The sequence below is a fragment of the Povalibacter sp. genome, assembly GCF_036520495.1.
Classification (GTDB): domain Bacteria; phylum Pseudomonadota; class Gammaproteobacteria; order Steroidobacterales; family Steroidobacteraceae; genus Steroidobacter.
In genome coordinates, this window is sequence record NZ_DATDJO010000021.1 from 1 (window position 1) to 55,150 (window position 55,150).

53 protein-coding genes and 2 pseudogenes are annotated in these 55,150 nt (G+C 61.1%); 35 read left to right on the plus strand and 20 right to left on the minus strand.

Features of this window, described 5'->3' with window-relative positions:
- Positions 1–108 precede the first annotated feature (108 nt).
- Complete coding sequence (locus VIZ63_RS07030; RefSeq protein ID WP_331608828.1) at positions 109–852, plus strand: SapC family protein; 744 nt, start codon at positions 109–111, stop codon at positions 850–852.
- A gap of 148 nt (positions 853–1,000) precedes the next feature.
- On the plus strand, positions 1,001–1,675 hold the full coding sequence (locus tag VIZ63_RS07035; protein ID WP_331608829.1) for a DUF6445 family protein: 675 nt from the start codon (positions 1,001–1,003) through the stop codon (positions 1,673–1,675).
- Between the two features lie 27 nt (positions 1,676–1,702).
- On the opposite strand, the gene VIZ63_RS07040 is transcribed toward VIZ63_RS07035, so the two are convergent.
- Entirely contained in the window at positions 1,703–2,149 is a 447-nt protein-coding gene (locus VIZ63_RS07040) for a T6SS immunity protein Tdi1 domain-containing protein (RefSeq protein ID WP_331608830.1), read from the minus strand.
- Positions 2,150–2,301: 152 nt separating this feature from the next.
- Here VIZ63_RS07040 and VIZ63_RS07045 point away from each other — a divergent pair, with 152 nt between their 5' ends.
- From VIZ63_RS07045 to VIZ63_RS07065, 5 genes are all read left to right on the plus strand, one after another.
- Positions 2,302–3,324 (plus strand): cupin-like domain-containing protein, encoded by a 1,023-nt coding sequence (locus VIZ63_RS07045; RefSeq protein WP_331608831.1) that lies wholly within the window; start codon positions 2,302–2,304, stop codon positions 3,322–3,324.
- Positions 3,325–3,376: 52 nt separating this feature from the next.
- On the plus strand, positions 3,377–4,921 hold the full coding sequence (locus VIZ63_RS07050; protein ID WP_331608832.1) for a tryptophan halogenase family protein: 1,545 nt from the start codon (positions 3,377–3,379) through the stop codon (positions 4,919–4,921).
- A gap of 70 nt (positions 4,922–4,991) precedes the next feature.
- Positions 4,992–5,690: a DUF6445 family protein gene (locus VIZ63_RS07055; RefSeq protein ID WP_331608833.1), complete on the plus strand. Its 699-nt coding sequence runs from the start codon at positions 4,992–4,994 to the stop codon at positions 5,688–5,690.
- A 268-nt stretch (positions 5,691–5,958) separates the two neighbouring features.
- Positions 5,959–8,637 (plus strand): glycoside hydrolase family 3 C-terminal domain-containing protein, encoded by a 2,679-nt coding sequence (locus VIZ63_RS07060; RefSeq protein ID WP_414703778.1) that lies wholly within the window; start codon positions 5,959–5,961, stop codon positions 8,635–8,637.
- Positions 8,638–8,763: 126 nt separating this feature from the next.
- Positions 8,764–11,136 carry a glycoside hydrolase family 95 protein gene (locus VIZ63_RS07065; RefSeq protein ID WP_331608835.1) on the plus strand — a complete coding sequence of 791 codons (2,373 nt, stop codon included), beginning with the start codon at positions 8,764–8,766 and terminating at the stop codon, positions 11,134–11,136.
- A gap of 307 nt (positions 11,137–11,443) precedes the next feature.
- On the opposite strand, the gene VIZ63_RS07070 is transcribed toward VIZ63_RS07065, so the two are convergent.
- Positions 11,444–12,391 (minus strand): LysR family transcriptional regulator, encoded by a 948-nt coding sequence (locus VIZ63_RS07070; RefSeq protein WP_331608836.1) that lies wholly within the window; start codon positions 12,389–12,391, stop codon positions 11,444–11,446.
- Between the two features lie 91 nt (positions 12,392–12,482).
- Between VIZ63_RS07070 and VIZ63_RS07075 the strand changes: the two genes are divergently transcribed.
- From VIZ63_RS07075 to VIZ63_RS07115, 9 genes are all read left to right on the plus strand, one after another.
- The gene (locus VIZ63_RS07075) at positions 12,483–13,970 is read left to right on the plus strand and encodes a form I ribulose bisphosphate carboxylase large subunit (RefSeq protein ID WP_331608837.1); all 1,488 of its coding nucleotides are present in this window, start codon (positions 12,483–12,485) and stop codon (positions 13,968–13,970) included.
- Between the two features lie 11 nt (positions 13,971–13,981).
- Positions 13,982–14,392, plus strand: a complete 411-nt coding sequence (locus tag VIZ63_RS07080; RefSeq protein WP_331608838.1) for a ribulose bisphosphate carboxylase small subunit — start codon at positions 13,982–13,984, stop codon at positions 14,390–14,392.
- A gap of 17 nt (positions 14,393–14,409) precedes the next feature.
- Positions 14,410–15,300 carry a CbbX protein gene (cbbX, locus tag VIZ63_RS07085; RefSeq protein WP_349261150.1) on the plus strand — a complete coding sequence of 297 codons (891 nt, stop codon included), beginning with the start codon at positions 14,410–14,412 and terminating at the stop codon, positions 15,298–15,300.
- Between the two features lie 25 nt (positions 15,301–15,325).
- Entirely contained in the window at positions 15,326–16,393 is a 1,068-nt protein-coding gene (locus tag VIZ63_RS07090; RefSeq protein WP_349261151.1) for a class 1 fructose-bisphosphatase, read from the plus strand.
- 9 nt (positions 16,394–16,402) lie between these two features.
- Entirely contained in the window at positions 16,403–17,275 is an 873-nt protein-coding gene (locus tag VIZ63_RS07095; protein ID WP_331608841.1) for a phosphoribulokinase, read from the plus strand.
- A gap of 10 nt (positions 17,276–17,285) precedes the next feature.
- A complete protein-coding gene (gene tkt, locus VIZ63_RS07100; RefSeq protein ID WP_331608842.1) occupies positions 17,286–19,322 on the plus strand; it encodes a transketolase in 2,037 nt (678 codons plus the stop codon).
- Complete coding sequence (locus VIZ63_RS07105) at positions 19,319–20,032, plus strand: HAD-IA family hydrolase (protein ID WP_331608843.1); 714 nt, start codon at positions 19,319–19,321, stop codon at positions 20,030–20,032. The genes tkt and VIZ63_RS07105 overlap by 4 nt, the downstream gene beginning before the upstream one ends.
- The gene (gene rpe / locus VIZ63_RS07110; RefSeq protein WP_349261146.1) at positions 20,029–20,751 is read left to right on the plus strand and encodes a ribulose-phosphate 3-epimerase; all 723 of its coding nucleotides are present in this window, start codon (positions 20,029–20,031) and stop codon (positions 20,749–20,751) included. The genes VIZ63_RS07105 and rpe overlap by 4 nt, the downstream gene beginning before the upstream one ends.
- A gap of 99 nt (positions 20,752–20,850) precedes the next feature.
- Positions 20,851–21,375: a DUF2380 domain-containing protein gene (locus tag VIZ63_RS07115; protein WP_331608844.1), complete on the plus strand. Its 525-nt coding sequence runs from the start codon at positions 20,851–20,853 to the stop codon at positions 21,373–21,375.
- Positions 21,376–21,427: 52 nt separating this feature from the next.
- On the opposite strand, the gene VIZ63_RS07120 is transcribed toward VIZ63_RS07115, so the two are convergent.
- Positions 21,428–22,120, minus strand: coding sequence for a dienelactone hydrolase family protein (locus VIZ63_RS07120; protein ID WP_331608845.1), 693 nt, complete (start codon positions 22,118–22,120; stop codon positions 21,428–21,430).
- A gap of 981 nt (positions 22,121–23,101) precedes the next feature.
- Positions 23,102–24,325: an acyltransferase gene (locus tag VIZ63_RS07125; protein WP_331608846.1), complete on the minus strand. Its 1,224-nt coding sequence runs from the start codon at positions 24,323–24,325 to the stop codon at positions 23,102–23,104.
- 294 nt (positions 24,326–24,619) lie between these two features.
- On the opposite strand from VIZ63_RS07125, the gene VIZ63_RS07130 reads away from it, so the two are divergent.
- On the plus strand, positions 24,620–24,898 hold the full coding sequence (locus tag VIZ63_RS07130; protein ID WP_331608847.1) for a hypothetical protein: 279 nt from the start codon (positions 24,620–24,622) through the stop codon (positions 24,896–24,898).
- Positions 24,899–24,932: 34 nt separating this feature from the next.
- Here the strand turns inward: VIZ63_RS07130 and VIZ63_RS07135 are convergent, their stop codons facing one another.
- Positions 24,933–25,133 carry a hypothetical protein gene (locus VIZ63_RS07135; protein WP_331608848.1) on the minus strand — a complete coding sequence of 67 codons (201 nt, stop codon included), beginning with the start codon at positions 25,131–25,133 and terminating at the stop codon, positions 24,933–24,935.
- 416 nt (positions 25,134–25,549) lie between these two features.
- Here VIZ63_RS07135 and VIZ63_RS07140 point away from each other — a divergent pair, with 416 nt between their 5' ends.
- A complete protein-coding gene (locus VIZ63_RS07140) occupies positions 25,550–25,753 on the plus strand; it encodes a hypothetical protein (protein ID WP_331608849.1) in 204 nt (67 codons plus the stop codon).
- A 92-nt stretch (positions 25,754–25,845) separates the two neighbouring features.
- On the opposite strand, the gene VIZ63_RS07145 is transcribed toward VIZ63_RS07140, so the two are convergent.
- From VIZ63_RS07145 to VIZ63_RS07155, 3 genes are all read right to left on the minus strand, one after another.
- Complete coding sequence (locus VIZ63_RS07145) at positions 25,846–26,898, minus strand: DUF481 domain-containing protein (protein ID WP_331608850.1); 1,053 nt, start codon at positions 26,896–26,898, stop codon at positions 25,846–25,848.
- 19 nt (positions 26,899–26,917) lie between these two features.
- The gene (locus VIZ63_RS07150) at positions 26,918–27,517 is read right to left on the minus strand and encodes a DUF4136 domain-containing protein (protein ID WP_331608851.1); all 600 of its coding nucleotides are present in this window, start codon (positions 27,515–27,517) and stop codon (positions 26,918–26,920) included.
- 170 nt (positions 27,518–27,687) lie between these two features.
- A complete protein-coding gene (locus VIZ63_RS07155; protein ID WP_331608852.1) occupies positions 27,688–30,156 on the minus strand; it encodes a fused MFS/spermidine synthase in 2,469 nt (822 codons plus the stop codon).
- 108 nt (positions 30,157–30,264) lie between these two features.
- Here VIZ63_RS07155 and VIZ63_RS07160 point away from each other — a divergent pair.
- The 11 genes and pseudogenes from VIZ63_RS07160 to VIZ63_RS07210 all read left to right on the plus strand — a co-directional run.
- A pseudogene (locus VIZ63_RS07160) lies at positions 30,265–30,636 on the plus strand (haloacid dehalogenase-like hydrolase); the annotation flags it as partial.
- A gap of 96 nt (positions 30,637–30,732) precedes the next feature.
- Positions 30,733–30,981 carry a hypothetical protein gene (locus tag VIZ63_RS07165; RefSeq protein WP_331608882.1) on the plus strand — a complete coding sequence of 83 codons (249 nt, stop codon included), beginning with the start codon at positions 30,733–30,735 and terminating at the stop codon, positions 30,979–30,981.
- Positions 30,926–31,328: pseudogene (locus tag VIZ63_RS07170) on the plus strand (AAA family ATPase). The gene VIZ63_RS07165 and the pseudogene VIZ63_RS07170 overlap by 56 nt, the downstream one beginning before the upstream one ends.
- Before the next feature lie 40 nt (positions 31,329–31,368).
- Complete coding sequence (locus VIZ63_RS07175) at positions 31,369–31,674, plus strand: DUF4381 domain-containing protein (protein WP_331608854.1); 306 nt, start codon at positions 31,369–31,371, stop codon at positions 31,672–31,674.
- Positions 31,661–32,677: a VWA domain-containing protein gene (locus VIZ63_RS07180; RefSeq protein ID WP_331608855.1), complete on the plus strand. Its 1,017-nt coding sequence runs from the start codon at positions 31,661–31,663 to the stop codon at positions 32,675–32,677. Before VIZ63_RS07175 ends, VIZ63_RS07180 begins: the two co-directional genes overlap by 14 nt.
- Positions 32,674–34,248, plus strand: coding sequence for a VWA domain-containing protein (locus VIZ63_RS07185; RefSeq protein WP_331608856.1), 1,575 nt, complete (start codon positions 32,674–32,676; stop codon positions 34,246–34,248). Before VIZ63_RS07180 ends, VIZ63_RS07185 begins: the two co-directional genes overlap by 4 nt.
- 221 nt (positions 34,249–34,469) lie before the next feature.
- Positions 34,470–35,480, plus strand: coding sequence for a hypothetical protein (locus VIZ63_RS07190; RefSeq protein ID WP_331608857.1), 1,011 nt, complete (start codon positions 34,470–34,472; stop codon positions 35,478–35,480).
- Between the two features lie 479 nt (positions 35,481–35,959).
- Positions 35,960–36,784, plus strand: coding sequence for a hypothetical protein (locus tag VIZ63_RS07195; protein WP_331608858.1), 825 nt, complete (start codon positions 35,960–35,962; stop codon positions 36,782–36,784).
- A 125-nt stretch (positions 36,785–36,909) separates the two neighbouring features.
- Positions 36,910–37,590, plus strand: a complete 681-nt coding sequence (locus VIZ63_RS07200; protein WP_331608859.1) for a DUF3313 family protein — start codon at positions 36,910–36,912, stop codon at positions 37,588–37,590.
- A gap of 41 nt (positions 37,591–37,631) precedes the next feature.
- Positions 37,632–38,306: an outer membrane beta-barrel protein gene (locus tag VIZ63_RS07205; RefSeq protein ID WP_331608860.1), complete on the plus strand. Its 675-nt coding sequence runs from the start codon at positions 37,632–37,634 to the stop codon at positions 38,304–38,306.
- A 413-nt stretch (positions 38,307–38,719) separates the two neighbouring features.
- Positions 38,720–39,100, plus strand: a complete 381-nt coding sequence (locus VIZ63_RS07210; RefSeq protein WP_331608861.1) for a hypothetical protein — start codon at positions 38,720–38,722, stop codon at positions 39,098–39,100.
- 76 nt (positions 39,101–39,176) lie between these two features.
- Here the strand turns inward: VIZ63_RS07210 and VIZ63_RS07215 are convergent, their stop codons facing one another.
- On the minus strand, positions 39,177–39,635 hold the full coding sequence (locus VIZ63_RS07215; RefSeq protein WP_331608862.1) for a hypothetical protein: 459 nt from the start codon (positions 39,633–39,635) through the stop codon (positions 39,177–39,179).
- A 178-nt stretch (positions 39,636–39,813) separates the two neighbouring features.
- On the opposite strand from VIZ63_RS07215, the gene VIZ63_RS07220 reads away from it, so the two are divergent.
- From VIZ63_RS07220 to VIZ63_RS07230, 3 genes are all read left to right on the plus strand, one after another.
- Positions 39,814–40,560: an endonuclease/exonuclease/phosphatase family protein gene (locus VIZ63_RS07220; RefSeq protein ID WP_331608863.1), complete on the plus strand. Its 747-nt coding sequence runs from the start codon at positions 39,814–39,816 to the stop codon at positions 40,558–40,560.
- Between the two features lie 31 nt (positions 40,561–40,591).
- Positions 40,592–42,616 (plus strand): 3-hydroxyacyl-CoA dehydrogenase NAD-binding domain-containing protein, encoded by a 2,025-nt coding sequence (locus tag VIZ63_RS07225; RefSeq protein ID WP_331608864.1) that lies wholly within the window; start codon positions 40,592–40,594, stop codon positions 42,614–42,616.
- A gap of 119 nt (positions 42,617–42,735) precedes the next feature.
- Positions 42,736–43,797: a cyclic nucleotide-binding domain-containing protein gene (locus VIZ63_RS07230; protein ID WP_331608865.1), complete on the plus strand. Its 1,062-nt coding sequence runs from the start codon at positions 42,736–42,738 to the stop codon at positions 43,795–43,797.
- A 20-nt stretch (positions 43,798–43,817) separates the two neighbouring features.
- Here the strand turns inward: VIZ63_RS07230 and VIZ63_RS07235 are convergent, their stop codons facing one another.
- The 11 genes from VIZ63_RS07235 to rrtA all read right to left on the minus strand — a co-directional run bounded on the left by VIZ63_RS07235 (position 43,818) and on the right by rrtA (position 53,188).
- Positions 43,818–44,168: a PilZ domain-containing protein gene (locus tag VIZ63_RS07235; RefSeq protein ID WP_331608880.1), complete on the minus strand. Its 351-nt coding sequence runs from the start codon at positions 44,166–44,168 to the stop codon at positions 43,818–43,820.
- A 10-nt stretch (positions 44,169–44,178) separates the two neighbouring features.
- Positions 44,179–45,225: a DNA polymerase III subunit delta' gene (holB, locus tag VIZ63_RS07240; protein ID WP_331608866.1), complete on the minus strand. Its 1,047-nt coding sequence runs from the start codon at positions 45,223–45,225 to the stop codon at positions 44,179–44,181.
- Positions 45,218–45,856, minus strand: a complete 639-nt coding sequence (gene tmk / locus VIZ63_RS07245) for a dTMP kinase (protein WP_331608867.1) — start codon at positions 45,854–45,856, stop codon at positions 45,218–45,220. Before tmk ends, holB begins: the two co-directional genes overlap by 8 nt.
- On the minus strand, positions 45,853–46,881 hold the full coding sequence (gene mltG, locus VIZ63_RS07250) for an endolytic transglycosylase MltG (RefSeq protein WP_331608868.1): 1,029 nt from the start codon (positions 46,879–46,881) through the stop codon (positions 45,853–45,855). The genes tmk and mltG overlap by 4 nt, the downstream gene beginning before the upstream one ends.
- A complete protein-coding gene (gene pabC, locus VIZ63_RS07255) occupies positions 46,881–47,690 on the minus strand; it encodes an aminodeoxychorismate lyase (protein WP_331608869.1) in 810 nt (269 codons plus the stop codon). The genes mltG and pabC overlap by 1 nt, the downstream gene beginning before the upstream one ends.
- Positions 47,687–49,054, minus strand: coding sequence for an aminodeoxychorismate synthase component I (locus tag VIZ63_RS07260; RefSeq protein WP_331608870.1), 1,368 nt, complete (start codon positions 49,052–49,054; stop codon positions 47,687–47,689). The genes pabC and VIZ63_RS07260 overlap by 4 nt, the downstream gene beginning before the upstream one ends.
- A gap of 11 nt (positions 49,055–49,065) precedes the next feature.
- Positions 49,066–50,307: a beta-ketoacyl-ACP synthase II gene (gene fabF, locus VIZ63_RS07265; protein ID WP_331608871.1), complete on the minus strand. Its 1,242-nt coding sequence runs from the start codon at positions 50,305–50,307 to the stop codon at positions 49,066–49,068.
- Positions 50,308–50,427: 120 nt separating this feature from the next.
- A complete protein-coding gene (gene acpP, locus VIZ63_RS07270) occupies positions 50,428–50,670 on the minus strand; it encodes an acyl carrier protein (RefSeq protein WP_184329849.1) in 243 nt (80 codons plus the stop codon).
- A gap of 150 nt (positions 50,671–50,820) precedes the next feature.
- Positions 50,821–51,573, minus strand: coding sequence for a 3-oxoacyl-ACP reductase FabG (gene fabG / locus VIZ63_RS07275; RefSeq protein WP_349261147.1), 753 nt, complete (start codon positions 51,571–51,573; stop codon positions 50,821–50,823).
- Positions 51,570–52,517, minus strand: a complete 948-nt coding sequence (fabD, locus tag VIZ63_RS07280) for an ACP S-malonyltransferase (protein ID WP_331608872.1) — start codon at positions 52,515–52,517, stop codon at positions 51,570–51,572. The genes fabG and fabD overlap by 4 nt, the downstream gene beginning before the upstream one ends.
- Positions 52,518–52,558: 41 nt before the next feature.
- Positions 52,559–53,188 (minus strand): rhombosortase, encoded by a 630-nt coding sequence (rrtA, locus tag VIZ63_RS07285; protein WP_331608873.1) that lies wholly within the window; start codon positions 53,186–53,188, stop codon positions 52,559–52,561.
- 93 nt (positions 53,189–53,281) lie between these two features.
- Here rrtA and gspG point away from each other — a divergent pair, with 93 nt between their 5' ends.
- From gspG to gspI, 3 genes are all read left to right on the plus strand, one after another.
- The gene (gene gspG / locus VIZ63_RS07290; RefSeq protein WP_331608874.1) at positions 53,282–53,746 is read left to right on the plus strand and encodes a type II secretion system major pseudopilin GspG; all 465 of its coding nucleotides are present in this window, start codon (positions 53,282–53,284) and stop codon (positions 53,744–53,746) included.
- A gap of 71 nt (positions 53,747–53,817) precedes the next feature.
- The gene (gene gspH, locus VIZ63_RS07295) at positions 53,818–54,462 is read left to right on the plus strand and encodes a type II secretion system minor pseudopilin GspH (protein WP_331608875.1); all 645 of its coding nucleotides are present in this window, start codon (positions 53,818–53,820) and stop codon (positions 54,460–54,462) included.
- Positions 54,440–55,036, plus strand: coding sequence for a type II secretion system minor pseudopilin GspI (gspI, locus tag VIZ63_RS07300; protein WP_331608877.1), 597 nt, complete (start codon positions 54,440–54,442; stop codon positions 55,034–55,036). Before gspH ends, gspI begins: the two co-directional genes overlap by 23 nt.
- The last annotated feature ends 114 nt before the right edge of the window (positions 55,037–55,150 follow it).

Sequence of the window (55,150 nt, forward strand, 5' to 3'; positions counted from 1 at the left end):
GCAGCGGCCTCTCTTCCGTGAAGGGACGCCCGAAACATCGAACCGCGACTTTGATCGAAGAACGCTCGGAGGGATAATCCGTAGCCGCCATTGCTGTCGAGTTTGCAGATGCCTCAATACGTGATGCTGAACAACGTTGCCCACAAGGATCTGCGGGTGATTACGCGCTACGGCGCTGAATTCGGTGACAACACAGGGACGGTTCTGACTTGTCCGACGGAGTTCGCGGAGATCCAGAAGGAGTATCCGATCTTCTTTCGCCGCGATCGCGACACGGGCGAATATCATGCCGTTGCTCTGCTCGGCTTCGAGAAGAATGAAAATCTGTTTCTCGACAACAACCGCTGGAACGCCGTGTATCTGCCGGCGGTCGTCGCGCGGGGGCCGTTTCTGATCGGTTTCCAGGAACGGCAGATCGATGGGGAGATTCGCAAGGAACCGGTCATCCATGTGGACCTGGATCACCCTCGCGTCAGCCAGGTCGAGGGAGAACCCGCATTCCTGCCGCATGGAGGCAATACACCGTATCTCGGCCACATCGCAGCGGTGCTGCGTGATATCCACGATGGTCTGGAAGTTGCCAAGGCAATGTTCGCGGCTTTCACCGCGATGAATCTGATCGAGCCTGTGAAGGTTGAAATCAAGCTCAATGAGCAGGAAGCATACGGCTTGACCGGCTTGCATACTGTCAGCCCGGAGAAGCTGAGAGACCTCGACGCGACCTCGCTCTACAAACTGAATCAGGCAGGCTTCCTGCAACTCGCGTTCTTCGTCGTCGCTTCTCACGGCAATGTCAGAAAGCTCATGGCCATGAAGCAGCGTCGGCGCGGGGTGCAGGCTGCCAATGGTTAGAGCCCGTTGCAGGACTATTGCGCGATCCGATCTTGCGTTTTACGGCGCTCGTTCCGCGGGATTCCCGTTGGCCAGAAGCAGGTTCCACGAGGCGTGCCCGGGGTCGCTCCTCGAATGTCCAATGATCGCGTGATCGGGGTGTGATTTCGTGCAGCACCGCGTCGACTACATCGGTAACGGCCGTGCGCCAGTTCTTGTGATTGACAACGCGCGGCCGGACGCGCAGGCGCTGATCGAGGTAGCGGCAGCACGGACGGATTACAGCGTGCGGTCGCTTTACTATCCAGGCGTCAGGTCTTCGGCGCCGCCGGAGTATGCCCACTCGACCGTGACGAGACTGCGCGATCTCATCCGCACTACGTTCGATCTGGCGGGTGAGCTGGTGATCACCGATTCGACGTTCTCTCTCGTCGTGACGCCTCCTGACAAGCTGCTCCCGTTCCAGCGGGTCCCGCATTTCGACTCCGCCGACCAGAACAGGATTGCAGTGCTTCATTACCTCTGTGATCTCGGCGGCACATCCTTCTATCGCCACCGCAGCACGGGCACGGAGATCGTCACTGCAGACATGCAGGAGCGCTATATGCGCAGCGTCAACGCCGAGGTCAGGACTGTGGGTATGCCGCCCGCTCAATACGTCGACGGCGACACGCCGTTATTCGAACGAATTGCACGATACGACGCCGTGTTCAATCGCATGCTGGTCTATCGTGGCAGCATGCTGCACTCGGTCAACGTCGCGCGGGGATTCGTGCCTGACGCGAATCCGCGCACGGGACGGCTGTCGATCAATACATTTCTCGCGGCGAAGATGCAGGCGTAAGAGGAGGGCTCCATGTATCCTCGATCTTCAATCGGGCGGAATCCAGTAGACGTCACTCTGCTTGCAGATATAGGCCTGGTAGGAATAGTGAACTGCGAGATGGGTGGGTGCGAGATTGGAGACTTGATACTTGCCGCCCAGCGCAGGCGGGAGACGAAATCCGTAGCATTCGTGCCTTCCGAGCGTCATGCCAGCACGTCGACATTCATCGATGAGTTGCAGCCTGAGCCAGTCGTTGGCGTGGCCAGAATCGAGCAACTGCGCGAAGTGCTCGCGATTGCGCGCCACCACCACACAGCTGCCGTTGCCAACGTCGAGGCGCGACACGGCGTTGTCCTGAGTGACGACAAAGACGTCGCCGAGGAGATTGACGAGCCACAGAGAGAAGCGTGGTGGTAATGGCGGTATCCAGAAGCCGAGCAGTTTTCCCCAATTCGCGCCTGTCTGCACGAGCAGATAGTCTGTGATGTTCATGACATCGAAATACTACATGCGAGGGCTCGGCGACAATAGCTGCACATCTGCCTTCATGGGGCGTCGCGATAAGTCCGCTGCGCGAGCATTTTTGGCGAGCAATTGCCTATACTCATGCTCAGTTGACAACGCAGCCAGGCATTGACGGATTCATGGTCGAGGTCGCTGGAAAAATCAGGGTCATAGAGGGCTGTCGAGGCAACGCCTTGCCGCTCGATGAGCTGCTTGCGTCGGGACAGCCTGCGGTGTTGAAGGGGCTCGTGAGCGACTGGGCGCTCGTACGCGCAGGTCTGGAGTCGGATGCGGCAGCGATGCGCTACTTGCAATCCTTCGATAACGGCAAGCCTGTTCAATACAACTTTGGCGAGCCGCATGTAGCCGGGCGACCGTTCTACAACGAGGATTTCACGGATCTGAATACGACAGTGCGGCGCGATCCGCTGTCGAAGGTGTTGAGCGAAATCGAATCACACCTGAACGATGAGCGGCCGCCCACCTTTTACGTGGCATCGCTGCTCGTGGACTCCTGCCTGCCGGGATTTCGTTCGCAGAATCAGCTGGATTTCGCAGCGCATGGCATCGATCCGCCGCCGGGTATCTGGATCGGCAATCGGACGATCGCCTCCTGTCATTACGATGCGCCGAACAACATCGCTTGCTGTGCTGTCGGACGTCGACGATTCACGTTGTTTCCGCCTGAGCAGATATTCAATTTGTATCCAGGCCCGTTGGAGCCTACTCCGGGCGGGCAGGCGATCAGTGTCGTCGACTTCGACAATCCAGACTTCGAAAAGCATCCGCGCTTTCGTGAGGCGCTGAATGCGGGGCTGACTGCCGTGCTGGAGCCCGGCGACGCCGTCTTCATTCCCAGCATGTGGTGGCATCACGTCGAGGGTCTCAGCTCGTTCAATGCGCTAGTGAACTACTGGTGGAGCAGCATGCCCGCATACATTCCGACGCCGATGAACGTGCTGTATCACGCTCTCTGGACATTACGCCATCGTCCGGAGCGCGAGAAGCAGGCATGGAGGGAGGTCTTCGACTACTACGTGTTCGGATCGGCGCAACATGCCGTAGAGCATCTGCCGGAACGAGCACGAGGCATCCTGGATCCGATCGACGATGCGCGGGCACGGCAGATCCGCGCCATGTTGATCAACAAGCTCAATCACTGATTGCACACGAAAGCATCCTTGCGGATGACGTCAGTGTGCGGGGGATTTACGCGTGAGCACTAAAGAAATTCGAAAGGTTGTGATTGCCGGCGGCGGTACCGCAGGCTGGGTGACAGCGGCGGCGCTGTCGAATCAGCTTCGCGGGCTGATCGACATCACGCTGGTCGAGTCCGAGGAAATCGGCACGATCGGTGTCGGGGAGTCCACCGTCCCGCCGATGCGCGCATTCAATCGCTTCCTGCAGATCGACGAGCAGGAGTTCATGCGGTCGTGCGCAGCGACGTTCAAGCTGGGGATTCTGTTCGACAACTGGCGCAAGCAGGGCGAGTCGTACATCCACCCCTTCGGCATCACTGGCCAGTCCAGCTGGTCGTGCGAGTTTCATCACTTCTGGCTGGATAGTCTTGCCAGGGGCATGCAGTCGGAGTTCGGCGAGTACTGTCTGGAGCATCAGGCGGCAGAGCAGCAGAAGTTCGCAACTTCGCCCGATTCGAAAATCAACTACGCCTACCACCTCGACGCCGGAATATACGCGCGATATCTGCGTAAGCTGTCCGAGCGTTACGGCGTTACCCGTATCGAAGGCAAGATCAAGCACGTCAGGCAGCACCCAGAATCAGGGTTCATCGAAGCGCTCGAGTTGGAATCAGGAATGACCATCGAGGGCGATCTGTTCATCGACTGCACTGGCTTCCGCGGAATATTGATCGAACAGACGCTGCAGACGGGCTACGAGGATTACAGCAAGTGGCTGCACTGCGATACAGCAGTCGCGCTGCAATCAGAACCCGTCGCGCCGCCACATCCGTACACACGTGCCATCGCTCATGAAGCGGGCTGGCGCTGGCGCATTCCGCTGCAGCACCGCGTGGGCGACGGCTTCGTGTTCTCCAGTCGACACATGTCCGTTGAGCAGGCGACGGAGAAGTTTCTGGGCGCAGTCGAAGGCAAGCCGGTCACGCAGCCGCGAGTGATCAGGTTTCGTACCGGGCGCCGGCGGCAGGCATGGAACAAGAATGTCGTCGCAGTAGGTCTTGCGGGCGGGTTCATCGAGCCGTTGGAGTCGACCAGCATTCACATGATCATGACGGCCGCGGTGCGGCTCGTTCATCTCTTTCCGTTCGGCGGCGTGACGCCGGCTTTGATGGCCGAGTACAACAATCTCGCGCGCAAGGAGATAGAACACATTCGCGACTTCGTAGTGTTGCACTATCACGCGAACGAGCGCACCGATACCGAGTTCTGGCGCGAGTGCAGGGAGATGGTCGTACCCGACTCGCTGGCCCACCGGATCGAGATCTTTCGCGAACGCGGGCATGCGTGGCAGGGCGATGGCGAACTGTTCCGCATCGACTCGTGGACCCACGTTCTGATGGGGCAGGGCATCAAGCCGCGCCAGCCACACTTGTTGCCAAGAGCAATGACAGATGCGGAGCTCCAGCGCTTCCTGAGCGAGCTCAGGAAGCCGGTCCAGCATGCAATGGAGCGGTTGCCGTCGCATGGCGACTTTCTGAATCGATACTGCAAAGCGAGTGACGATATCTGGTCGGTCGCGAAGGCAGCGGCGGCGTCGACGCATTGGGTTGTGAACAGGTAGGAGCAGGGGTTTGCAGCTCATGTGCCACGGGGTCGCTGTCGCGTAACAGCGTTCGAGGTTCGCGATCGCCATGATTCTCGACCTGAATCCGGATTTTCGCATCGAGCAGCTGACCGTCGGTGCCGAGAAGGCGCCACTGTTGGTGATCGACAACTTCGTTGCCGATCCGCAGCGCCTGGTGCGCAGGGCGGCTGCACGACAATTCCGTTCGGGCGGCATCAACTACCCTGGAATGCGTACCGAGGCGCCGCTGGCTTATCAGCAGCTGTTTCGCGGTCGTCTGCAGAGAACATTGTTCGATTTCTTCGGTCTGACCGGCAGGTCGCTCGCGTTCCCCATGTGTCACTACTCGCTGGTGACGACACCGGCCGCGCAGCTGAAGCCTTTGCAACGCATTCCGCATGTCGATTCGACCGACGGTCGTGGCCTCGCAACCGTGCACTACCTGTTCGAGGCGAACCTTGGCGGCACCGCCTTCTATCGCCACCGCGCGACTGGATTCGAATCCATCGACGCCTCACGCAAGGAGGTTTATTACCAGCACATCGAGCAGCTGCTGCGCGAACCGCAATCACTTCCTGCCGGCTACATCAACTCCGATACGGATCTCTTCCAACAGATCGCGAGCGTCCCAGGCGTTTTCAATCGCATTCTAATCTACCGGCGAAACTCGCTGCATTCAGGAAGCATCGATAAGGACTTCGTTCCTGATGCAGATCCATTGACGGGTAGGCTGTCGATCAACTGCTTCATCGACCCAGTGGCCTGAATCCGCCTACAGATTTCCTGTCGACGCGACAGTTCGGTCCGAGCGAAGACTTCCGATTCTTCTTCGGCACGACCCGAGTCGCGTCATATTGTAAGACATATATAATTGTGCCAAGGTCGCCGTCGCACACCACGGGCTCGCAACTTCAACACGAACGCGGCACTGGGAAAGCAGACATCGATCGTCGAACTGACGCGCCAATCTGGGCGGGTAATCCCGCCGCCCGTGTCCAGGATTCATTGCAACGAACTTCAGAAGAGAGGCAGGTATGCAGATGCGGTGTCGCTTGCGAGCGGTCGTGGCATTTCTGATCGTTGCAGGAGCTACGCCGGTCGTTGGGTCTGGGGCCGATGATGCTTCACTGCGGGTAAAAGCCGACCAGAAGGCAGCGAACCTGGTCGCGCAGCTCACGCTGGATGAGAAGGTCAATCAGTTGCTCAACGTGGCACCCGCGATTCCACGTCTGGAGATTCCGGCCTACAACTGGTGGACAGAGTCCTTGCACGGTGCACTGGGCGGAGTACCCACGACCAACTTTCCGGAACCGATTGGCCTTGCTGCCTCGTTTGACACCGCGCTGCTCCACGATGTCGCGGCCGCCATCAGCGAAGAGGTTCGCGGCCTGCACGCGATGGGGCGCAGGACCGGACGACTCGGTCGCATCGGCACCGGCCTCGACACCTGGTCGCCCAACATCAATATTTTCCGCGATCCACGCTGGGGCCGTGGGCAGGAAACGTATGGCGAGGATCCATATCTCACTTCACAACTCGGTGTGGCATACGTGCGCGGCACGCAAGGGCCGGACCCCGATCGACCATACGTCATTGCATCGCCAAAGCATTTCGCGGTACATAGCGGCCCGGAATCAACGCGTCATTCAGCCAACGTCTTCGTATCGCCTCACGATCTCGAGGACACGTACCTGCCGGCATTTCGCGCCGCGATCGTCGAGGGTCGCGCCGGCTCAATCATGTGCGCTTACAACCGCGTCAATGGACAGCCGGCGTGCGCGAGCGATCTGCTTCTGAAGGAGCGCTTGCGGCAGGCCTGGAACTTCCAGGGCTACGTGGTTTCGGACTGTGATGCGGTCGAGGACATCAGTGATGACCACAAATATGCGCCGGACTCCGTCGTTGCCGTAGCGGTCGCGTTGAAGTCGGGCGTCGACAATGAATGCAACACCGCCACCTTGTTCGATATCGGCGGTCTCGGCAATCGCTATCTGCAAGCTTACGAGCGCGGGCTGATCAGCAACGAAGATATCGACCGCGCGCTCATTCGCCTGTTCTCCGCGCGATATCGCAACGGCGATCTGCCGGGGCTGGTGTCTCGCGCTCCGGGCATCTCGGGACCGACGATCACGTCCCCGACCCGCGATGCGCTGGCACTCGCAAGTGCGGAAAAAAGTCTGGTCCTGCTCAAGAATGACGGCGTGCTGCCTCTGAAGAATATCAGGCGCGTCGCGGTGATCGGCCCACACGCGGATGCCACGCGCGTACTGCGAGGCAACTACTCATCACAGCTCTCGAGTCCACCCATCTCGCTGGTCGAGGGGCTGCGGCGCGCGCTACCCAGCGCGGTAGTGACGCACGTGCCCTGGGGTGCCTCGATTACCGATGGCGATCCGATTCCTGTCAGCGCGCTGCGCACACCGGACGGTAAGCCGGGTCTGCGAGCCGACTACTTCGAACCTGTGCAAGCGCCTGCGGCGCCGTATGCGAATCATGCCGAGTTCGGAGAGCGCACTGCTCAAGTGACGTTCAAGGATCAGCCGACGATGACCCGGGTCGAGCCCGGGGTTGCCCTGCGCAGCAAGGAATCTTCGCGACTCACTGATTACTACCGCGTCGTGTGGACGGGCTATCTGGTGCCGCCGGAGACGGGAACCTATCGTCTGGGCCTGCAGGGGACGAACGCCGAAGTGATGCTCGACGGCAAGGTGATCGCACAGCATCGGCACAAGCCGTGGGGAACACGCTCGGAGTTCGTCAGCATCGAGCTCAGGAAAGGTCAGCGCTATCCACTGCGTGTGACGAACGATGCGCTGCTGCTGGCGGGGATCGAACTGCTCTGGAAGCGTGTGTCGACACAGCCCGAGGTGGACATGAAATCCGCCGCGGACCAGGCCGATGTCCTCGTTGCGGCGATTGGACTCACCTCCGATCTGGAAGGCGAGGAGATGAAGCTCGAGATCGAGGGATTCACGGGAGGTGACAAGACCTCGATCGATCTGCCGGCCGATCAGCGCAGGCTCCTCGAGCAGGCGAAAGCCACGGGCAAGCCGCTGATCGTAGTGCTGATGAATGGCAGCACGCTCGATCTGTCGTGGGCGAAAGAGCATGCCGCAGCCATCGTCGAAGCGTGGTATCCCGGCCAGGCTGGCGGGCTCGCGGTCGGCAACGTCATCGCCGGCAACGTCAATCCCGCGGGCCGCTTGCCGTTGACCTTCTACCGCAGCGTCTCTGATCTGCCCGGGTTCGATGACTACTCGATGAAAGGGCGCACCTATCGCTACTTCGAAGGCACGCCGGTCTATCCGTTCGGGTACGGCTTGAGCTATGCCACCTTCGAATATGCGCCCGTGAAGGTCGAGTCTGTTGGCGGCACCCCGGAGGGTGGCGTGCGTGTGACTACGACGGTTCGAAACACCAGCGATCGCGCCGGCGACGAAGTTGCGCAGCTGTATATCCAGCCTCCCGTCTTTGAGGGGGCGCCACGCCGTGCGCTGCGAGGGTTCCAGCGTTTCGCGCTGCAGCCCGGAGAACGCCGCACCATCACGTTCGAGCTGTCACCCCGCGATCTGAGCTTTGTGACACGAGACGGAGTTCGCCAGGTCTTCGCGGGCGAGCATCAGGTGACGGTGGGATCAGGCCAGCCGGGGTCTGGTGTGCCGACGCAGTCCACCGCGTTCAAGACGACGCAGCAGGTGCGTATCCCCGAGTGAAGAAGGGGTCACGCCTGGCGGAAGACGCGCTGGACGAAGTCACTGCAGGTTGTTCGCCCAGGTCTGCCCGTCGTGTCCGCGCGCTTGCGATTAATGAGACCGTCCTGGTTGCCGCAGGACAGGTGGATGAGCTCGATGACTGATCCGATCAATATCACCCGCCGCGATCTGCTGGCCAGCACGGTTGCGCTCGCGCTGGCGTCACAGAGTTCGCCGCTTCACGCAGCATCGGACGATCGCTTCACACCCAAACCGCTGTCCCTGTGGTATCGCCAGCCCGCCGAAGAATGGGTACAGGCGCTACCGGTGGGCAATGGGCGGCTCGGTGCGATGGTGTTTGGCGGCGTCGCGCTCGAACGGCTGCAGTTGAATGAGGACACGTTTTTTTCCGGCGGTCCGTACAACCCGGTCAACCCGCAGGCGAAGGCTGCGCTGCCCGAAGTGCGGCGCCTGATCTTCGCGGGGAAATACGCCGAGGCGCAGGACTATGCGAATGCTCACGTGATGAGCAACCCGCTGAAGCAGATGTCGTATCAGCCTGTTGGCGATGTGCTCATCAATGCCTTCGGCCTCGAGAATGTCGCCGATTACGTGCGCGAGCTCGATCTCGTAACCGCCGTGACCCGCACGCGCTTTACCTCCGGGCAGACGCGCTTCGTGCGCGAGGTGTTCGCGTCTGCGCCGGATCAGGTGATCGTGCTGCGTCTGACCGCGGACCGGCCCGGCAGAATTCAAGGCGCCTTCTCGCTGACGTCCATGCAGAAAGGGAGCGTGAACACCGAGGGCGATGACACGCTGGTCATGTCCGGCATCGGACCTGGTGAGCACGGTATCGAAGGGCGGGCGAAGTTCACGCTGAGGCTGCGGGTCGGACAACGTGGCGGTTCGAGAACCATCGGCGAGGCGGGGATCAATGTCGCAGGCGCGGATGAAGTCGTCGTGCGTATCGCGATCGCCACCAACTACAGGCGGTTTGACGATCTCTCCGCCGATCCGCAGGTCATTACGCAGCAACAACTCCGCAGCGCCTCATCGGACTACGCGCAATTGCTCGGCCGGCACGTCGAGGACTACGCGACCCTGTTCCGCCGCGTGACGCTGGATCTCACCGGGAGTGAGGCTGCATTCACACCGACTGATCAGCGTATTCGGGAATCAGGATCGGCGGTGGATCCTGCGCTCGCGGCCTTGTACTTCCAGTACGCACGCTATCTGATGATTTCGAGCTCGCGTCCGGGGACGCAGCCGTCCAACCTCCAGGGCATCTGGAACGAGCGTCCGCATCCGCCGTGGGAAAGCAAATGGACCATCAATGTCAACACGGAGATGAATTACTGGCTGGCCGACGTCGCGGGCCTCGGTGAGTGCATCGAGCCGCTGTTGCGGATGGTCAAGGACATCTCCGTCACCGGGGCGATCGCCGCGCGCGACATGTACGGCGCTCGCGGCTGGGTCGCCCATCACAATACCGACCTGTGGCGTGCCGTCACGCCTATCGATGGCGCGCAGTATTCACTTTGGCCCATGGGCGGCGTGTGGCTGCTGCAGAATCTCTGGGATCATTGGGAGTTCACGCGCGACGCCGCATTCCTGCGGGAGATCTATCCACTGATGAAGGGATCGGTGGAGTTCTTCGTCGATACCCTCGCGGTAAGTCCGCAGGACGGTTCGCTGGTCACCGTGCCTTCGATATCACCCGAGAACTGGCATCCGTTCAACGCCGCACTATGTGCGGGGCCTGCGATGGATCGCCAGTTGTTGCGCGATCTCCTGGATCGCTCCGCGGTGGCCGCTGAGATCATCGGCGGTGACACCGGCTTCCGCGATCAATGCAAAGCCGTTCGCGCGAGGCTCGCGCCCGACCGTATCGGCAAGGCCGGCCAGCTTCAGGAATGGCTGGAGGACTGGGATCTCGAGGCACCCGAACTGCGCCACCGTCACATCTCGCATTTGTATGCGCTGTATCCGTCGGAACAGATCACCGTCGAGGACACTCCCGAACTCGCAAAGGCTGCCAGGCTGTCGCTCGCGATCCGTGGCGATGAAGCGACGGGTTGGGGTCTTGGCTGGCGCATCAATGTGTGGGCACGACTGGCGCAGGGGGATCACGCACATGCGGTGCTGAAGATGCTGCTCGATCCGTCGCGCACCTATCCAAACATGTTCGACGCGCATCCGCCGTTCCAGATCGACGGTAACTTCGGCGGTGCCGCCGGTATCGCGGAAATGTTGCTGCAGTCGCATCGGCAGCGCATTCACCTGCTGCCCGCGTTGCCCAAGGCATGGTCAGAGGGAACGGTTACGGGTCTGCGTGCCCGCGGTGGATTCTCGGTGGAGCTTCGCTGGTCTGAAGGCCAGCTCGAGCGAGCCGTTATCACGAGTCTTGCCGGCCAGCCAGGCACCCTGGTCTACAGGGGGCAGAAGCTCGACGTGAAACTGAAGCGGGGTCAGCGGCAGGCCTACGGATGGGTGAAGGACACTCTGCAATCGATCGGGTAGCCCGGAGGCATTGATCCATTCGTCGTTCCCCCGGGTGATCCCGAGAATATCGAGAACAGTTGCGGAGGATCGCACGGTGCTTCGTATCCTTCCGTTTACGACCATCGCCGTCACGTTGATCCCCTCTGCGGCGTGGTCACAACAAGCGCCAGGCGGCAGACTGCGAATTCACAGTCGTGAAGGCGGCGGAACGGTGATTACCGTGACGGTCCCGGGCGCAGCCGCCTACAAAGATCGACCAGCGAGTGTTTGAAACGGCTGCTGAGTCACGGCCGAGTAACAAGACAATAGGTGGGGCGGAGTTCTGTCACTCACCGCGCATCGGCCGATCACCATCGATTCCTTGAAACCATGCGGCAACGAAGGCTTCGCCCTGTTCGATCACGTAGTGACGAAACGCCTCGGCGACCGGCGACATGACTCGCGCCGTGAGACGCACCAGCTGCCACTGGCGCAGCAGCGGCATCTCATCGACTCGCAGCGTGACGAGTTTCCCTGAACGCAGTTCTTCGGCGACGGTGTGCAGCGAGATGAACGCAATGCCAAGGCCGGCCATCACAGCCTGCTTGATGGATTCATTGCTGGTCATTTGCATCAACACGGGCGGAGTGATGCGCCACTCGCGAAATAGCGATTCCATCGTCATCCGGCTGCCGGATCCCTCTTCGCGAATGATGAACGGTTCGCGCGCGAGGGTATTGATCTGGACCTCATCGAGTTGCGCCAGCGGGTGCGTTGCGGCGGCGATCACGCCGAGTGGATGAATCGCGAAGGGCTCGGCGCGTGTGTCGAGTTCCTTCGGCGGGCGTCCCATGATCGCGACATCGAGCTCGTTGCGGTGGAGCGCATCGACGAGTTCCACACGGTTGCCTTCGATCAGCCGGGGCTGCACGCCCGGATGTTGCTTCATGAAACCCGCGAGCAGATGCGGCACGAAATACTTGGCCGTGGTCAGCATCCCCAGGTGGAGCACGCCCGTCTGCACTTTTCGTAGTCGACCGATCAGGTTCTCGGCTTCACGCATGGTCGCGAGCACGCGCTGGACGTGCACGAGAAAGTATTCACCTATGAGTGTCAGCGTGACCGAGTTGGCGCTGCGATCGAACAGCGGCAAGCCGATGACCGACTCGAGCTGCTTGATCTGCATCGACACGGCAGGGGCAGTGAGATGCAACTCCTCAGAGGCGCGCGCAAAGCTCGAGTGTCGAGCGACGGACGCGAACACCTGTAATTGCCGCAATGTCACAGGGAGCATAAGGAATCCCTGAACTGCCGAATAAGAAATCGTGACTTCACGTTAACTTATGCTTTCGGCAGCCTGTGCTCAACCATCCGAGGTGAGCGCAATGAGCACAGCACTGGCAGCAGCAGAGCAGGTCCCGGCGAGAAAGCGATATGACGCGGGGGTCCTGAAGTATCGCGAGATGGGCTATTGGCAGCCGGACTACCAGCCGCAGGAGACGGATGTGATCGCGCTGTTTCGCATCACTCCGCAGGAAGGCGTGGAGCCAGAGGAAGCTGCCGCCGCCGTGGCAGGTGAGTCGTCGACGGCGACCTGGACGGTCGTGTGGACCGATCGTCTGACCGCCTGCGACATGTATCGCGCGAAGGCCTATCGGGTCGACCGGGTGCCCAATACCGGTCCGGGTACCCATACCGAGGCGCAATACTTTGCCTACATCGCCTACGAGCTGGATCTGTTCGAGGAAGGCTCGATCGCGAATCTCACGGCCTCGATCATCGGCAATGTGTTCGGCTTCAAACCGCTGAAGGCGCTGCGGCTCGAAGACATGCGCATTCCAGTCGCATACGTGAAGACGTTCCAGGGACCCGCGACAGGCATCGTCGTCGAGCGCGAACGTCTCGACAAATTCGGCCGTCCGCTGCTCGGTGCTACGACCAAGCCGAAGTTGGGATTGTCGGGTCGCAACTATGGCCGAGTCGTTTACGAGGCGTTACGCGGCGGACTCGATTTCGTGAAGGACGACGAGAACATCAACTCGCAGCCCTTCATGCACTGGCGCGATCGCTTTCTCTTCTGCATGGAGGCGGTAAACCGGGCCTCGGCCGCGGCCGGCGAAGTCAAAGGTCACTATCTGAATGTGACTGCAGCAACGATGGAAGACATGTACGAGCGCGCCGAGTTCGCGAAGGAACTCGGCAGCGCGATCGTCATGATCGATCTGGTGATCGGTTACACCGCGATCCAGAGCATGGCCAAGTGGGCGCGTCGCAACGACATGATCCTGCATCTGCACCGCGCAGGTCATGGCACCTACACGCGGCAAAAGAATCACGGCATCGCCTTTCGCGTGATTGCCAAGTGGATGCGGCTCGCCGGTGTCGATCACATTCATGCGGGCACTGTGGTCGGAAAACTCGAAGGCGATCCGAACGTCATCGCCGGCATCTACGACACGCTGCGCGAGCCGCTGACGCCCGCCAACCTGATGCATGGTGTCTTCTTCGACCAGGACTGGGCGGGGTTGCGCAAAGTCATGCCAGTGGCCTCCGGCGGCATTCATGCGGGGCAGATGCACCAGCTACTCACCTATCTCGGTGAGGATGTCGTGCTGCAGTTTGGTGGCGGCACTATCGGACATCCACAGGGTATTGCCCAGGGCGCGCAGGCGAATCGCGTTGCGCTCGAAGCGATGGTGCAGGCACGCAACGAAGGCATCGACATCTGGAACGAAGGTCCGCAGGTGCTGGATAGGGCAGCCCGCTGGTGCTCGCCGCTGCGTGCCGCCCTCGACACCTGGCGCGATGTGACGTTCAACTACACCTCCACCGACACCGTGGACTTCGTCCCGACTCCGACCGTGGCCGTTTGAAGGAGCGACTCATGCGCATCACTCAAGGCACATTCTCGTTCCTTCGCGATCTGACGGATGAGCAGATCCGGGCACAGATCGGCTATGCGCTTGGTCAGGGCTGGGCCATGTCGGTGGAGTTCACCGACGATCCTCATCCTCGCAACACGTACTGGGAGATGTGGGATCTGCCGATGTTCGACGTACACGATGCGGCCGGTGTCATGTACGAGCTGAACGCCTGCCGCAAGGCCCATCCTGGCCAGTACATCCGTTTGAATGCATTCGATGCCACGCGCGGCTTCGAGACCGTACGGCTGTCCTTCATCGTCAATCGTCCGAAGGAGGAGCCGGAGCTCCGACTGACGCGAACCGAAACCCAGGGACGGTCGATCCGGTACTCCATGCAGACCGTGCGCGAAAGCGAGCGAGGTCGCACGTGAATGCCGCGGCAGAGGACATGGCAGCGCGAGAGAGCGTCGATCTCGAAGCACTGTTCTCCGACTCCCATGTCGGTGAAGTCATCGAGCAACTCGATCGCGAACTCGTCGGTCTCGCACCGGTGAAACAACGCGTTCGCGAGATCGCGGCGTTCCTGCTGGTTTCCCGCGCGCGTGCACAGCTTGGAATCGAATCCGAGCTACCCAGCATGCACATGTGCTTCACCGGCAATCCCGGAACTGGCAAGACCTCCGTGGCCGCGCGGATGGCCGACATCCTGCAGCGACTCGGCTGCGTGCGGAAGAACACGTTGATCACGGTCACTCGCGACGATCTGGTCGGGCAGTACATCGGCCACACCGCACCCAAGACCCGAGAAGTCCTGAAGCGTGCGATGGGCGGGGTGTTGTTCATCGATGAGGCGTACTACCTCTATCGACCTGAGAACGAACGCGACTACGGTCAGGAATCCATCGAGATTCTGTTGCAGGCCATGGAGAACGATCGCAACGACCTCGTCGTCATCCTTGCCGGCTACAAGGATCGCATGGACACGTTCTTCCGTGCGAATGCGGGCATTCATTCGCGCATCGCTCATCACATCGAGTTCCCGGACTTCAGCCAGGCGGAGTTGCTGCAGATCGCGGAGCTGATGGTCGAGCGCATGCATTACCGATTCGATAGCAACAGTTGTGAGGCGATGAAACGCTACGTTGCACATCGCATCCAGCAGCCGAATTTCGCCAACGCCCGCTCCATTCGCAATGCGCTGGATCGTGCGCGGCTGCGCCAGGCCAACCGACTGTTCGCGCGGGCGATGGAAGGCGAGCGCGCGTCGATCAACGAGCTGACCTTGATCGACGCCGGGGATCTGCTGTCCTCGCGAGTGTTCCAGAAAGCGGCCATGTGATCGTCAGAAGGAGAAGGTCATGCGCTTGTACTCGGGTCGGACGACGCTGTCGAAGTTTCTCATCGAGCACTGTCATGCGGAACAGCGTGAGCTCGCCGCGCTGCTGATCGACGTTGCGGCCGCAGTCAAGGCGATTTCGTCAGTGGCAGGGAAGGGCGTCCTGGGCGGCGGACATGGAATGGTCGGCGGCGTGAACGTTCAGGGCGAGGAGCAGCATGGCCTCGATGTACTCGCGGACGAGATCTTCGTCGATCACTGCGAGTGGAGCGGACAGATCGCCGGCATGCTGTCGGAGGAGAACGAGAATCCTCTCGACATCCCGCTCGAGATTCAGCGGGGCAGCCATCTGCTCGTGTTCGATCCGCTGGATGGCTCGTCGAACATCGAGATCAACGTCTGCGTCGGCACCATCTTTTCGGTGCTGCGTTACGAAGGCTCCGGCCAGCCGCAGCCTGCCGATTATCTGCAATGCGGCACGAACCAGGTGGCGGCCGGCTACGCACTGTACGGCCCGTCGACCATGTTCGTGCTGACGATCGGCAAGGGCACCCACGGCTTCACGCTGGATCGAGAGATCGGCAACTTCATCCTCACGCATCCCAATCTCTCGATCGATCCCGATGCATCCGAGTTCGCCATCAACATCAGTAACGAACGGTTCTGGGAGGCCCCGATCAAACGCTATGTGAGCGAGTGCAAGGCCGGCGCGACTGGCGTTCGTACACGCGACTTCAACATGCGCTGGATTGCTTCGATGGTGGCGGACGTGCATCGCATCCTGATGCGCGGGGGCGTCTATCTCTATCCCTACGGCACGAAAGATCCGCAGCGGGCCGGGCGGCTGCGTCTGCTGTATGAAGCCAATCCGGTGGCATTCCTGGTCGAGCAGGCGGGCGGTGCCGCATCGACCGGCTTGCGCCGAATGATGGAAGTCGTGCCGGACAGCCTGCATCAGCGTGTGCCTCTGATCTTCGGTTCCCGCAATGAGGTCGAACGCATCGAGCGCTATCACGTGGAGCACGCGGCGGGAATCGACAAGCCCTATTACTCGCCGCTCTTTGCAGAGCGCTCATTGTTGCGTATCGACGCGTGAGGAGCCGCCATGTCCGCGAAACACCCAATCGTTGCGGTCACCGGCTCTTCGGGCGCCGGCACCACGACCGTGATGCGCAGCTTCGATCACATGTTCCGTCGCGAGAAGATCAAGGCGGCGATCATCGAAGGCGATTCGTTGCATCGCTACGACCGGGCGGCGATGCGCGCCGCGATGAAGGATGCCGAGGAGCGCGGCGAGCGCAACTTCAGCCACTTCGGTCCGGATGCGAATCTGCTCGATGAGCTGGCGGCAACGTTCAAACAATACGGCGCGACCGGGCAATGTCGCATCCGCAAGTATCTCCATGATCCTGCCGAAGCCGCGCCTTACAGGCAGGATCCTGGGACGTTCACCGCGTGGGCCGAAACGGATGCGGACACGGACATGCTGTTCTACGAAGGCCTGCATGGCGCCTACGTGAGTGAGACGACCAACGTCGCACAGCATGTCGATCTGCTGATCGGTGTGGTACCGATCATCAATCTCGAATGGATTCAAAAGCTCCATCGCGACAAGTCGGTGCGGGGCTACTCGCAGGAAGCAGTGGTCGATGTGATCCTGCGGCGCATGCCGGACTATGTGAACTACATCTGTCCGCAGTTCTCGCGAACGCATGTGAACTTCCAGCGCGTGCCGACGGTGGATACGAGCAATCCGTTCATTGCACGCGACATCCCGTCGTCCGATGAAAGCATGGTGATCATCCGCTTCACCGACCCCCATGGCATCGACTTTCCCTACCTTCTGTCGATGCTGCAGGGATCATGGATGACGCGGCCGAACAGTCTGTGTGCGCCGGGCGGCAAGATGGGTCTGGCCCTGCAGCTGATCCTGACGCCCATGATTCTTCGCCTGAAAGACATGAAACGTCGCGCATGAGGTGGATCGCATGAATGACTTACGCCGTCGCAAAGCGAATGCGCTACGGATGCTCACCGTGGATGCGGTCGAGCAAGCAAAGTCCGGACATCCAGGCGCGCCAATGGGCATGGCCGACATCGCAGAGGTGCTGTGGTCGACCTGGCTGAAGCATGATCCGGCCGACCCACAATGGCCCGATCGCGACCGCTTCGTCTTGTCGAACGGCCATGCGTCGATGTTGCTGTATGCGTTGCTGCATCTGACCGGCTATGACTTGCCTCTGGCTCAATTGCAGCGCTTCCGCCGGCTGCACTCACGAACACCGGGTCATCCTGAAACGGGACTGACGCCTGGCGTCGAGACGACGACCGGGCCGCTCGGGCAAGGACTCGCCAATGCAGTCGGCATGGCGCTTGCGGAGAAGCTGCTCGCACAACACTTTAACCGAGCTGATTGCAATCTCGTCGATCATCGAACGTACGTGTTTCTCGGTGACGGCTGCCTCATGGAAGGGATCAGCCACGAGGCGTGCAGTCTCGCGGGCACGTTGCGATTGTCGAAGTTGATCGTGTTCTATGACGACAACGGCATTTCCATCGATGGCCACGTATCTGAATGGTTCCGCGACGACACGCCCGCTCGCTTTCGCGCGTATGGCTGGCAGGTGCTGCAGGTGGATGGACACGATGCCGATGCGGTCAATGCGGCGATCGGTGCAGCGATCGATCAATCGTCGCACACGGACGGAAAGCCCACCTTGATCTGTTGCAAGACGGTCATTGGGCACGGATCGCCGGGCAAAAGCGGCTCACACGAAGCGCATGGCGCGCCGCTGGGAGCGGAGGAGGTCAGCGCAACGCGCGCAGCACTCCAGTGGGACTATCCACCCTTCGCGATCCCGGACGAGGTCCGCGATGCATGGGATGGGCGTGTTCGGGGCTCACGCCTGCACGACGAGTGGCGCAAGACAGTCGAACGCTATCGCGACCGCTATCCTGATCTGGCCGCCGAGTTCGAACGGCGCATGCGCGGCGATCTGCCGGCGAGCTATGCGCAGGCACTGATGAGCGCCGCCGAGGAACTCGCATTGCAGACTGGATCGATCGCGACCCGCAAAGCATCGCAGATGGTGCTCGACAGGCTCGCTCCGGGACTGCCGGAGATGTTCGGTGGATCCGCCGATCTCACGGCGTCCAACCTCACCAACTTCAAAGGCTGTGTCACGGCAGGACGGGATCGTGCCGGCAATCACCTGAGCTACGGCGTACGTGAGTTCGGCATGGCCGCGGTGATGAATGGCATGAGTCTCCACGGCGGTTTCATTGCCTATGGCGGCACGTTCCTCACGTTCAGCGATTACAGCCGCAATGCCGTGCGCATGGCCGCGCTGATGAAACAGCGCGTCATTCACGTGTTTACCCACGACTCCATCGGCCTGGGCGAAGATGGACCCACGCATCAGGCGATCGAGCACGCACCGTCGTTGCGACTGATTCCGAATCTGGATGTGTGGCGTCCCGCCGATCTGCTCGAAACGCTCGCGGCATGGGACGCAGCAGTCACTCGTACTGAGGGTCCGACTGCATTGCTGCTGTCCCGCCAGAACCTGCCGATTCGCGCGCGTCGGCCTGACGATCTGGAACAGATCCGGCGGGGTGGATACGTCGTGTACGAAAGCGAGGATGCATGCGCAACGCTGCTCGCAACAGGATCGGAGCTGCATCTCGCGCTCGAAGCAAGACAACTGCTGGCGGTACAGAACGTCGACGTGCGCGTGGTCTCGATGCCGTGCACGAGTCGATTCGATGGGCAGGATGATCTCTATCGCGAGAGTGTGCTGCCGCGGGATCTGCCAATTATCGCGATCGAAGCGTCACAGCCGGATCTCTGGCGCAAGTATGTGGGCAGGGAAGGGCATGTCATCGGCGTGAACACGTTCGGAGAATCTGCTCCCGGCCCCGTCCTGTATGAACACTTCGGTTTCACACCGCAGCAGATTGCACGCTGCGTGCTCAAGTTCATCGGCGCCGAACAACGCACGCATGAGCCTGTAGCCTACGCATGAGGACCAAGCTGGTGATTTGTGATCTCGACGGAACGCTCGTGGACACTGCGCCGGACATCGCGGCAGCCGTGAACTACGCGCTTGCTGGAGAGAAGCGGCCTTCGCTCTCGCTGGGCCAGGTACGCAACCTGATCGGTGAAGGCGCACGTGCGACCGTTGCCAAGGCGTTGGCACAAAGCAGGGCACACGTGCAGCCGGACGAATCGAGCCGTCTGGCGGAGCGAGGCGCGATGGATCGCCTGATGCAGGCATATGCCTGCTATCTGTTGAGCGACCGTGCCAGTGATAGCACGGTGTACCACGGCGTCTCCTCGACACTCGCAGCCTTGCATGCGGCAGGAGTGAAGCTGGCGCTGATCACGAACAAGGAGGAACGGTTTGCATACCCATTACTCAAGGCCCACGGGCTCCAGCGATGGTTCGATCCGATCGTCTGTGGCGATACACTCGCCGCACGCAAGCCCGATCCGATCGTCGTGCAACACTGTCTCGAACGACATCAGCTTCGTCCGGAGCACGCGGTTGTCGTAGGAGATTCTGGCTTCGATGTCGCCGCTGCACACGCCGCGGGGGTGCGATGTTTGTACGTCGACTATGGATACGGCGGGCCAAATGTGCCGGCGCCGGACGCGCAACTTCACGCGTTTGCCGAGCTTCTGGATCATTTGGGGTTCGATGAGCAGACGCACCACGTCAGGAGCTTCACATGACGACACCCTCATCCGTGCAGTCACCAGTGATCGCGCCGAGTATCCTTTCCGCAGACTTCGCACGACTGGGCGAAGAAGTTCGCAGCGTGCTCGAAGCTGGCGCCGACTGGATCCATTTCGATGTCATGGACAATCACTACGTACCGAATCTTACGATCGGTCCGGAGGTGTGCAGTGCGATCAGACCCCATACCGGCGATGCCATGATCGATGTGCACCTGATGGTCGAGCCCGTCGATGCACTCGTGCCTTTGTTCGCGAAGGCCGGCGCGGGACTCATCTCCTTTCATCCCGAAGCGACCAGGCATGTCGATCGCACGCTGCAACGGATTCGGGACAACGGTTGCAAGGCAGGCCTCGCTATCAATCCGGGGACGCCGCTGATGATGATCGAACCGGTGATCGACAAGCTCGATCTGGTACTGCTGATGTCCGTGAATCCGGGCTTTGGCGGCCAGTCCTTCATTCCTTCGACGCTCGACAAGCTGGTTGCTGCGCGCGCATTGCTCGACCTGCACGCTGCACGGACAGGTCGCACGATCCGCCTGGAGGTCGACGGTGGCGTCAAGGTCGACAATATCAGCGAGATAGCCTCCGCCGGCGCCGACACCTTTGTCGCCGGCTCCGCAATCTTTGGCGCAAAGTCGTATCAGGCTGTGATCAATGACATGTGTTTGCGACTCAGGAACAAAGAACGCAGAGTTGCTGTTGCTCAGTAGATGGCGCACGGATCCGGGATCCGTATTCGTCCTCGTAGCAGAACGCCGCGACATCGCAAAGAATCGCAGCCCTTGGTTCATCGAACAGTGGGCATTGACATGAAACAGCGACGGGCGATTGCCGCGCTCTCACTGGCGCTTGTCGTCGTACTGTGTCCGCATGCGCACGCCGCGGACAATGAACGCGATCCAGTGTCCATCGCGCTCATCGATCTCGATTACCGGGACACGTCCGGCGAGCCAACCGACCAGAGCGAAGCCCACCAAGCGCGACTGCGAGGGTTCATGGATGCGTTGCGCGACGATCTTGCGCGTGACGGTCGGTTCAGGATCGTCGATCCGAAGTGCGATCCCGCGCCATGTTCGATTGACCAAACTGACTCGCAATCATTGCTCGATGCCGCAAAGGCCGCCGGCGCGAAACTGCTGCTGTACGGCGGAATCCACAAGGCGAGCACGTTGATCCAGTTTGCAGACGTACTCGTTGCAGACGTCGACAAGGATCAAGTGGTAGTGCAGCGCTCGCTCAATTTCCGTGGTGACGACGATCGGTCATGGATGCGCGCCGAAAAGTTCGTCGCCAGGCAGCTCACAGAAGCACTGGCAAACTGGAGCCCCGAATAGCGGGTGGGTGACGTGCGCTTGCGGCGCGATGCACTCATGCGCTGACGAAGGCTCAGCCCAGGTTCCTCGCAAGGAAAGCTTCGGTGCGAGCGTTAGCGAGCCTGGCCGCATCCTGGTCGTAGTGAACGCCTTTATGCCGCGCGAATGCATGAGCGCAGCCAGGATAGACGAAGACATCTGTATTCGGTCGATCCTTCAGAGTCGCGACGATCTTCTCCCGAGCGGGCGCGGGCATGTATTCGTCCTCGCCCGCAAGGTGCAGCGTCATCGGTGTCGTCACAGCGCGCGCTTCGTCGACATATCGCTCGGTGCCTCCACCGTAGTAGGACACGGCGGCGTCGACATCGGTCCTGGCACCTGTGAGAAACGCCAGCAAACCACCGAGGCAGAATCCCATGACACCGACTCGACCGCTCGCACCTTCCAGCGATCGTGCCAGCGTGACGACCGCCGCGAGGTCGCGCACCGCGCGATCGAAGTCGAGCGACTTATAAAGCTCGAAGCCCCTGGCCCATTCGGCTTCATCCAATCGGTTCATTTCGATGCGCGGTGTCACGCGCCAGAACAGATCGGGCGATACGGCAATGAAGCCGAGCTTCGCAAGTTCATCGCAGGTCGCGCGCAGATCCTCGTTCACGCCGAAGATCTCCTGCACGACAACGACTGCGGGCCCCGAACCGGACACCGGCCTCGCCACGTAGGCGCTGAATGTACCGTCCTCGGCTTCAACATTGATCCAGCTCATGTGATCTCCTCATGGATGGTGTGCTCACGCTCATTCGTCAGCCGTGCAGGCAGTTCTCGTATCTGCCTGGATCATTTGCCGTTTTGCATCGGCTATGTAGCAGATGCGTTACATCAGGCGGCGGTGCCGTTGCGTATGCGACGGATGGTGCACCGGTGCGTGTTCCGGAATTCCGGGTGTCGTGTATTGCAGGGTGAGCGTGCTCCACGAGAGAACGCGGCGGAGGCGGGCGCAAGATGCGGATTGGTGCGTTTTCCGAGCACCGTTGGAAAAGCGCCTCGAAGCTGCAAAGGCGCATCTATAAAGGCGCATCTATTGGGAATGGCGAACGAGAAGCAGGTCCCGTCACAGGTTGGCTCGGCGGCTGCCACCAGAATTGTCGGGTTTTTCAATTTGTGGCCACTTCATCGTGATGGAGGAATAGAGTCTAATCAGTGAGTTGTGGAGTAGTGCAGCCGGTGCACTAGCTACGCGTGGGCCATGCCCATCGATAGGATCTGCTTCTTTTGCGGGCTTCGGCCATGCGGTTGATGAGGCGCGCCTTACGGCGCAGCAAGAGCAGCAAGCGACCGCGGATAAGATGGCAAGGGAGCAGACGGAGGTCGAATATCGTGACTACTATCTGTCTCTGCGCGAGAAGGACTTTTTTCTGGAGATTGAAGAGCGGGACAGCCGCATCCGTGCTCTTGAGGCAGAACTGCGCGAAACGCAACTTTCTCCGCACAAGGCCCAGCTGGCTGGTCAGCACGAAAGAATTGGTCGCTTCCGGGAAGAACCCATGCGTACGCCATGGCTCTGTTGCCGGCACGCCTGCATTCGCCCGCCCGCAGGAGCCCGATGATCTGTTCTTCGGTGTATCGCTTCTTCTTCACGTCCAACCTCGTAGTTGCGAGCAGAAGGGCGATCTAGATGGTGAGATTCCGGCGTCGGCACGGGCCGGTTCGAATAGCGCGGATCGCCGCGGACTGGCATCCGCGTTTGTCAGCCGGACTCACGGCGATCCTCTGCCATCTTGAGGCCCACCGCTGCTGGCGCAGGTACCGATTGGTCGTACGAAAATCGGCCTTTCAGTGCAAGAATTGGCTTCTCGAAGAAATGCCAGCTGGCAATGGCTAGCAGCCACGAGACACTCAAGACTACAACTATGACGACGCAGTAACGCGCGCCGTAGGACCACGCAGGCAAATACTTTGCGAGCGCAGGCATCAATCCAGATTTCAGGAACGCCGCGAGCGGAGCATGGATCAGATACAACGCATAGCTGACTCTTCCCACGGCAGCGAGCGGTGCGCAGGCGAGGAGCCTGTTGAGTCCTGCCTGCTGACTAAGCCGGAGCGACCAGAGCAGCAGGCAGCCTGCAAGAACTGCGATGGCCGTGTAACCGTACAGCACTGTATAGCGGCTCCAGTAATAGAAGGCGCCGTCCTGCCATCGAGCAATGCCGAGAACCACCATAGAGATTCCGCAGCAGTACGGCAGTATGCGCAGGAGCTGCTGCGTACCTTTCTGAGAGCGCAGGCCGATGGCGAGAATGGCGCCGACAGCCAGACCATCCAGATGAGTGAATGTAATCGTATAAAGGGATTGAACGCTGACTCCGTTGGCCTCCAGGAACAGGCGCAGGCCAAGTGAGGCACAGAGCAGGCCGATCGACAGCCGCAGCAGCGATCTGGACGAGAGCCAGTACACGGCCAGCGGCCACAGAAGATAGAACTGCTCCTCGACTGCGAGCGACCAGAAGTAGCCGCCCCCTGTCTGCCTGAATCCCCCCTCTTGTGCGAACAGCCAGTTCGCGCCATACAACCAGAACCATGCCTGCTTATCGAGCATGCTCTGAAAATCGCGCGGCAGGTCCGGCAGGACGTGCGGAAGAACCAGGAAGAACAGCACGAGATTCGCGTAGTACAGCGGCCAGATGCGCAGGAAGCGGCGTGCCAGAAAATTGCGGAAGTAGTGCGGCGAGTCGCGTGTTGCGAGCAGGATGCCTGTAATGAGAAATCCGGACAGGACGAAAAAAAGGTCGACCCCCATCCATCCGGCCTGCGCGAACTTCGAAACCAGGCCCTTGCCGCCGTCCACAGGCTGGTAGAGCAGATCGAAGTGGCAGGCTATGACCATCAGGATGGCGATCCCGCGCAATCCATCAAGTTGTCGAAAATGCTGACGGGTCAGATCTTCGACCAGCGGGCGCACGACCTTATCCATGAGCGCTCATATCCTTGGGCGGGTCACAACGAACTTTCGACAAATTGCATGTAAGTGTCAACGCCGATTGAATTTTGATCCCCTTTGGTGGAAAACGCCGAAGTAAATTTGACCCCCTGGGCACCTCTTACTGATTCCTAGCTGTCTTGATCGAGCCGGCTTTGCGCTCAGCAGGAACTCGCAGAGCAATACCCGCTCGCGAGTGCGGAACTGATTGAGATCTTTCATTCTCTCTTAGATGCGGCTGCGAGCTACAAAGCCCTTACTGGGAACTACCTGCAGATCTGGGGCGAGTTGGGAGAACTGTTCGCTGAGATAAAGTTTGGTCTCAAGCGTCATCGAGCGCACGCGCAAGGATCGGCCGGAAAGCTGGGCAACGATTTTGTTGAGGTGAAGACAATCTCACCAGAAAAGCGAGCAGGGCGCGTTCATGTGAAGCGTGCCGGCAATTTCAATAAGCTGCTTATCGTGAAAATCACTGAAGACTTCGAGTTCGAAGCGAGGTTGATTGGCCGCGAAGCTCTCGGCAAAGGCAAGGGCAAGCTTGCTCGATTCTCCTGGACCAACGAATAACTGAACTGTCGACTTGATGTCTGTGTAAAGCGAGCTATCGCTTTCGAGGCCGAGCGGTGACGCAACTATTCAACGCATCAGCCACGAGTCGAGCTGCGGTTACGTTGATGCAGTCGGCGACGTACGTGTGCTCGCCACGCTTGTTGGTCTGCGTGATGTCGAACACAACCCACGAGTAGCCGCCGGCGCCGTGATCTTTCGTCTTGATGGCTCGATAACGCTGCGTCTTTTTCATCGATTGAATATACCGCCGAGTCTGGCAGTCGGGTCTGCGTCCAACGCGACCAGTGACGATGATTCACCGATTCATTGCCAAGCCCCAAAAAGACATCCATGGAGGATGCGATTCCAGCAAGTTCAGCCGGGCCCCCGCAGCGGCTTGATTAACCGTGGATCGCGTTACCGGAATTTCGAAGAGGGTTACCGGAATTTCGTTGGCTCGACACGCGGCGTGTTACCCCTAGAACGCCGTGGTTCACGATTTGTCATAATATACATTATGCGTACAGAAGAAAGCGTCGCCGGCCGGAGGTCACACCGATCCCGGAGCGCCCTGCGCAGCATCCTTTTCGTGACGCCGATCGCCCAATCGCGCACGGCTCGAGCGGTATGGTCGCCGCTTCCTCAACGGCACAACGGCACGGAGTCGCTATGCGTTCGATCGTCATCTTCAGCCTGCTGATGCTCGCAGGCTGTGCATCCTCGCCCGAGCAAGCTGCACACGAAGCGGCCACCGATCGCTTCGAGACCTGCATGGACAACACGCTCGCATCGTTCGGACCGTTCCGGTTCGGCACCCAGGAGTCGCGACTCAAAGCGGCCGAGATCTGCCGCGATGTCATGAAGACTCAGTAATCGATGGATCCTTTGGCGCGATCTGTTCCGGGATCCACAAGACGGTCGCATGTGCCGGTGCCGCTCATCATCACTGAACCGGCGATCGTCCACTAATGAAACGAGTACCCCAATGACGTCGTTACGCCGTAGTCGTCCTTCTCCGCGGTTTCATCCGGCGGATCGCTGTCGTAAGACTGGTAGAGCGACAGATCCAGATAGAAGTCGGAGATGATTTCCCGTCGCAGCGACAGGTTGCCGGAGGTGCGGTATCGCCCTGACTCCGTGATGCTCGGGTAGAGAACCAGGCTGGCACTCAGGCTGACTTTCGGCGTGTTGAATTTGAAGATACGCCAGCTTGCGCCCAGCAACCCTTCGATGCTTTCCTGACTGGATTCGACGCCGGTTGACCATTCCTTCGTATAGGCCAGGCCAATGAACCCCGAGACCTCGCTGCGCGGGGTCTGGATGAAATACTGGCCAAAGCCGCCGCCGAGTGTGAGACGTGCGTCGATACCGGTTTCCTCGTTGCGCTCGAGCGAACTCAGGCCAGCCCAGAACCGTTTGTGTTCGCGCAACCATTGATAGTTGTAGGTGAGCGTGTCGCGATCGAGCGTGCCCTGCACCGGATCCTTGGTGGAATTCACGTCCGCACCGAGCGACCACGCGAACGTCGGCGCGCGATACGAAAGATCCATGCTGCCGCTGATGGTCGTGATGTCGCTGGACTTCGTGTAGTCGAAACCCACAGAAAACGATCCCTGCAGTCGGCTGAAGAATGTCGCTTCGCCGGGTGAGATGCGTGCGACTTGCACCATCTCCAGCTGGCCTGGCTCGCTGGCGCCCTGATCGAGGATCGCAAGGGTTCTGGTGGCCCGGTCGGTCGACAGGGTGCCGTAATAATGCCCGCCTGCAAGATCCTCCAGAATGAAGGACTGGTTGCTCTCCACTGCGACTACGTCAGGCCACTCGATGGTCACGGTCGACATCGAATCCGTGCCGATACTCAACTGTCCATACTCGAGCGCAATGATCTCGCCGGTGACGCGATCACCGTTGAGCAGGTGTATGACATCCACCTTTTCCCGCCCGCAGGCCACTGCTGGCAGCATCACGGCCAGCGTCAGCCAAAGACGCAGGTGACCTCGGCGGTTACGTCCACGCATCGCTAGCCATCGTCCGTTGTCAGTTAGCTGGAGCTCCTGGCGCGGGCACGGGATATTTGGCAAAGATCTCGCCCACGACAGAATCGATGGCCGGACCCGGATTTTCTATGGCCTTCTTGTTGATGCGACCCTCCGCTGTCCCCTGCCATACCAGCTGCTTCTTTGCGGCATCGACCAGATCGATCGCGAGCGTGCCGACCTGGTAATGCACGGTTTCGACATCCTGCGGATAGCCGCCCCACACGCCGTACATCCCAGAGCGATAGCCGTAGTAACCGCCCATGCCGACGCCCACACCCGCGGACGGTGTGCTCTGCACATCCTGGCGGTTCTCGATATTCAGATTGAAGTTGGCGAGCAACTGCGGATTCGTCTCCGTGAACGTATAACCACGCTTGGTGAGTTCAGTACGCGTGGCTTCCTTGAGCCGTGTGCTGATCAGCGTGGTATACGCGCTCCTGTCCGTGGACACCTTCTCGTAGAAGCCGAAGGTCTTGTAACTCGACAGGTTCACCGTTGGATCGGCGTCTGCCCGAATGGTGGGTCCGGACGCGCAGGCCGCCAGACCAGCGGCCATTGCCATCATTGTCGCGGTACAAACTACTTTCGCGATGCGCATGTCGCTCTCTCCTGCGGGATATCGGACAGCTTTTATTGACGAGCACGTTCAACGGATCGCGCCTCTCGTGCCTATCTACCGGCAAATATGGCTGCTGTTCGAACGGGCGGGTATACGCATAAAGGGCGGACCGCAACCCGGCAACCCGGGTCACTCGCGCTGCGATGGCGTCATTCGCCGCTCACGATCCAGCGGTAGTAGGTATTGCGAGGATCCTCGCTCACCACGGATTCGAGTGCCCGCGCCCAGCGATCACGCTCGCCGCGATAGGCGTGCAGACCGGCCGAATAGAAGCGATGCAGGCGATCCCGATCCAGCTTCATCTGTGCGGTGAACTCATGATCGGCGCCAGCGAGAGGCGGATCAGTCTGCAGGCCCAGGAGTTGCGGTAGCACCCGGGTGATTTCCCCCGGCAGCACCCAGGGACCGTATTCGATGCGTGGATCGTCGTCCGTCACCGGTCGCGCCGTAGCGGCGAGAAGAGATTGCACTGAGTCGATGCCGACTTCGCGTAAAGCGGTTGCGATCCCTGGCTCCTTGAAGCGATTCACAATGCGCTCCAGGTCGAGATCGATCGGTTCGTGCGAGCCAATCATCAGCATCTCGTGCATTTCCGTGATCCAGAGTGTCGCGTATGGGAATACGTCGAGAAAACTGCGTACCAGCGATTGCGTGTCCGCATTGACCTGCGTTGGCAATGGCAGCCACTGCGCCAGCAAGCCATCTGCATTCAGTCGCCGCGAGGCGAGTCGATAGAAGTCGCTGGAGTACAGATTGACGACACCAGACGCCGATGGCGGCGGCGGCTCAAGGGTGATCAGATCGTAGGTGCCGCCATCGCGTAGCAACTCCCGCCGGCCATCGCGCAGACGTATATCGACGCGCGGATCGCTGGCCACGGATTGATTGCCTGCGAACAAGGTCGTGGCGTCAACGACTTCCGGCAGCAGCTCGGCCACGACGCGCCGCTCGAGGCCGGGATAGTTGAGCAAACTGCCGGCGGTGATGCCCGTTCCCATGCCGATGACGAGTGCGGCGCGCGGCTCGCCTCGATGAATGATCAGCGGCAGCAAGGCCTGCAACCGCATATAGCGGAGCGACGTCATGGAATCGCCGGAGTTCGACACGGCATCGACATACAGCCGGTGGAACGTCCCCTTGCTCGCCTTCTGTTCGATGACAGCCACCGTGCCGCCTGCACCGGATTGATAGAAGACGAGATCGCCGCGGCGATGCTGCGCAAGCAGTTGTGCCAGGTGATCAGGCTTGACGATGACAGCACCCGCGACAGCCAGCACACCGCAGGCAAACGTGGTCCAACGGGCGACATGTCCCACCGCGGCGTCGTGCATCACTGCCGTAATGCCCAGAACGCAGGCTGCGATGGCCATGACGCCCAGGCTGCGCTCCAGGCCAAGGTGCGGCACGAGTACGAAGCCTGCCAGCACCGTCCCTGCGATGCCACCGATCGTATTCCAGGCGATGACCGATCCGGTGTCGGTGCCGGCGCGGTCGGCCTCGGCAATGATCCTCATGGCGAGCGGGAAGGCGGCTCCCAGGAGGATCGTGGGTAGCAGAACGATCCATAGCGTCGCTGTGACGAACCGCATGGCCATCGCGAACGACTCATTTCGAGTCAAGCCGAATGCGAGTGTGGCGCCGTCGACTTGCGCGCCTTGCAGCCAGGGTCCGAGCGCGAGCACGGCGAACAATGCTACGACGCCAGCAAGCGCGATCAGCAGTCCGAATTCGCCCCAGGGCTTTGCGGAGCGTGCTGCGCGTTTTGCATAGAGACGGCTGCCGAGCGCCCAGCCGAACAAATAGGTTGCCAACATGATCGCGAAGGCAAAGCTGCGTGTGCTCGTCCATTGCGCCACGACCTGCGACCAGATGACTTCGTAGCCGAGAGCGATGCCGCCGGAGACTGCGTAAAGAACGAGGGCAAGACGCGCCGCCGGCGTGCGTCGAGTGATTACAAGGAGCTGCGACCACCCTGCCCTGGTCTGGCCTCGCACCGCTGAGGCAGCCTGTCGCGGCATGGCCAAGGCCGCGATGGCTGCCCCGCTCGCTGCCAGCAGATTCAATCCCGCGGCGCCGAACGCGGAACCACGTACGCCGAATGCCGGGATCAGGATGAAGACGGGCAACAGAGCGCCGATGATCGCGCCGGCCGTATTGGCGCCGTAGAGCTTTCCGGCGACTCGCGCGACCTGCTCTCTGTCGGGCACGGCCGCACGCACGAGCACGGGCACGGTGCCGCCCATCAGGATCGCCGGCACACTGACCTGGGTGAACGGCAGCAGCCACGCCACTGGGCCAAGCGTGTCTTCCATTCGCCCGAACAATTGGGCGGAATGCGACAGCGACTGTGTTGCTGCAAGGCCGACGATTGCCACGCCGACTTCCAACGCGGCATAGAGCAGGAACGGCCGAGGCCATCTGTCGGCCAATCGTCCGAACACCGTCCCGCCGACGGCCAGTCCTGCAAAGAATGCGCTGATCGCAATGGTGATTGCGTAGACGTCGACGCCGACGCTCAGGGACAGCTGCTTGATCCACAGCAGCTGATAGATCAGTGCGGCGGCGCCCGAGAGGAGTAGCAACAGCGAAGGCAGGAACGTATGCCCGGATCGACTCATCGTCTCAGGTGAAACGGGCTGCGCGGAAGGCTGCTTGCGTTTGCGGCTCACGCTGCCGTTTTATCCCGGACATGATCAGAAGCCAACCACGGAAGCCCATCGCCCTACGGATCGAGCGGCAAGGTGAAGTACGAGATCCGCGACGGCAAGCCCGTGCTGGTGAAACTCGCGGAGATCGACTTCATCGACGACAAGGAAGGCAAGCCTGCGTGCATCAACAAGGTCATTGGCCGCGTGCCTGTGTTCGCGTTCGGCAACTCCGATGGCGACCATCAGATGCTGCAGTGGACCGCGGCAGGTGCGGGCGCCCGCTTCATGGGCATCGTGCATCACACCGACGACAGGCGCGAATGGGCGTATGACCGCCAGTCTCGCATTGGAACGCTCGACAAAGCGTCGGATGAAGCAACGCAGAAGGGATGGACCGTGGTCGACATGAAGAGCGAATGGAAGGTGATCTATCCGTGGGAGAGGAAGTAATGCGAGGTCTTTCCTCCTGTGGGTCCGGCTTCAGCCGGACATGTTCGACGACGTCCGGCTGAAGCCGGACCCGCAACAAGAACGGCACATCACTCCATGCCCTCCTCCGCCCGCACCGCCGTCGATCAGCTGCAAAAGCTCATCGAGGGGTCCATCCTCGGCCAGCAGTACCTGATCCGCAGCATGATCATCGGCGTGCTGGCCGATGGTCATCTGTTGCTGGAATCACAGCGCGGGTCTCGCGAAGACCCGCGCTGTGAAGAGCCTGGCGCAGAGCCTCGATGCGCAGATGCGCCGCATTCAGTTCACTCCCGACTTGCTGCCAGCCGACATCACCGGCACTGAAGTCCTGCACCAGCAGGATGGCGAGAACATCGCTCGAAGCCATGGAAGAACGGCAGATCACCGTGGCCAGCAGAACTCATGCGATGCCTGACCTGTTCATCGTAATGGCGACGCAGAATCCGATCGAACAGGAAGGCACGTATCCGTTGCCCGAGGCGCGGATGGATCGATTTCTCATGAAAGTGCTGGTCACGTACCCGGACGAGCAAAGCGAAGCTGGCGTTTGCTGGTGCGCCAAGAAGAAGCGGCCAAGAGCGCGAAGGCGCACGCCAGCATGCCCGGGGGACACCGGAAGCGGAACAGATCGAACAGAGCCGTCCGTCCCGTCGACCACGGTGGTGTCATAGGAATCGATATTCGATGCACGGCGCGAGATCGACGCGGTGCATGTCGCACCGGCCATCCCGATGTCCACGACGATCCGTCCGCTGTCATCGCGACGCTGCCCGCGCTCCTGAAGCGTCGGTCATTGCCGCGACCTCCCGCGAACGTGTGGCCGCCCTCTCGGGCGACGACTGGTGGCGATTCCTCGATCGGTCGTTCGACGCGACTGCTTTCGAGCATGGCACCGGCCAATTGCTGACACGACTCGCATACGCCGGCTCGATGCCCGCGAGCATCTCCAGCGAACAGATGCGGACGCTGCTCGACCTCTCGCGACGCTGGATCAAGCATCACCATGCTGACATTTGACCTGCCCTGGGCGTTTGCGGTGCTGCCATTGCCGCTGCTGCTGTGGTGGCTGTTGCCGCCATTTCGTGAGACCACCCCTGCCCTTCGCGTTCCGTTCTTCGAGCAGGTCGCCAGCGCACTGCATCTGGAGCCGTCTACGGGTGCCGTGGTCCACGAAGCCAATTGGGTGCAACGGTTGCTCGCACCGTTATGCTGGATCCTGATCGTGATTGCGATGGCCAGTCCGCAGTGGCTGCAGCCGCCATTGGTGCGGACCCAATCCTCGCGGGACCTCATGCTCGCCATCGACATCTCGCAATCGATGGAGGCCCGGGATTTCAAGGATGCCGATGGCGCTCCGGTGGATCGCCTGAGCGCGGTCAAGTCCGTGGTGCGCGAGTTCATTGGCCGACGCGAGGGCGATCGCCTGGGGCTCATCGTTATCGGCCAGGGAGCCTTTCCGCAAGCGCCGCTCACCCTCGATCATGCAACCGTTCTGCTGCTGCTCGACGAAGTCCGCATCGGCATGGCCGGTCCTCAGACAGCCATTGGCGATGCCATCGGCGTCGCGATCAAGATGACGCAGCACTCGCAGGCGCAGGACAAGGTGCTGGTGCTGCTCACTGACGGCAACGACACGGCCAGTCGTATTCCGCCAGAGGATGCGGCGCGCATTGCCGCCGACAACCGCCTCATCATCGACACCATCGGTATTGGCGATCCGCGCGCAACCGGCGACGACAAGGTCGACTTGCAGACGTTGCGTCGGCTCAGCGATGAGACGCATGGCCGCAGTTTCCGCGGGGAAGATAGCGCTGGTCTGGAAGACATCTACTCGAGCATCGACACGATCACGCCAGTCAAGGTGGAGCGAACCGAGTTCCGGCCGAAGATCACACTGTATTACTGGCCGCTGGGTGTCGCATCCGTGATGCTGATGCTGTACCACCTGATTGCGATGCTGCTGTCGATGCGGCGGCGATCTTCTCCGCCCGAGAAAAGCACATCAGCGGTGTCGGCGTGAGTTCCCTTCACTTCCTCCGCCCCTGGTGGTTGTTGCTGATCCCGGCTGCGCTGGCGATCGCCTGGCTGTGGCGCCGGCGATTCGATGCACTCGCACAATGGAGACAACTGATCGACGCACGGCTGCTGCCGCATCTGCTGCTGCACCCCAAACCCCGCTTCGGCCTGCGTCCCGTCGACTCCGTCGCCCTCGCGCTGGCGCTCGGGGGCATCGCCATTGCCGGTCCGACCTGGGAACGCGAGCCGCCTCCGTTCGGTCAGGATCTTGCGCCGCTGGTGATCGCGCTGGACCTCGCTGACTCCATGAATGCAATCGATGTGCAGCCGTCGCGTCTGGAACGCGCGAAGCAGAAAATTCACGACTTGCTCGAGTTGCGTGCGGGCTCCCGCACCGGATTGATCGCCTACTCCGGCATGGCGCATCTGGTGCTGCCTCCCGCGGAAGACACTGCGGTGATGGATCTGTATCTGCCCGCGCTGCAAAGCGAACTGATGCCGAAGCAAGGCCGCAATGCTGCTGCGGCGCTCGATATCGCCGTGAGCCTGCTTGCAAAGGAACAGGTGGCGACCGGCACCGTGCTGTTCATCACTGACGGCTTCGATACAGCGCAGATCGAGCGGTTCCGCGCATTCATGGACGATGACACTCATCAGGTGCTGGTGCTGACCGTGGGCACCCTTGAAGGCGGTCCGCTGCGCAGCGCCAACGGATCGATTCGAACAGATGCCGATGGTCGGCCGATGCTCGCAAGTCTCGACCAGGCGGCCCTGGAGCAACTGGCGTCGACCGCGGACGTGCCGATTGCGAGCAGCACGCTGGATTCATCCGATCTCGAATGGGTGCAACGTCGTGCGCAGCATCATCTGCAGATCGTGCAGGAAAGAAATGGCGTGATGCGTTGGAAGGAATCGGGCTACTACCTGTGCTTTCCCATTGCGCTGTTCGCCGCCCTCTGGTTCCGCCGGGGTTGGGTGGTGCGATGGGCCGCAGCGACCATCCTGATCTGCGCTACGTTGTCACCGACGTCCTCGTACGCTGACGGGATCATCGACTGGTTTGCGACGCCCGATCAGCAGGGACGCTGGTATTTCGAGCGCGGCGACTATCGAGCGGCCGCGCTGCACTTTCAGGAGCCGCGATGGAAGGGAATCGCGCTGTATCGCGCCGCCGACTATGCCAATGCGCTGATGGAGTTCTCGAGGCTCGACAGCGCGGACGGATTCTTCCTGCAAGGCAATGCCCATGCACGTTTGAAGAAGTACGACGCCGCGGTGAAGTCCTATGACAACGCACTGCAGGCACGGCCGGAATTCCCCGCAGCGAAGCACAACCGCGACCTGGTCGCCGCTCTGATGCCGCAGCCGGAGGACGAGCAAACCGAACAGACGCCCGACCTCCCGCCCGATCAGGTGCAGTTCGACGACAAAGGCAAGAAGGGCAAGGACAAGGTCCTGACGCCGGAAATGATCCGCAAACAGACGGCCGACCTGTGGATGAAGAATCTGCAAGTGTCGCCGGCGGACTTTCTCCGGCAGAAGTTCCGGATCGAAGCAGAGGCCGGCGACCAATGAGCATCGGTGCGTCGCTGCGCTTCTCCCAACCGAGCCTGGCACCCGCGCAGTCGCAGGATCAGGAAGGCCGGTGGAGGTCCACCCCTCCTCTGCTTGGGAACTCAGCTTCAGCCGGACAGCGTCAGTGCCAGATCCCATCAGCCTCGCAACTCGTGCTTCTGGCAGTGCCTGGCCTGCTTCTCGCGCTCCCATGCCCTGCCGGGGACGCGCCAGGCTTCATCGTGCGAACAAGGCTCGAGCCCGCGGCGGGTGTCGCCGTCGGTCAGCCGGCTACGCTGGTCGTCGATGTGTTCACCGACCAGTTCTTCACCAGCGGTATCGAACTACCGGCGCTCAATGTACCCGGGGCGGTAATCAGGCTCTCCGATGATCGACCGCCTCACATCAGTGACACCATCCGCGGTGCGAACTGGGTCGGAATCGAGCACAAGTACACGATCACTCCGATTGTCGCGGCAGATCTGGCGCTCCCGGCATTCGAAATCTCAGCTCGAATCGGACCGCAACGGCAGTCGCTCACGGCGACGACGAAACCGCTCGATCTTCATGTCGTTGCTCCGCCGGGAGCTGAAGGCGCGTTTGTCACTCATGATCTAGCCTTGCAGCAGACGACCGACGCTGACCTCTCTGCATTGAAAGTCGGCGATGCCTTCATGCGTACCATCGCCGCCACGGCAAGAGGCACACCCGCTATGTTCATTCCGGACGTCGTACTTGGAAACACTGCCGGCTTGATGGCATATCCGCAGGCACCCGTGCTCGCCGATTCAGCGCCAGGGACGCCGGTCGTCGGGCACCGCACGTTCGCGGTGAACTACGTTGTGCAGCAACCGGGAGATTTCGTATTACCAGCGATCGACGTCCGGTGGTGGGATCTCGACACGCACAAGACGGTCGACGCACGGATACCTGCAGTTCGGATTCACGCAATTGCAGCGCCAGCCGCGCCGCTGGCGTTTGCTCTGCCAACCGAACAGCCCGTGGCTGCAGCTCCGCGCAAGACTTCCTGGCGCAAGGGCCTGAGATACACGGGTGTCGGCAGCGCAGTTGTCATTGGACTTTGGTGGCTCGCGCAGCGATGGCGCCGCTGGTTCCGGGATACTGCATACGCATTTGCACCAACGTCGTCAGCGGCGACTCCATTCCGAGTCTCATGCATTCAGGCAGTTGCAGTCTGCGCTGCGGCGCGGAAATTGCGATGTCGGCCCCGCGCTGTACCGATGGCTGGATAGGCTTCCTGGCGACCGGGGCTCTGCGCACATCACCGCCAATGCACCGGACGCGACATTTCGCTCCGCGTGCAGGCAACTTCTGTCCGATCTCTACAGCGGACAACCGCGGACGTCGAGTGCTGCCCTGCATGCAGTGCGCAACTCCCTGCGACGGGCACGCCGTGCAGCACTGTTCCGCGCGGTGGAGCAACAGTCGCGGGAGTCGTCGCTGCCACCGATGAACCCCTGAATTCGTTATTTCGTCTTTCTGCCCATCGTACGTACTGCCTGATTTGTCGCCACGTTGCAGCATGCGGCTCTGCCCGGTGCTGGAGCCGGGTTCACACACGGGATGTGCCATGGGTCAGCGACCGGGATCACTACTCGCGTGAGATGGGCGCAGCGCTACAACGTCAATCGTGGTTCGAGCGGCATGATGCCCCGGTCCTTCGGTGGGCGCCGGCGCCAGTGGTTCCAATGCAGCATTGAGGTCAACCGCCATGAATAGATTCGCACAGCTCCTTGCATCGCTTTGCCTGATCGCCTGTCATGGAATCGCGCATGCAGACCCCCTCTGGCCGATCAACCAGAAGTTGAACATCAGTCTTGGCGTGTTCTTTCTCGACACCGACACCACGGTGCGCCTCGACGGAGAAGCTGGAAGCACTGGCAGTGAGGTGAATTTCGAAAGGGACCTTGGAGTCTCCACGAGCGATCGATTTCGCATCGATGGTTACTGGCGCTTCTTCGACCGACACAAGCTGCGGTTCATGTATTTCGACAACAGTTCGAGCAACGAACGCACCATCGATCGCGACATTGAATATGGTGATACGACCTTCCCGCTCAACGCCAACGTGCGCGTCGATCTCGATGTCGAAATCATCGAACTCGCTTACGAATACTCCTTCCTGAAACGCGACACCTATGAAGTCGCCGGCACGATCGGGCTGCACAACCTGAGTATCACGGCCGGGCTGCGCGCCGACGCTTCGAGCAATGCCGGTTTGGGCGGCATTGATCTGAAGGAAACCGCCGATGGGAATGGGCCGTTGCCAGTCATTGGCCTGCGAGGCACCTGGGCACTGAACGACCAGTTCTATGTCGATGCCCAGGCGCAGTATTTCGCGATCAAGATCGACCAGTACGACGGCAGCCTGCAGGACTACAAGATCAGCTTGAACTGGCAGCCCTTCCGCAATTTCGGCGTGGGTGTGGGCTACAACACGTTCTCCACCCATGTCGACGTGGACGCTGACCGCTTCAACGGCAAGTTGCGTTTCGAGTACGACGGACCGCTTGCCTTCATCATCGGTGCATTCTGAGTCGAGACCGGGCGCGGCGGCAGCTCTATCCACCCTGGGTGCCAGTTGCCCCAACTACTGAGTGTCGCGACCCCAGCTTACCGGCAACATGCATCCGGAGCGTGACCATAACCGGAGAAGAAAGCGTGAATCGCCATTTCTGTGTCTACGCATTTGTCGCAGTGCTGCTGGTCGGAGGATGCGCGACCACGACGCAGAAATCACCCATTGACGACGCGTCCGCCAATCAGGGGCTAGTGCGGGTCGATATCAAGGGTATGGACGCGGTCTACAAGGTTCCCGAAGCGAATCTCGCGCAGTACGACAAACTGATCCTGCGGCCCATCGAGGTCGAGTTCAGCAAGAACTGGAAGCCCGAGAACGATTCCGTGCTCTACCAGATGAACAAGCCGGATCGCGAGAAGATCAAGAAGGATCTTCAGGATGCCTTCGCGGATGTCTTCAAGCAGGTACTGCAGGAAAAAGGCGGTTACCAGATCGTCACGGAACCGGCGAAGGACGTGCTCGACGTCCATGCGGCGATCGTGAATCTCTATATCAACGCGCCGGACGTCTCGATGCAGACCGCCGCTCGCGTCCGGACGTACACGACCAGCTCCGGTGAGATGACCCTGATCGCCGAGTTGCATGATTCGGTCACCGGCCAGCTGCTGAGCCGCGCGTACGACCGTCGTGAAGACATGGAGGGTGGGCAATGGACATGGACAGACTCTGTGACCAACAACGCCGATGCGCGGCGGGAGATCCGTCGCTGGGCGGAGCTGCTGAAGAAAGCGTTGGATGCCTCACGCGGCAAGACGACTTGATTGATCTTTCAACTGCCGACTGATGAATGGAAGGAGTGGTCATGAAACAAGTTCTAGTGACTCTGACCTCGCTCGCTGCCGGCGTGCTCGCCAGCGCCACCGCCAGTGCGGAAAGAGGCACCGGTTGGGAATTCGGCGCCGATGTGATTTATCAGTTGAGCCAGGACCTGGACTTCAACGGCGGCTCATCCGCTTCCCTGGACGACGACTTCGGACTGGCGATCGCCTTCGGCTACCGGATCAGCGACAAACTCGAAGTGCAGTTCGCGCTCGACTGGAACGATGTCGACTACGACGCGACATTGCAGACCGCATCGGATGGCAATCCACCCGTGCCTCTGGGCACTGTGGGGGTCAGCGGCAGCTACGAAGCCTTCACACCACGCGCGTCCCTCCACTACAACTTCATCGACGGCCCGGTAACGCCCTACGTCAAGGCAGGCATCGGTTGGGCGTTCATCGATACCAACATCCCCGACGGCCGACCGCAAAACGTGTGCTGGTGGGATCCCTGGTGGGGTTATATCTGTGGCACCGTGCAGGACACGCGGAGCATCGACGGATTCGAATATGAAGTGGGCGTCGGGGTGCGCTGGGACCTGTCCGCCGGCTATTCGCTGCGCGCCGCCTATGAGAGGCACTGGCTCGATTTGAGCGAAGCGGACGGCACCCCCGATCTGGATCAGTTCAAGATCGGTATCGTCTACAGGTACTAGAAGCATCCGCTGCTTTTTCTGCACCCTTCCCGGGTTTCGTTGCCCGGGAGAGGCAGAGCGGAGTCGATCGAATCTTTGCAGCGGCGAGGAATCACTACCTCGATCCAGGCATTCCACCCCGTCCGCCGGGTTCTCGGGATAGCCGCCACACCCGGGACATGTCAAATCGGACCCGGGGCCGACCTCTCAGCCATCAGTCGTTGCCCCGATTTAGTGCCGATTGCTCATTTTCTGAGCAAGCATGGTCCGAAAAAATCTGCACCAGTCGGGTTGCCTTTCGAAGTCGCGGGTGTATATTTCGACGCTAGTGGCTTGAGTGATCAATAGAAAAATCACCGGCACACTTAAAGTAATTCCTCAACATTTGCGCGTCCCGGCCTGTCGTTGTTTCAACGTCACAGAGGACCCGGCAAATGATCCACTCACTCCATTTTTGCCGGGAGTCAGTAGCGATGAGCAGCGCTTGGGAACATCTCTTTGCCGCAACAGCGATCCTCGCTTCGAGTGGCCCGATCAAGCAGCGCTTGATCGACGCGTACAAGACGCACCTTGCCACCATCGACCAGGACGAGCTACCCAAGGAAATCCGCGAGGAATTCTGCTCTGTGGCTGACTGCATGTCGTGTGTTCGACCACTGCGCGGCGAAACTGCCGAGCAGGCCACGGTACGGAAGATGTCCGACATGGAAGCTGGCCGAATCGCCATGAGGATAGTGAACATGCTGGGTGCCCTGGCGCGGGGTCAGATGTTCCAGCGTCCGCCGAAGCTGCGGGCAGTCAACAGCGAAGATTGAGAGCGGCGGGAGGTGTCCGACTAAGTCGGACCCACAGCTGCTGAAGTCGTGACCACAGCGGGACGTCGGATCGACCTCAGTCCATCTTGAAATCGATGACGTCCCAGCGGGCCGTGTTTTCATGGCGGGCCTGGCGGCGGATGGCATCGACGATTTCACGCTCGTTCCATTCGATGGTTTCGTCGCCCAGCGCCTCCAGCTGAACCGGTATTTTCTGTTTTACCCCGAACGATTCGAGAACCACGATGGGCTTGTTCAGGCCCTTGGCGCAGTGCACCGCGAAATCCATGATCTCGCGGTGGCTGGCGTACATGCCGGACGGCACGACCACGATTTCCGACAGGGAGATCTGCTTGCGCAACTCGTCCTTCATGGCGTCCTTGTCAGTCACGTGCAGGCCCGGATTGCTGCAGTTCTTGTAGTAGAAGTTGTGCGAGCTCTCCAGATATTCGAACACGCGGTCGTAGTCCTCGGCTGGCTGGAAAGCATGGACGACGAAGATACGAACCGGGTTCCGCTCCGAAATACCGTTCAAGTGTCACCCCTGCACCCGCGAGACCGAGAAACGCGGCTGAATCTTAATCGAGAATGTGGTTGGGCAGCAGCCTTGAGTCCAGCGATTGCGGGTCTGGCGGACAGCTTATTACCTTGGGCCTGCTATAGAATGCGGCGCTGCGATTCCGCCGCGCCTCCGTGCCACCCTGCCGCCCCACATGCGCTTCGTCCTGTACAACATCCGGTACGCAACTGGCACTGGTCCGGCATTCCATCTGCCCATTCCCGGCGCCGGTTATCTGCGCAGCAATTCGCGGGTACTCGAACAGCTCACCGCGTACCTGAAGTCCCTCGATCCCGACCTCGTGGGTCTGATCGAAGTCGATACAGGTTCCATCCGTTCGGGCCTGGTGAATCAGGCCACGCAGATCGCCAATGCCCTGGGTCATTACTCGATGTACCAGTGCAAGTACGGCGCGGCGTCCTTCAACCAGTTCCTGCCAATCGTACGCAAGCAGGGGAATGCATTCCTGGCTGCGCCTCGCGTCGAAGGCGAGCGGTTCCACTATTTCGAAACCGGGATCAAGCGGCTGATCATCGAGCTGGAACTGGAGGATTGCGCCATCTTCCTGGTGCACCTGTCACTCAAGTTCCGGCATCGCCACGACCAGCTGCGACATCTGCATGAACTGGTGAAACGCGCGACCAAGCCGGTCATCGTGGCGGGTGACTTCAATACGTTCTGGGGCGATCACGAGATCTACCTGTTCATGGAGGCATCGGGACTCAAGAGTGCCAACCGCACCGGCATGCCCTCCTATCCCAGCCGCAATCCCCGCAAGGAACTGGATTTCGTGCTGTATTCGAACGGTATCGAGATCACCTATTTCGACGTCCCGGATGTCCGCTTTTCCGATCACCGGCCGTTGATCTGTGATTTCCAGGTGCGCCGCCCAGGCGCCTGAGCGCCAGACTCCACTTTGCAGTGAGGACGCCATGCCGGATACCGCCAACTGGACTTTGACCACCGATGAATCGGGTGTCGCCTGGCTCGCCATCGACAAAGCCGGCGCCTCGGCCAACAGCCTGTCGCGCGCTGTCATGGAAGAGTTGAATGCGCACCTCGACGCTCTGCATGCCTCGCGACCCCGGGCCCTGATCATCACGTCAGCCAAGAAAGGCGGTTTCGTTGCCGGGGCCGACATCAAGGAATTCATCGGCATCCAGTCGCCGGATGAGGCCTACGCGATGATCCGACAGGGCCAGCAGGTGCTGGACCGTCTGGAATCGCTGCCCTGTGCCACCGTGGCGGCGATCAATGGCTTTGCGCTCGGCGGCGGGCTTGAACTCGCACTGGCCTGCAAATTCCGGGTCGTTGCAGACGATCCGTCGATCACGCTCGGATTTCCGGAAGTGATGCTGGGCGTTCATCCCGGGCTGGGCGGCACCGTCCGCGCCGTTCGCCTCGCCGGACCGATCGCTGCAATGGATCTGATGCTCACGGGGCGCACGCTGCGGCCGCAGAAGGCGCTGCAAATGGGGCTCGTGGATCGAATTGCACCACCGGCGCAGTTGAATCAGATCGCCAGAGAAATCGCACTAGATCCTCCTCCGCAACGCGGCGCGAGCCTGAAAAACCGGCTGCTGAATCTCGCGCCGCTCCGGCCGATTCTGGCGGGTCAGATGCGAGCGCAGGTAGCGAAGCGCGTGCGGCCAGAACATTACCCGGCGCCCTATGCGCTCATCGACCTGTGGCAGGAACACGGCGGCAAAGGTCCGCAGGCCTACGAGGCTGAAGCGCGCTCCATGGGGCAGCTTCTGTGTACCCCGGCCTCGCGCAATCTCGTCCGCGTGTTCTTTCTGCAGGAGCGGCTCAAATCCGCCGGCAAGTCAGGCGCAGAACCGGCGAAGCATGTTCATGTCGTCGGTGCAGGTGTGATGGGCGGCGATATCGCCGCGTGGTGTGCCGCACGCGGCATGACGGTCACTCTGCAGGACCGCGAACTGAAATACATCACACCGGCGCTCGAGCGCGCCAAGGCATTTTTCGACAAGCGCTATCCGGACGCGACCAGGAGCGCGCAGACGTTTGCACGACTGAAGGGCGATGTCGAAGGCGCAGGCGTACCCGATGCGGACGTCGTCATCGAGGCCATCTTCGAGAACCTCGAGGCGAAGCAAGAACTCTATGCCCGCCTCGAGCCTCGCATGAAGCCTGCCGCGGTGCTCGCGACCAATACCTCGAGCATCGTGCTCGAACAGCTGTCGGCCAAACTGGCGAATCCGTCGCGCCTGATCGGTCTGCACTTCTTCAATCCCGTCGCACGCATGCCGCTGGTCGAAGTGATTCGCGCGCAGACGAGCGATACGAGCGTGGTGCAACGCGGCTCCGCGTTCGCCCATCAGATCGACAAGCTTGCGATCACGTGCATGAGTTCGCCGGGTTTTCTCGTGAACCGCGTGCTGATGCCTTATCTCAGCGAAGCCATTCGGGCAGCAGAGGAAGGCATTCCGCTCGCGTTGATCGATCGCGCTGCGGAAGACTTCGGCATGCCGCTGGGGCCCATCGAACTCGCCGACGTCGTGGGCCTGGATGTCGTGATGAGCGTGGGCAAGGTGTTTTTCCAGTCCGGGCAGATGACGGCGCCCGCGGTGCTGCAGACGCGCTTCGATCAGAAGCAGTTCGGCAAGAAAACGGGCGAAGGTTTTTACAAATGGCAGAACGACAAGCCGCAGAAGCCCGACGCGTCAGGCCAGCAGGCGCCGGCGGATCTTCAGGATCGTCTGCTGCTGTCGCTGGTCAATGAAGCGGTCGCGGTATTGCGCGAGAAGGTCGTGGACGATGCCGACCTCGTCGATGCGGGCGTGATCTTCGGCGCCGGCTTCGCCCCGTTCCGGGGCGGTCCGCTGCAATACGCGCGCGAGCGCGGCGTCGATGCGGTCGTGACGCGACTCAAGCAATTGCAGCAAGCGCACGGCGAGCGTTTCGCACCCGATCCCGGCTGGGATGCCGTCCGGTAGCCGCGGTGACGCGCGCTACGAAACCGTCGGAATTCCGGTGAAAAACACTGTGTTACCATGCTTTCGCCCGTGCAACCACGGCGCACCTTCCCGGTCGATGCAGGTATTGAAGTAAGCCGATGGAGAGCAAAACGCTCGAACTGAGTCTGTTGCGATCGTTCTCACCGCTCGATGGCCTGAAGACCGAGAACCTGCATTCCCTGTCGCGTAAAGCCGCGCTACGCGAACTGCCGGCCGGCCGGATGCTATTCAAGGAAGGCGACTCGGATAAGCGCACCTTCTATCTCGTGAGCGGCGTCCTCGAGCTGATGCAGAACGGCCGCACGGTGCTCATGTTGCGCGGCGGTTCACCCGAGGCCCGCAATCCGATTGCTCCGCAGCTCCCGCGTCGCTACGGCGCGCGCGTGGTTTCCGACCGCATCGAGTATCTGGCCATCGACAGCGACATGCTCGATGTCATGCTGACCTGGGACCAGACGGGTAGCTACGAGGTCGGCGAACTCAAGCATGAGGAGAATCAGCCGGCCTCAGACGACTGGATGACTACTCTGCTGCAGACGAAGGCGTTGCACCGGATTCCGCCCGCGAACATCCAGGCGATTTTCATGCGCCTGCAGCGCATGGATTACAAGGCCGGCGAAACAGTCATCCGCCAGGGCGATGAAGGCGATTACTTCTATGTGATCGTGAAGGGCACGTGCGCCGTGGTTCGCGAGACTCCGCTCAACAAAGCGGGAATCAAGCTTGCCGAACTGAACATGGGCGATACCTTCGGCGAGGAGGCCCTGATCTCCGACGCCAAGCGCAACGCAAGCGTCAGCATGATCACCGACGGCACACTCATGCGACTCGGCAAGGAAGACTTTCGTACGCTGCTGAATGAACCGATGCTGCAATGGGTCGATCTGGAGCAAGGCAAGGCCCTGGTGGACCGCGGCGCCAAGTGGCTCGACGTGCGCCTGCCAAGCGAGTACGAGAACTATCACATGGAGGGTGCGATCAACCTGCCGCTGTATTTCATTCGCCTGAAGCTGAAATCGCTGGATCGCGATACGCACTACGTCGTGTGCTGCGACACGGGTCGGCGCAGTTCGGCGGGCGCCTATATTCTTTCGGAGCGGGGATTCCACGCCTCCGTGCTTCGAGGCGGACTGCAGGCGGCGGACGTCGCCAGGAAGTAGAGGTAGAAGTAGGGGCGTCGTTACATCGTGTGCGTCGGCTTATCGCCGCCGAGCGCGCCAGCCAGGTAGCTTTCGATCTTGCGCTGCGTATTGCCGCGATCCTGATCGCTGAACTGCACGCCGATGCCCGCCGTGCGCTTGCCCTGCGCGCCTTTCGGCGTCATCCAGATGACGCGGCCGGCGACCGGAAGCTTTTCGTCTTCGCCCATCAGGTTCAGCAACATGAAGACCTCGTCGCCGAGTCGATAGTTGCTGTTCGTCGGAATGAACAGGCCGCCGTTTTTCACGAACGGCATGTAAGCCAGGTACAAGGCGCTCTTGTCCTTGATCGTCAGGGTCAATAACCCTGGCTTGCTCGTGGGCTGCCGCATCACCATCCGGTCACTTCCTCAGTTCCTGGGGGGGCGGTCCGATGACCTGCAGCACCGCTATCAGGAGTGATTCCATAGCCAGTTCGCGCTGCAGGGCCGTGCGGGCCAACTGCGCCTTGAGAGCGCGAATCTGGTCCACTACCCCGTAAATTGCACTTATGTTCAACGTGGCAGGCAGACTTGGCAAGTGCGCCGATCTCGCAGGGAACGTGAACAGATCGGCAGTTCCACCAATTCCCATGCGGGCGACCGAAGTCAGCCACAGATCCAGCCAGGTCAGGCGGTTCGGCAGCTCCGGCAGTTCGTTCTTCTTGGTCCACTCGGCTGCGACGTGCGTCACATCGACCCGGCCCGCAACGAGTGCCCCGAGAGCCCCCTGCATGTCCGAATCCAGCGAGGAAAAACGCCCGTCAGCGAATTCGCGGGCGCGCAGCGGCGCGTTGCCGGTGAATTCGATCAGCGCCGGATCCGCTGCGGCGCCGGTTTCGGTCTGCAGCCATTGCAGCGTTTCTGCGGCACTGGGACTGCTCAATGTGATCTTCTGGCAACGACTGCGAACCGTTGGCAACAGCGACGATGGCCGCGACGTGATCAGGATCAGCAGGCTGTTCGACGTCGGCTCCTCCAGAGTCTTGAGAAGTCCATTGGCTGCCGCGACCGTCATCTGATGTGCCGGATCGACGATGGATATCTTGTAGCCCTGCCGATAGCTGGTCTTGGTGAGGCGCGTCGTGGCATCGCGAATCTGATCGACGGAGATGAGTTGCTTGTCTTCTTCGGGGCGCACCCAGAAATAGTCAGGGTGCGTGCCAGCCGCGATCAGCAGGCAGCTCGCGCACTTGCCGCAGCGTTGCAAAGTCTCCGTCGACGTTTCGCAGAGCACGGCCGCAGCCAGCCACGAGGCCAGTTCGCGCTTGCCGAGTCCTTCCGCGCCCTGCAACAGGATCGCGTGCGGCAGACGACCCGCAGCCCACGCGCCTTTCATCTGTTCGATGACGCTCTCGTGCCAGGGATAAAGCCGTGGTAACGGCGGTGGTATGAATGTGTTTTCAGCCATGACACCGACTCTCGATCGCCGAACGGATCGCCATCGCGACCGCGTCTCGGTCGGCAGCGGCATCGATCACGGCAAAACGTTCAGGTTCCTGTCTCGCGCGCTCTAGATACGTGTCACGCACGCGTTCGAAGAAGGCGCGCTGCTCGCGCTCGAATCGATCCACCGTGCCGGTTGCAGCGTTGCGGTTCTGCGCACGCGCGGACGTCAGGTCCAGCGGAGCATCGAGTAACAGCGTCAGATCAGGTCGCAGATCGCCCTGGACCAGTCGTTCCAGCACTGCAATTTGCGCCTTATCCATGCCGCGGCCGCCGCCCTGGTAGGCATAGGTCGCATCGGTGAAGCGATCGCAGATCACCCACGTACCTTTCTCCAGCGCCGGCCGGATGACATTGTCGAGATGACTGGAACGTGCGGCAAAGACCAGCAGCAACTCACACAGGGGCGGCATGGGTTCGCTCGTGTTCTCGAGCAGCAACTCGCGTATGCGTTCGGCTCGCGGCGTGCCCCCGGGTTCGCGTGTGAACAGGACATCGCGACCAGTCTGTGCAAGCCACTCGCGCAGCGCGGTGAGTTGCGTCGATTTGCCGACACCCTCTCCGCCTTCGATCGTGATGAATTTAGCGCGGGTCATTTCGACGTTTTCTGTTGACGCAATCGGCGCAGGTATCGTTGCACGGCAGCGTTGTGCTCGGCCAGCGTCGCGGAAAAGTAATGGCTGCCGTCGCCCTTCCCTGTCGCCACGAAAAACAGTGCGTCCGTCTTTTCGGGTTGCACGGCGGCGCGCAATGATGCGCTGCCAGGCAGCGCGATCGGAGTCGGCGGCAGACCGGAGCGCGTGTACGTGTTGTACGGCGTGTCGCGCAACAGATCAGCGCGACGAATGTTGCCGTCGTAGTTCTCGATGCCGTAAATGACCGTCGGATCCGTCTGCAGGCGCATGCCACGCTTGAGCCGCTCGATGAAGACGCCGCCGATCTTCGCGCGCTCGCTGTCGAGCGCTGTTTCCTTCTCGATGATCGACGCAAGAATCAGCGCCTCGTACTTGGTGGCGAGCGGCAGATCCTTCGCTCGATTCTGCCAGGCTGCATCCAGTTCCGACTGCATGCGCTTGTAGGCCATTCCGAGCAGCTCCAGATCGGACGTGCCGCGTGCAAAGCGATAGGTATCCGGAAAAAACTGCCCTTCCGGATGAACGCCCGGTGCGCCGAGACTGCCCATGATGTCTTCCGACGATTTGCCGGTGAGCGTCTGTCCGATGGACTCATCGGCGGCAATGAGCCGGCGAATGTCAGCCACCCGTGAGCCTTCGATGAACGTCAGGCCGTGCAGAATGACTGCGCCAGAGCTCAACGTCTCCAGCAGGCTGCGGGGCGTCTGTCCCGGTGCCAATGCATACTCACCCGCCTTGAGGTCACCTTCGCGCTTCTTGAGTCGGGCCCACGCGATCCAGACCTGCGGATGATCCAGCCAGCCACGACGATTCAATGCGGTCGCGATAGCTCGCAGTGACGCACCCCGCTCCACTTCGAAGACCGAGGGTTCGCTGAGTCCCGCAATGGGTGTGTGCAGCCAGACGCTGGCTCGCCACGCGGCGAAACCTGCGGCAGCCGCCGCCAGGACGAACAATACGAAGACGATTCGCAGCAGGCGGCGCATCAGAGCTTCAGCGCCTGCGACAACCGACTGGACATCGGAAATGTCTGCCAGCGTCGTTCCTGCAGTTCAGCGACGGGACGAATCCCGCGTACGGCATTGGTCAGGAACACTTCGTTCGCCTCTTCGAGATCGTGCGGCCAGAGCGGCTCTTCGGTGCATGGGATTCCAAGCTCCGCGGCGACCCGCAGCACCTGGGATCGCATCACGCCACGAACACCGCTGAAGCGAAGATCGGGCGTCTGCAGCGCACCGTTGCGCACGATGAACACGTTGCTGGCAGTTGCGCTTACCAGTTCGCCTTCGGTGTCGCACACCAGCCCCTCATCGATGCCGGGGTCATGCCATTCGTTCTGCGCCATCACCTGCTCCAGGCGGTTCAAATGTTTCATGCCCGCCAGCGCGGCATTGCGGCTGAGTCGCATCTCGCACCAGCGCAACGTCAGTCCGCTGGATTCTCCCGTTGCCGGGAGAGGATGCACGCTCAGTATGCGATTGACCGGCGCCCCGGGGCTCGGTCGATAGCCGCGGCCGCCGGGGCCACGTGTGATCACGATCTTCAGAACACCATCACCGCAGGAGGCGCTCAGGTTCGCGATGTCCGCCTCCAGTGCCGACGGGACTTCGATACCCAGGCGTTCAGCGCCGGAGCGCAGACGCTGCAGATGGGTATCGAGAAAGCGGATGCTGCCGGCACGCAGCAGCGTTGTTTCAAACAGGCCGTCGCCATAGTTGAAACCGCGATCGTCGATCGATACAGCGCGACTCGGGTCGGTGATCGCCACACCGTTGTGCAAGGCCGCCCGGATCATGGCACGGCACCAGTCAGCGCTCGCAGCACGCCGCGCGCCTTCGCGCGTGTCTCCTCCAGCTCGCGTTCCGGAATCGAATCGGCAACGATCCCCGCGCCGGCACGCAGCGAAACGCTGTCGCCTCGCACTTCCAGCGAGCGAATGAGGATGTTGAAATCCATGCTGCCGTCGCGGTTCAGATAGCCGAGGGACCCAGTGTAAGCGCCGCGCGGCGCGCCTTCGAGTTCCGCAATGATCTCCATGCAGCGAACCTTCGGACACCCGGTGATCGTGCCGCCGGGAAAGACCGCGGCGAGCACCTGCCCTGGCGTCACGTCGGCACGCAACCGGCCGCGCACGTTGGAGACGATGTGATGCACATGTGCATAGGACTCGATGGTCATGAACTCATCGACATGGACGCTGCCGGCTTCACAGATCCTGCCCAGATCATTGCGCTCGAGATCGATCAGCATGACGTGTTCTGCGCGCTCCTTGGGATGCGCGTGAAGTTCCTTCGCAAGGTATTCGTCGGAATGCACGTCGCTACCGCGCGGCCGGGTGCCAGCGATCGGGCGTGTCTGGACAACGTGATCTCGGACCGACACGAGCCGTTCCGGCGATGAACTCACGATGGCGATGCCATCGAGAACGGCCAGTGCGCAGAACGGACCTGGGTTGGTATGCCGCAAACGCTGGTACAGATGCAGTGGCTGCACTCCCCGACGCAGAGACGCCTGCCAGCCCCGCGAGAGGTTCGCCTGATACACATCCCCGGCGCCGACGTACTCGAGCGCTCGTGTCACTGCATCGAGATAGCGTTGCGGGGGATCTTCGACGATGTCGCTTTCGAGCAGTGGCTGCGGTGTCGGCGCAGATCGAGGAGCCGCAGCCAGATCCATTTCGATCAGGTCGACGTTTGCTGCGTAACCCGGCTCGGCGACGATCCAGCCGCGATCGGTACCGCGTTGGTGAATGACGGCCAGCGGGATTCGCACGGCCTGCGCCACCAGGCCTGCCGATGCCGGTAATCTCAGGCGCGGCTCGATCTGCGCAGCCAGTTCGTAACCGAGGTACACCAGCCAGCCGCCGCGAAACGGCAGTGAGGAGTCATCGGACGCGGTGCGTTCGCGACTCCACCAGCGATCGAGTGCATCGAGGAACGACGCGGAGGATTCGATCCCTGCAGGCCCCGACAGGAGCAGGTCACTGTGAAGCGTGAGTCGCTCCCCCGGGTATGCAAACAGGACGTCGAAGCGGCCGAGCGGCTCGCCGGCCGCTGCGCTTTCGAAAAAGGCCGGATAACGCTCCGGGTTAGCCGCGTGCAGTCCGAGCAAGGTGGTCGGCGAGACCGTGACAGGTCGAACCGCCGACGCGGGACTCATGGCCTTTGCAATCAGATCTTGCGGAAGATCAGGCTTCCGTTGGTGCCGCCGAAGCCGAACGAGTTCGACAGGGCTACGTCGATCGACATCGGGCGCGCCGTTTTCGGCACGTAATCCAGGTCGCATCCTTCACCAGGATTGTCGAGATTGATCGTCGGTGGCGCGACCTGATCGCGAATCGCGAGCACGGAGAAGATGGCTTCCACGGCGCCCGCTGCGCCGAGCAGATGCCCGGTCATCGACTTGGTGGAGCTCACCGCGACCTTCGATGCGTGATCGCCAAAGCAGCGCTTCATCGCCAGCGTTTCGGCGCGATCGCCGAGATCCGTCGATGTCGCATGGGCGTTGATGTACTGAACATCGGCCGGGTTCAATTTCGCATCGCGCAGTGCGTTTGCCATCGCAAGACGTGCGCCCTCGCCGTCTTCGGGCGGTGCGGTGATGTGATGAGCATCGCCGCTCATGCCGAAGCCGACGAGTTCGGCATAGATATGCGCGCCGCGCGCCTTGGCATGTTCATATTCCTCGAGCGTCAACGCACCGGCGCCGTCGGACAGCACGAAGCCGTCACGGTCGCGATCCCACGGGCGGCTGGCCGCCTGCGGATCGTCATTGCGGGTCGAAAGCGCGCGCGCCTGGCAGAAACTGCCGAGGCCCAGCGGCGTGGTTGCCATCTCGCCGGCGCCGGCGATCATGACGTCCGCGTCACCGTACTGGATCAGACGTGCAGCGAGACCGATTGCGTGTGTCGATGTCGTACACGCAGTGACCGTGGCGATGTTGGGCCCGGTCAGTTTCAACTGGATCGATACGTGGCCGGAGATCATGTTGATGATGCTGCCGGGCACGAAGAACGGGGAAATCTTCTTGGGGCTGTGCGTCTCGACCCACTTCTCGTAGTTTTCTTCGATCGTGTGCAGGCCACCGATGCCCGCACCCATTGCCACGCCGATGCGCGGAGAATTCTCCGGCGTGACGCTCAGTCCCGAGTCCTTGAATGCGTCGATGGCTGCGGCAAAGCCGTAGTGCATGAACGGATCCATGCGCCGCAGTTCCTTCGCGGGCAGGTATTTCTCTGCATCGAAGCCGGCAACCGGCCCATGGAAGCGGACGGGAAAAGCACTGACATCGAACGTCTTGATCGGAGCGATGCCGCTCACGCCTCCGAGTACGTTCTTCCAGGCCTCCTCGACAGTGCTGCCGACGGGCGAAATGATGCCAAGACCGGTGATGACGACGCGTCGCTTGGACAAGCGCTTACCTCGATGATCGGCTATGCAGGAAGGAAATCGATCGGCCGGTCCGCCTTCCATAGCAGATCGATCCGGAAACCCGAAACGGTGCGCGGCGTTGATGGCCGCGCACCTGAAGGTTCAGGCCTGTGCGCGGCGTTCGGTGATGTAATCGATCGCCTGCTGCACGGTGGTGATCTTCTCGGCGTCTTCGTCCGGAATCTCGGTTTCGAACTCTTCTTCCAGCGCCATCACCAGCTCGACGGTGTCGAGTGAATCGGCGCCCAGATCGTCCACGAAGGAAGCGTCGTTGGTGACTTCTTCCTCTTTGACGCCCAACTGTTCGGCGACGATGGCTTTGACTTGCTGTTCGATACTGCTCATTGCTGTACGAGTCCTCTGTGAGACTGCTTGAAACCCTTCGAGACCGACCCTTTTATTATGGGGAGGGTCGTACGGGGGGCGTATTCTAAGTTAAGTGACTGAAGCGGCCAACATTTCCTGAAGGGACCGCATAACAACGACTTGACAACCTCAAACCATGTACATGCCGCCATTCACGTGCAGCGTTTCCCCGGTGATGTAACTCGCCTGGGGAGACGCCAGGAACGCGACGGCATGGGCTATGTCTTCAGGGGCGCCAAGACGACCGAGTGCAACCTGTGTTGCGAGTTGTTGTTGCTGTTCCGCCGCAAGTTGCGCCGTCATGTCCGTGGCGATGAACCCGGGTGCGACGACGTTCACGGTGATGTTGCGCGAACCCACTTCGCGAGCCAGCGATTTACTGAAACCAATGATACCGGCCTTGGCCGCCGAGTAGTTGGTCTGGCCGGCATTGCCCATGACCCCGACCACCGACGCGATGCTGATGATGCGGCCGCGACGGGCCTTCATCATACCGCGCAGCACGGCCTTCGAGAGACGATAAACCGAACCGAGGTTCGTATTCATGATCTCGTCCCATTCGTCGGGCTTCATGCGCAACAACAGATTGTCGCGAGTGATGCCGGCATTGTTGACCAGCACCGTGATCGAACCTTCCTTCGCATCGACTTCTTTCAGCAATGCATCGACTGAATCCTGCTGCGAGACGTCCAGCACCAGCCCGCGACCCTTGAAGCCGCCGTCGCTGAGCCACTGAGTGATCCCCTGCGCGCCGCTCTCGCTGGTCGCAGTGCCGATGACCGTCGCGCCGCGCTGCGCGAGTTCCTGTGCGATCGCCTTGCCGATGCCGCGTGACGCGCCGGTAACGAGCACGACGTCGTCGTTCATGGAAGCAGTAGTCATGCGTTCTCCCGGCATGCCTGCAGGGCGGTCTGCAATGATTCGGTATCTTCGATCGCAAGCATGGTGATTTCCTTGCTCTTTTCTATGCGGCGATTGAGGCCGGTCAACACGCGGCCTGGGCCGCATTCCACGATCACGCGCGCACCGCTGCCGACCATCGCCTGGATGGTCTGCGTCCAACGCACGGGTTTGACGAGTTGCTGAACCAGCGCCGCGCGGATGGCGTCGGCATCGCCGTGCTTGCGCACATCGACGGTATAGATGTCGCGCACCTGCGGTGCGTCGAAGCGCGTCTCCTGGAGGCGCTGCGCGAGCTTGTCCGCGGCCGGCGCCATCATCGCACTATGCGATGGCACGCTCACCGGCAACTTGATCGCGCGCTTGGCGCCACGCGACTTGAGCAGCTCGATCGCGCGATCGACTGCCGCCGCAGCGCCCGCAATGACGATCTGTCCTGGCGAATTGAAGTTGGCGGCCTGCACGATCTCGCCTTGCGCGGCTTCCGCGCAGGCAGCTTCGACATCGGCATCTTCAGAGCCAAGGATGGCGGCCATGGCGCCTTGACCTGCCGGCACGGCTGCCTGCATGGCCTGACCGCGGAATTGCACCAGTGCTGCCGCCGTTTTGAAGTCGAGAGCTCCTGAGGCGACCAGCGCGGAGTATTCACCGAGGCTGTGCCCGGCCATTGCAGCTGGCAGATCGCCGCCGTGCTTGCGCCAGACGCGCCAGGTGGCGACGCCAGCGGCCAGCATGGCTGGCTGGGTGCGTTCGGTAGCTCCGAGCAGCTCTTCGGGCCCTGCCTGGCAGAGCTGCCACAGATCGTAGCCGAGCACGTCGGACGCTTCGGCAAATGTCTCCTGCACGAGCGGCTCGGCAGCAGCGAGTGCGCTCAACATGCCAATGGATTGCGATCCCTGGCCTGGAAACACGAACGCAAACGACATCTATTGATCCTGACTGAAAAAACGGCGCGCGATTATAGCGATCAGCGTCGAAGTGACCAGCGTTGTGAATACAGGCAGATGCCGAATGCTGCGATCGCGCCACCGATGGCGCCGAACAGATGGGCATCGACGATCACCGGCATGTCGCCGGAAAGAGGCAGCGCCCCCTGCCATTGTTCCCAGACCAGCTTGCCGATCACTACAGCCGTCAACGCCAGGGCGAGAGGCTTGGTTTCGTGCCACCACCACGCGACCGCACCGGCCGCGAGCGCCCCATGGAGCACACCCGAAAGACCCACATACCACTGCAGGTGTGGCTCAAAAAGAACAAAACCGGCATCGATACTGATAATGCTGGCCAGTAGCACGATCAGCCATTGCCTGAGAGTGAAATCCCGCGGGAACAGCGCCGCAATCAGGCCGAGTCCGGCCAGATTCAATGAAAGGTGCGCAGGATTGCCGTGGACCAGATGCCCCGTGAGCAGGCGCCAATAGTCGCCAGCGAACACGGCCGCGCGCTCATATCGCATTGCAAGACGCGCGGCCTCGCCCCCCATCGCCAGCAGAACCGATATGCCGCAGAAAAGTCCAAGCAGCCAGAGTCCCTGCGTTCGACTGATAGAAGTTGCGGGCTGTAACCTGTCTGGACGGCCCTCACTCAATGCTTTCATATTGCTTTGTTATCATCCGGCGCGTTCTTGCGGGGCTATATATCGATACGCTCATACGCGCCCCTGCCTCAATGCCTACAAGGATTGCATGACATGCCTGTTTCACTTGCCTACCGCCGGACCCGATTGGCTTCCATGCGTCTGCCGAAGGGTTTCACGCTGATCGAAATCATGGTCGTGGTCGTCATCCTGGGCATTCTCGCCGCCCTGGTGGCCCCCAACGTCATTCGCCGGATCGATGATGCGCAGATAGCGAAGGCCAAGCAGGACATACGCTCCTACGAGACCGCCCTGAATCTTTTCCGCATGGACAATTTCAAGTATCCGACCACCGATCAGGGACTCGGCGCGCTGGTCGCAAAGCCAGGAGATACCTCCATCCGCAACTGGCGCGAGGGCGGTTATATCAGCGGACTGCGCAAGGATCCCTGGGGCAACGACTATCGTTATCAGAGCCCCGGCTCCCACGGCGAGTACGACATCTTCACGCTGGGCGCTGACAACGCCGAAGGCGGCGAAGGGATCAACGCCGACATCGGTAACTGGAATATAGAGTAAGAGCTGCGCCGGGCCTCCGGTGTTACTCACCGGTCCCTTCACGGCCACGTATGCCAGGCACGCACCGGCCCATGCATCTGCCCACCCGCCGCCACTTTCGACGTGGCGTCACGGGATTCACGTTGCTGGAAATTCTGGTCGTCATGATCATCATCGGGGTCATCGTTTCGGCGGCGACGTTGTCGATGGGCGTGCTGGGTCGCGACCGCGAATCCGAGGACCAGATGCAGCGCATCTGGGCAGTTCTCAAGCAGGCCCGCGAAGAGACCGAATTGCAGGGGCTCGATCTGGGCATGTTCGTGTGGGCCACCGGGTACGAGTTCCTGCGTTACGACGGTCGCGAGAAACGCTGGCTGCCCATCGAAGACGACCGATTGTTCGCGCCGCGCGCCCTGCCCGAAGGGTTGCGGTTTCGCATGTGGGTCGAATCGCGCGAGATCGTGCTGAAACCCGGTCCGGTCGATCGTTCCGACAAGGTGCAGGACGCGAAGTGGCTGCCGCAGGTCTTCATTCTCTCCAGCGGCGACATCATGCCGTTTGATCTGGCGCTGGAGCGCGATTCGCAACCGGCGATCTGGCGCGTGCTGTCGCAACCGGATACTGACCTGCGCCTCGAGCGGCGCACCGGCACCGAACCCTGGTCGCTGGTGGCGCAGACGAAACCGCCCACGGACAAGGAAAAGGACGCGCGCAATGCGAAGCAGACCAAGCGTTAGTCCTCCTCGCGATAGCACGCGTGGCTTCACGCTGATCGAAGTGCTCGCCGCGCTCGTGATCGTTTCGCTCGGCATGCTCGCGGCGATCCAGGCCATCAGCGAGACTGCCCGCAACAGCACCTACGTGCGCGATAAAACCATCGCTCACTGGGTAGCCATGAATCAGCTGACGCTGACCCGGCTGGCGCCCAACGCACCGAAGATCGACAAGACCTCCGATGAAGTGGAGATGGGCGACCGAACCTGGCGCTGGACCATGGAAGTCACGCAAAGCCCGTTGGACAGCGTGCGTCGCATCGACATCAGCGTCCGCCCGGAGGACGCCGACGAGAAATCGTCGCTGGCCTCGGTAACCGGCTTCTACGGCACGGCCATCGCGCAGCCTGGCACGACGGTCGTGATGTGGCAGGTGTCCGCCAATGAGCAGCAGGGCGGCGGTCCCGACGATGGCGACGGCGGCAAGAAAGACGATGACAAGGGTGACGAACCGCCGCCGGGCGACTCGCCGCAACCGGATCCGGACGACGAGCCCGTCGATCCGCCCATCGAACCGCAGCCGGAGGAAACGCAATGATCCGGCCGTGCGGAGAAAAGTGCCCGGCGCTCGTTGCTGACGACGTTCTGACTGGATGCGGTCGTGGTTTGCGCAGGAGCGCTGCCGCGCAAGGTTACGGTGGGAGCGGTGACT

Coding starts and splice junctions, on each gene's coding strand:
- VIZ63_RS07150 (WP_331608851.1), bottom strand. CDS start 27,517: ATGCGCATCGCGAAAGTAGTTTGTACCGCGACAATGATGGCAATGGCC.
- VIZ63_RS07235 (WP_331608880.1), bottom strand. CDS start 44,168: ATGCGGCAGCCCACGAGCAAGCCAGGGTTATTGACCCTGACGATCAAG.
- VIZ63_RS07155 (WP_331608852.1), bottom strand. CDS start 30,156: ATGAGTCGATCCGGGCATACGTTCCTGCCTTCGCTGTTGCTACTCCTC.
- rrtA (WP_331608873.1), bottom strand. CDS start 53,188: ATGAAAGCATTGAGTGAGGGCCGTCCAGACAGGTTACAGCCCGCAACT.
- VIZ63_RS07230 (WP_331608865.1), top strand. CDS start 42,736: ATGGAGAGCAAAACGCTCGAACTGAGTCTGTTGCGATCGTTCTCACCG.
- gspH (WP_331608875.1), top strand. CDS start 53,818: ATGCATCTGCCCACCCGCCGCCACTTTCGACGTGGCGTCACGGGATTC.
- VIZ63_RS07205 (WP_331608860.1), top strand. CDS start 37,632: ATGAAACAAGTTCTAGTGACTCTGACCTCGCTCGCTGCCGGCGTGCTC.
- VIZ63_RS07065 (WP_331608835.1), top strand. CDS start 8,764: ATGAGCTCGATGACTGATCCGATCAATATCACCCGCCGCGATCTGCTG.
- VIZ63_RS07210 (WP_331608861.1), top strand. CDS start 38,720: ATGATCCACTCACTCCATTTTTGCCGGGAGTCAGTAGCGATGAGCAGC.
- tmk (WP_331608867.1), bottom strand. CDS start 45,856: ATGACCCGCGCTAAATTCATCACGATCGAAGGCGGAGAGGGTGTCGGC.
- gspI (WP_331608877.1), top strand. CDS start 54,440: ATGCGAAGCAGACCAAGCGTTAGTCCTCCTCGCGATAGCACGCGTGGC.
- VIZ63_RS07135 (WP_331608848.1), bottom strand. CDS start 25,133: ATGAAAAAGACGCAGCGTTATCGAGCCATCAAGACGAAAGATCACGGC.
- VIZ63_RS07175 (WP_331608854.1), top strand. CDS start 31,369: ATGTCGCACCGGCCATCCCGATGTCCACGACGATCCGTCCGCTGTCAT.
- VIZ63_RS07080 (WP_331608838.1), top strand. CDS start 13,982: ATGCGCATCACTCAAGGCACATTCTCGTTCCTTCGCGATCTGACGGAT.
- VIZ63_RS07145 (WP_331608850.1), bottom strand. CDS start 26,898: ATGCGTGGACGTAACCGCCGAGGTCACCTGCGTCTTTGGCTGACGCTG.
- VIZ63_RS07045 (WP_331608831.1), top strand. CDS start 2,302: ATGGTCGAGGTCGCTGGAAAAATCAGGGTCATAGAGGGCTGTCGAGGC.
- VIZ63_RS07140 (WP_331608849.1), top strand. CDS start 25,550: ATGCGTTCGATCGTCATCTTCAGCCTGCTGATGCTCGCAGGCTGTGCA.
- VIZ63_RS07060 (WP_414703778.1), top strand. CDS start 5,959: ATGCAGATGCGGTGTCGCTTGCGAGCGGTCGTGGCATTTCTGATCGTT.
- VIZ63_RS07030 (WP_331608828.1), top strand. CDS start 109: ATGCCTCAATACGTGATGCTGAACAACGTTGCCCACAAGGATCTGCGG.
- VIZ63_RS07070 (WP_331608836.1), bottom strand. CDS start 12,391: ATGCTCCCTGTGACATTGCGGCAATTACAGGTGTTCGCGTCCGTCGCT.
- mltG (WP_331608868.1), bottom strand. CDS start 46,881: ATGCGCCGCCTGCTGCGAATCGTCTTCGTATTGTTCGTCCTGGCGGCG.
- fabG (WP_349261147.1), bottom strand. CDS start 51,573: ATGACTACTGCTTCCATGAACGACGACGTCGTGCTCGTTACCGGCGCG.
- VIZ63_RS07225 (WP_331608864.1), top strand. CDS start 40,592: ATGCCGGATACCGCCAACTGGACTTTGACCACCGATGAATCGGGTGTC.
- VIZ63_RS07195 (WP_331608858.1), top strand. CDS start 35,960: ATGAATAGATTCGCACAGCTCCTTGCATCGCTTTGCCTGATCGCCTGT.
- cbbX (WP_349261150.1), top strand. CDS start 14,410: ATGGCAGCGCGAGAGAGCGTCGATCTCGAAGCACTGTTCTCCGACTCC.
- acpP (WP_184329849.1), bottom strand. CDS start 50,670: ATGAGCAGTATCGAACAGCAAGTCAAAGCCATCGTCGCCGAACAGTTG.
- fabD (WP_331608872.1), bottom strand. CDS start 52,517: ATGTCGTTTGCGTTCGTGTTTCCAGGCCAGGGATCGCAATCCATTGGC.
- VIZ63_RS07075 (WP_331608837.1), top strand. CDS start 12,483: ATGAGCACAGCACTGGCAGCAGCAGAGCAGGTCCCGGCGAGAAAGCGA.
- VIZ63_RS07040 (WP_331608830.1), bottom strand. CDS start 2,149: ATGAACATCACAGACTATCTGCTCGTGCAGACAGGCGCGAATTGGGGA.
- VIZ63_RS07120 (WP_331608845.1), bottom strand. CDS start 22,120: ATGAGCTGGATCAATGTTGAAGCCGAGGACGGTACATTCAGCGCCTAC.
- VIZ63_RS07260 (WP_331608870.1), bottom strand. CDS start 49,054: ATGAGTCCCGCGTCGGCGGTTCGACCTGTCACGGTCTCGCCGACCACC.
- VIZ63_RS07180 (WP_331608855.1), top strand. CDS start 31,661: ATGCTGACATTTGACCTGCCCTGGGCGTTTGCGGTGCTGCCATTGCCG.
- VIZ63_RS07105 (WP_331608843.1), top strand. CDS start 19,319: ATGAGGACCAAGCTGGTGATTTGTGATCTCGACGGAACGCTCGTGGAC.
- VIZ63_RS07115 (WP_331608844.1), top strand. CDS start 20,851: ATGAAACAGCGACGGGCGATTGCCGCGCTCTCACTGGCGCTTGTCGTC.
- VIZ63_RS07165 (WP_331608882.1), top strand. CDS start 30,733: ATGCCCTCCTCCGCCCGCACCGCCGTCGATCAGCTGCAAAAGCTCATC.
- gspG (WP_331608874.1), top strand. CDS start 53,282: ATGCCTGTTTCACTTGCCTACCGCCGGACCCGATTGGCTTCCATGCGT.
- rpe (WP_349261146.1), top strand. CDS start 20,029: ATGACGACACCCTCATCCGTGCAGTCACCAGTGATCGCGCCGAGTATC.
- VIZ63_RS07125 (WP_331608846.1), bottom strand. CDS start 24,325: ATGGATAAGGTCGTGCGCCCGCTGGTCGAAGATCTGACCCGTCAGCAT.
- tkt (WP_331608842.1), top strand. CDS start 17,286: ATGAATGACTTACGCCGTCGCAAAGCGAATGCGCTACGGATGCTCACC.
- holB (WP_331608866.1), bottom strand. CDS start 45,225: ATGGCTGAAAACACATTCATACCACCGCCGTTACCACGGCTTTATCCC.
- VIZ63_RS07220 (WP_331608863.1), top strand. CDS start 39,814: ATGCGCTTCGTCCTGTACAACATCCGGTACGCAACTGGCACTGGTCCG.
- VIZ63_RS07095 (WP_331608841.1), top strand. CDS start 16,403: ATGTCCGCGAAACACCCAATCGTTGCGGTCACCGGCTCTTCGGGCGCC.
- pabC (WP_331608869.1), bottom strand. CDS start 47,690: ATGATCCGGGCGGCCTTGCACAACGGTGTGGCGATCACCGACCCGAGT.
- VIZ63_RS07055 (WP_331608833.1), top strand. CDS start 4,992: ATGATTCTCGACCTGAATCCGGATTTTCGCATCGAGCAGCTGACCGTC.